A 56,591-nucleotide genomic window follows, 5' to 3' on the forward strand; every position below is an offset into this window, starting at 1 on the left:
TCTCGACCGCGCCGCCGCCGAAGCCGCCCACCTCCTCGGGCAGGCTGGCGCCGAGGATGCCGACCTCCTCGGCGAAGGCGCGCCAGATCTCCGGCTGCCAGCCGGCGCCCAGGCGGGCGGCCGCGCGGCTCTTCTCGAGGTCGTAGCGGGCGGCCAGGAAGTCGGTGACCGTATCGCGGAGCAGTTGCTGTTCGGCGGTGAATTCGAAGTCCATGTCTACAGTCCCAGGGTTGCCTTGGCGATGATGTTGCGCTGAATCTCGTTGCTGCCGGCGTAGATCGAGCCGGCGCGGTCGTTGAAGTAGCGCTGCGGCGCCACCGCCTGCCACTCCGCCCCGCTCAGATATCCGTCGGCGGGCGCGGTGTAGTCGGCCACCGGACCGCCGGGCATGGTGCCGTGCGGCTGGTAGACCCGGCCGCGCGGGCCCGCGGCGGTCAGGGCGAGTTCGGTGAGCTGCTGGCTCAGTTCGGTGCCGAGGATCTTCAGGGTCGAGGCCGCGGGACCCGGGTTCCTGCCCCGCGAGATCGCCGACACCGTCCGATATTCCAGGATCTCGAGCACGTCGGCGCGGATGCGGATGTCGGCGAGGCGGGCCGCGAAGGCCGGATCGTCCAGCAGCGCACCGCCGTCCGGGCCCGGCTGCGTCGCCGCCTGCTCGGCCAGCGACTCCGCCATCACCTGGAGCATGGGGCCCAGCGCGCCGCCGCGTTCGAAGTTCAGCAGGTACTTGGCGACGGTCCAGCCGTCGTCGACGCGGCCCAGCACGTTCTTCTTGGGCACCCGGACCTGGTCGAAGAAGACCTGGTTCTGGACCTGCTCGCCGGAGGTCATCACCAGCGGGCGCACCTGGATGCCGGGGGAGTCCATCGGGATCAGCACGAACGTGATGCCCTGCTGCTTGCGGGCCAGCTTCGAGGTGCGGACCAGGCAGAAGATCCAGTTCGCCTCGGTGGCGTGGGTGGTCCAGATCTTGGAGCCGGTGCACACCAGGTCGTCGCCGTCGTCGACGGCGGCCATGGTCAGCGACGCCAGGTCCGAGCCGGCCTCGGGTTCGGAGTAGCCCTGGCAGAAGAACACCTCGCCGGTGAGGATGCGGGGCAGGAAGTAGGACTTCTGCTCCTCGGTGCCGAAGGCGATGATCGCGTGCGACACCATCCGGATCCCCATGGGCGACAACGGCGGCGCGCCGGCCAGCATCGACTCGCGGTCGAAGATGTAGTGCTGGGTCAGGCTCCAGTCGCAGCCGCCGTACTCCACCGGCCAGGCCGGCGCCGCCCAGCCGCGCGCGTGCAGGATGCGCTGCCACCGCATGCTGGCCTCGTGATCCGGGTAGACGCTCGTGGCGAGTTGCCCGGCGCGCCGGAGGTCGGGTGTCAGGTTCTCGTCGAAAAACCGCCGTACCTCGTCGCGAAACGCCCGATCGGTGGGCGACCAGTCCAGATCCACGAAGAACTCCTTGTCCGATAAACGGAGCTTCACCTTCTCATTTACTCGCACTCGAGCGCAAATGGTCGTTAACTTAATGGCTTCGTCGGCGGCCCGGAGGCGTCTCGGGCTTGACATTCCATTGTGGAGGTAGCATCCTGAGATTACGTTCCACTTTGGAATATCGACTCTCCTCGATAGGACCACGGCCATGGACATCGCGACCGGCACCCGCGCCTCCGACGCCGAGCGCCAGCAGGTGATCGACCTGCTGTCCCGGCACCTGAGCGACGGACGCCTGGACCTCGCCGAATACGACCAGCGGGTGGCGCGGGTCTACGCCACCACCACGCGCGACGACCTGCAGCTGGTGCTGTCGGACCTGCCGAAGCCGGCGCGGCAGCGGCCCGCGGCGCCCGCGCGGCGGCCCGCCCGGCTGCCGATCTGGCAGCGCATCGAGGGCGGCGCGTGGCTGGGTGTGAGCGTGCTGTGCCTGGTCATCTGGGGCCTGATCTCGGTCGGCACGGGCGAATTCACCTACCCCTGGCCGGTCTGGGTGATCGGGCCGTGGGGCGCCGTGCTGGTGTTCCGCGTCCTCACGGGGTGGGAGTCGCGCGGCTGCGCCCGGGTGGGTGCGGGACCGTCCTGACGACTCGGGACCCGGCATACGCGGAGCTACCCTCGGTCAGCGGGTAGATTGGCCTGCTGTGCACCTGAAGAGTCTGACGCTGAAGGGATTCAAATCCTTCGCGTCCGCGACGACCCTGCGCTTGGAGCCGGGCATCACCTGTGTGGTGGGGCCGAACGGCTCGGGCAAGTCGAACGTCGTCGACGCGCTCACCTGGGTGATGGGTGAGCAGGGCGCGAAGGCGCTGCGGGGCGGCAAGATGCAGGACGTCATCTTCGCGGGCACCGCCGGCCGGGCGCCGCTGGGCCGCGCCGAGGTCACCCTGACCATCGACAACTCCGACGGCGCGCTGCCCATCGACTACTCCGAGGTGTCGATCACCCGCCGCATGTTCCGCGACGGCGCCGGCGAGTACGAGATCAACGGAAACTCCTGCCGCCTGATGGACGTGCAGGAACTGTTGTCGGACTCCGGCATCGGCCGCGAGATGCACGTCATCGTCGGGCAGGGGCAGCTCTCGGCGATCCTGGAATCGCGCCCGGAGGACCGTCGCGCCTTCATCGAGGAGGCGGCCGGTGTCCTCAAGCACCGCAAGCGCAAGGAGAAGGCGGTCCGCAAGCTGGAGGCCATGCAGGCCAACCTGGCGCGCCTGACCGACCTCACCACCGAGCTGCGCCGCCAGCTCAAGCCGCTGGGCCGCCAGGCCGAGGTGGCGCGCCGTGCGGCCACGGTGCAATCCGAACTCCGCGACGCGAAACTGCGCCTGGCCGCCGACGATCTGGTGACCCGCCGGAACGAGCTGGCCAGCCAGCAGAGCAAGGAGTCCTACGCGCGCGAGCAGCAGATCAACGTGCAGGCCGAACTGGATGCCGCCAATGCCGCACTGGCGCAACAGGAATTCGAGCTGTCCCGGCTGACGCCGGGCGCCGAGGCCGCCGCGCAGACCTGGTTCCAGCTCTCGGCGCTGGTGGAACGCGTCAACGCCACTATCCGCATCGCGCGCGACCGGGCCCGCAACCTGACCATCGAGCAGCCCACCGGCACCGGCCGCGACCCCGAGCAGCTGGAGGCCGAGGCGGCGCGCGTCGAGGCCGAGGAGGCCGAACTCCTGGCGGCCGTCGAGATGGCGGCCGAGACCCTCGAGGCCGCCCGCGACCAGCTGCACGAGCGCGAGCAGGCGGCGAAGGCCGCCGAGCAGGCGCACCTGGCCGCCGTGCGCGCCATCGCCGACCGCCGCGAGGGTTTGGCCCGGCTGTCCGGTCAGGTCGACAATCTGCGCACCCGCGCGCAGTCCGCCGACACCGAGATCACCCGGCTGTCCACGGCGCTGGCCGAGGCGCGGCAGCGCGGGGCCGACGCCGAGGCCGAATTCGAGTCCGTGCAAGCCGAATTGAGCGAACTCGACGCGGGCGAGGAGAGCCTGGACGCCGCCTACGAGCACGCCGCGCAGGCCCTGGAACTGGCCGAACGGCGCGTCGCGGAACTGCGCGAATCCGATCGCGAGGCCGGGAAGAAGGTGGCCTCGCTGACCGCCCGCATCGAGGCGCTCACCATGGGCCTGTCCCGCAAGGACGGCGGCGCGTGGCTGCTCGAACACCGCGCCGAGGGCCTGCTGGGCCCGCTGTCCGGCCTGCTGCGCGTGCACAGCGGCTACGAGGCCGCCGTCGCCGCCGCCCTGGGCCCCATGGCCGACGCCCTCGCCGCCGAGAACGGCACCACCGCCCACGCCGCCCTGACCGCCCTGAAGGAGGCCGACGGCGGCCGCGTGGCGCTCGTATTCGGCAGCGGCGGTGCACAATCCGGCCGCGGCGGCGCGGCGGCGGCCGGTGGTGCGCCGGTGCCGGAGGCCGGTGCCGCGGGTACGGGGAGTGCTACGCCCCGCGCGGAGCGGCCCGGGTTGCCGGGTCGGGCGCGGTGGCTTGCTGATGTCGTTGATTGCCCGGCGGAGATGCGGGGGGCCGTGGATGCGTTGACGGCCGGTACCGTGGTGGTAGACGATCTCGCTGCTGCAGCGGAAGTGCTTGCGGCGCAGGGGGATGTGCGGATCGTGACGCGCGAGGGCGATCTCACCGGGTCCGGGTGGTTGCTCGGCGGGTCGGATCGGGCGCCGAGCAGCCTGGAGATTCAGGCCGACATCGACGCCGCGCGTGCGGAATTGGAGTCCTGGCAGCGGCACGCCGAGGAGTTCGAGGCCGCGCTGTCGGGGGCCGAGGCCGAGCAGACCGACCGCAAGCAGGCCGCCGACCAGGCGCTGCTGGCGCTGCACGAGTCCGACCAGGCGCTGGTGTCGATCTACGACCGGCTGGGCCGGCTCGGCCAGACCGCGCGCAGCGCCCAGGCCGAATGCGACCGCCTGCAGGACCAGCGCGCCGACGCCGAGACCGCCCGCGAGGAGAACCTGCGGAAACTCGCCGAGCTGGAGGACCGGCTGCGGCACGCGGAATCCGAACACTCCGAATCGGATTCGGACGCCGACGCGGGTACCGAGACCGCCGGTTACGCGCGCGAGGAGGCCGCGGCCGCCCTCGCCGAGGCGCGCTCGATGGAGGTCGAGGCCCGGCTGGCGGTGCGCACCGCCGAAGAACGCGCGGAATCGGTACGCGGCAAAGCGGATTCGCTGCGCCGGGCCGCCCGCGCCGAGCGCGAGTCCCGCGCCCGCGCCGAACGCGCCCAGGCCGCCCGCCGCCGCGCCGCGGAGGTCGCCGCCGTGGTCGCCGAATCCGCCGAGCGCGTCGCCGCGGAGCTGGAAACCGTTGTCGCCGAAGCCGCTTCGCGTCGCGACGAACTGGTGCGCCGCCGCACCGACTGCGCCGCCCAGGTCGACCAGACCAAGGAGCGGGTGCGCGCGCTCACCACCCAGCTGACCCAGCTGACCGACGCCGTGCACCGCGACGAGGTGGCCCGCGCCGAGGCGGCGCTGCGTATCGAACAGCTCGAGCAGACCATCTCCGAGCAGTTCGGCATCGCGCTGGACGACCTGATCGCCGAGTACGGCCCGGACGTCCCGATGCCGCCGACCTCGCTGGAGATCCAGGAGTACGAGCAGGCCAAGGAGCGCGGCGAACAGGTCAGCCCGCCGCAGCCGATGCCCTACGACCGCGCCACCCAGCAGCGTCGCGCCAAGCGCGCCGAGAAGGACCTCACCACTCTCGGCAAGGTCAATCCGCTGGCGCTGGAGGAGTTCGCGGCCCTCGAGGAGCGCTACAACTTCCTGTCCACCCAGCTCGAGGACGTCAAGAAAGCGCGCCAGGACCTCCTCGACGTGGTCGCCGAGGTGGACGCGCGGATCCTGCAGGTGTTCACCGAGGCGTGGGAGGACGTCGAGCAGGAATTCGTCGGCGTGTTCGCGAAGCTGTTCCCGGGCGGCGAGGGCCGGCTGCTGCTGACCGACCCCACCGACATGCTGACCACCGGCATCGAGGTGGAGGCCCGCCCGCCGGGCAAGAAGGTCAAGCGGCTGTCGCTGCTGTCCGGCGGCGAGAAGTCGCTGACCGCGGTCGCGCTGCTGGTCTCGATCTTCCGTGCCCGCCCGTCCCCGTTCTACGTGATGGACGAGGTCGAGGCGGCGCTCGACGACACCAACCTGCGCCGCCTCATCGGCCTGTTCGAGCAGCTGCGGGAGAAGTCGCAGCTGATCGTCATCACCCACCAGAAGCCGACCATGGAGATCGCCGACGCCCTCTACGGCGTGAGTATGCGTGGCGACGGCATCACCCAGGTCATCTCGCAGCGGCTGCGCGGGGAGAATCTGGTCGGCGCGTCGACCTAGCGGGAACTCGGCACCACCTGAACCGGGGTGGCGCATACCCCGTGGGTAGGAACATCACCACCTAGGGTGCGTACCGGCCGGGCCGGTTCGCTGTGACCATAAGTGGGCCGGTCGACACCGATCCCCGGGAACGACTGCACCGCAACGGTGTCCGATGAGCAGGGGACCACCCGGTACGTGCCGGGGTGTCATCGATCGGCCGACGGATCAACCGCCGTGGCCCAGGACGCGCATCCGGCCGCAGCGGTTCGATCGTCGGGATTCTGCATCGAACCCCTTGGAGGATACCCATGTCCAGATCTCGGTCATGGTCGACGATCGCCGCCGTCTCGGCGCTGACGCTGCTGACGGTCGGCTTCGGCGCCGGCTGTGCCAGTGACACCGGAACCGCGCCCGCGGACCTGCACCCGCCCAATCAGATGGAGAAGGCCGCCGCGTTGATCCGGCCCGCCATCGCGGCCATCGACATGCATGTCAGCGGTTACGTGCTCGACGAACTCGGCAACGTGTTCAACGACGGGAAGCCGTACGAGATCGACGGCACCTGCACCGGCTTCGTGGTCAATCCCGACGGGTACATCGCCACGGCCGGGCACTGTGTCGACATCGGGCCGGGCTCGGAGTCCTTCCGCGACAACTACGTTCAGATGGCCGCCCTGGAGGCGCACGAACGCCGCCCGCAGGTGAGCGCCGAGGACTTCTACGCGTTCGGCTCGAAGAACTGGGCCGTGGAGGGCGACAGCAAGGGGTCGCCGCTGGATCTGAAGGTGGCGGTGCAGGTCGGCGGGGGCAAGACCGATCCGCTGCCCGCCCGCGTGGTCGACTACCGCGCCCTCGGACAGGGCGACGTGGCCCTGCTGAAGGTGGAGGCGCACGCCCTCGCGGCGGCCGAACTCGCCACCGACGCCGATGTGCGGATCGGTGACCAGGTGCTGGCCGTCGGCTACCCGGCGAGCACCGACCTGGTCACCGACCGATCCGCCGAGCCGTCGAACAAGGAGGGCGCGGTCAGCTCGAAGAAGACGTCGGGGAGCGTGCCGGTCTACGAGATCAGCGCCGCGGTGTCGCCCGGGATGAGCGGCGGGCCCACCGTGGGCAGCGACGGCCGGGTGGTCGGGGTGAACAGCTTCCTCATCCGCGGCGAGTCGCAGCCGTTCAACTTCATCGCCCCGGCGGCCGGATTGACGGAACTGTTGAAGCGCAACGGAGTTCAGCCCGCGCTCGCTCCCGTCGACACCACCTACCGCGACGGGCTGAGCGCGTTCTACGCCGGCCGGTACACGACGGCGATCAGCGACTTCGACAAGGTGCTCGCGCTGTCGCCGGGGCACGCGAAGGCAGGTGAGATGAAGACCTCCGCGGCTCAGATGCGCGACAAGTTCGGCGACTGGGGCAGCCCGTCCACCGACTACAAGCGCTGGTACGTGATCGGCGGCAGTGCCGCGGCCGCCGTGCTGGCGGCGGCGGGACTGGTACTGCTGGTGCTGCGCAGGCGGCGTCGGGGCACCGTGGCGCTCGCCGCCCCGCCGGCCACCAACCCGGACCTCCGGTTCGAGTCGGCCGGTCCGGGTGGCGCGGCGGGGACTCCGGGCTCGCAGTACGGGGCGGGTCCGGGTGCACCGGGGAATCCGGACCCGCAGTACGGTCCGCCGAATTACGGTGCCCAGACGCCGAATCCGGCAGGTGCGCGGTACGGCGCTGCGACGTTGAATCCGGGAGGTGCGCAGTCCGCGTCGCCGGGCCATGGTGCTGCCACCCTGGATCCGGCCGGTGCGCGGTCCGCGTCGGTTCAGGGTGCGGACTCGGATTCGGCAGGTGCGCGGTTCGTGCCGTCGCCTTACGGCTTCACGGACCCGAAACCGGCTGTGGCGGAGTCGGAGTGGTCGGCGGCCGGTTCCGCGGGACCGGTATCGACCGTCGCGCAGTCGGAGTCGGCGGGCCCCGATGCCGCTGCGTCGAGTCCTGCTGGGGCGCAGACGGTCCCGTCGGAGGGCGGGACCGCCGGTCAGCCGCTGTCGAGTGCGGGGCACGCCTTCTGCGGGAGCTGCGGCACCAGGGCCGAGGCCGGGCAGAAGTTCTGCCGGACCTGCGGGCAGGCGCTCTAGGCGGCGCCGTCGAGCAGCGACTTCAGCTGGGCCGCACCGGTTTCCGCGAGCCAGTCGTCGAAGGTGCGGAGGCCGGGATGGATCACCCGCAGCGCGTGCAGGTCGGCGTGCCAGCCGGAGCCGCCGTCGGCGACGCGCCGAGCGACCGAGGCGATCGGTTCGCCCAGCGCGTCGGCCTCCGCCTCGCTGAGCTGGTGGTACCGGACGGGAATGCCGGTGGCCGCGGTGATCCGGGCCGCGGCGGCCACCGGCGTCAGCGCGTCGCCCGCCAGCTCGAGGGTCCGGCCGTGGAAGCGCTCCGGCTCGGCGAAGGCCCGTGCCGCGAGGACGCCGATGTCGTCGACGGCGATCATCTGGACCGGGTGGTCCGGCGGGAACAGGTGCCGGTGCACGCCGCCGGTGATCCCGTCGATCGGCGTGCCCTGCGCGAGGTAGTTCTCCATGAACCGCACCGGCCGCAACAGGGTGTAGCGCATCCCGCCCGCGCGCACCGCGTCCTCGATCGCCTGCTTCCCGGCCGCGACCCGCTCGCCGTCACCGTCGAAGGAGGCGATGCCGGTGAAGACGAAGTGGTCGACCTCGGCGTCGCGGGCCGCCTCGACCAGGGCCACGCCGCGCCGGGCCTCGCGGTCCTTGTCGTCGTTCGTCGGGTCGAAGGGATTCGGCGGAACGGCGAAGACGCCGCGCACACTCGTGACGGCCGCGCGCAGCGTGCCGGGCTCGTCGAAATCGCCGAGCGCGAGTTCCGCACCGGCCGCCGCCAACGCGCGGGCCGCGGGCGTCGTCGTGTCCCGGACCAGCGCGCGGACCGGGCGGCCCGCGGCGAGCAGGTGGCGCACCGTCGCGCCGCCCTGCTTGCCCGTCGCACCGGTGACGAGAATGGGTTCGTTTCGTTCGGACATGGCGTTCCCTTCGGTAGAATCCGGGTTGCTCGACCCGTATTCGGACCATAGGAGCGGTGTGATGGCCTCTGCCAGTGCGGAAACGCGGGTGCGTGACGAAACGGAGCCGGCCCGGGCCGACGCCCGGCGCAACCGGGCGCTGATCCTGACCGCCGCGCAGCGCGCCTTCGCCGAGCACGGCACCTCGGTGTCGCTCGCCGAGGTCGCGCGCCGGGCGGGCGTCGGGGCCGGCACGGTGCACCGGCACTTCCCCGCCAAGCTCGACCTGGTGGAAGCCGTTGTGCAGCAACGCATCGACCGGCTCACGGCGGTGGCGATCGGCTACCGGGACGCCCCGGACGCGGGCGCGGCGTTCCTCGACTTCTGCGCGCGGGTCGTGATCGGCACGCCGCGCAACAAGGCGATGTGCGACGTGCTCGATTCCGACGACGGCTGGCCGCGCGACCTGTTGCGCGGCGCGGGGGAGCGGTTCCGCCACGCGCTCGGGGCCCTGCTCGCCGCGGCACAGCGAGAGGGCTCGGTGCGCGCCGATCTCACCCTGCCCGACGTGCTCGCCGTCTTCGCCGGATGCGTGGCCATCCAACGGGTTTCGGGACACCTCGACGAGCTGTCCCGCCCCGCCGCCATGGTGTTGCAGGCGATGCGCACCACGCCGCCCGGCGACGTGACGAAACTCGAAACCCGCTCCCCGGGCCGTAACGAAACCACAGCGCATAACGAAACCGATCGCTGCCCGGTCTGCGGCTCCGCACTACGTGCCTCCGGCACCGGCCGCCCCGCCCGCTACTGCTCCCCGGCCTGTCGCCAGAAGGCCCACCGCCGCCGCCGAGCCGCCGCCGACGCGCACGACCTCCGCGCCGCCGCGCCGAGTTCGGCATGACCGTCGCTGTGCGAGGTCCCGGCTTGTCGGTGGTCCCCGCTACTTTCGTGGCATGCGGACCTTCGTGTGGCAGGGGATCGACGAGCCTCGGATGGAGATCGTCCATGTCGAGTCGCTGGACCGGGCGCGCGGCACCCAGATCGGGGTGGCCTACGAACTGCGTTGGCAGTTGGCGGGTTCCGAGCTGACCGTCGACGCGGGCGCCGGGCCGGTGCGGCACCGCCTGGACGGTGCCGACTACTTCGATCTCCAGCATTCGGCGTTCTTCAACTCGCTACCCGTGGTGCGCGACGAGCTGCTGAACGGCACGCCCGCGCCGCGCGACTACACCATGCGCTTCGTCTCGGTTCCCGATACCGCCGCGACGCTCACGGCGCAGCGATACGAGCCGCGCGGCGGCCACCGGGTGGGCTTCGTCTCCGGCGACTACCGCGCCGAGATCGATTTCGACGACGCCGGATTCGTCCTGCTCTACCACGACTATCTGCGCCGGCTACATCCCTGACGGGGCTACAGCAGGTCGCTGACGTCGTCCGGGACGTCGACGGCGTACTTGCGCAGCGTGTCCATCGGGACGACCTCGAGCGCGTTCTCGTGGGTGGCGGCCAGCACCACCGGGGCGGCTACACCGTCCTCGTGAGCATGCAGCCAGCGCACCGCGACCACACACCAGCGGTCGCCCGGTTGCAGTCCGGGGAAATTGTTCTCGGGGCGCGGGGTGATCAGATCGTTGCCGATCGACTTCTGGTGCTCCAGGAACTCCTGGGTAACGACGGTGCACACCGTGTGGCTGCCCAGGTCTTCGGGCCCGGTGCTGCAGCACCCGTCCCGGTAGAAGCCGGTGAGAGGATCGGTGCCACACTCCTCCAGCGGTCCCCCAAGCACATTTCGATCGGTCACGTCGCCGATCCTATTGTCTACGTATCGGATTCGCCGAGCCTTCCGTCGCGTGGCACCGAGACAAGCAGACCGGTCGGTAGTTGATGGCGTTAACCAGAGCCTTCTCCGGCGTGTCCGTGCGCGGATCGGCCGGCGATTGTGTTAGTGCACGTGCCGCAGGTCGTACCCTCGGATCATGCGGATCGCCTTCGGAACCGACGAATCCACCGACCTGACCCGAGCCATGAAGGAATGGCTGACCGCCCAGGGGCACGAGGTGCTCGTTGTCGGCGAGGACATCGCGTGGCCCGAGGTGGGCAGCGGCGTCGGCGAGGCGGTCGCCCGGGGCGCGGCCGACCGCGGCGTGGTGTGCTGCTGGACCGGGACGGGCGTGTCGATCGCGGCCAACAAGGTGGCGGGCGTGCGCGCCGCGCTGTGCACCGACCGCGCCACCGCCGCGGGCGCGCGACAGTGGAACGACGCGAACGTGCTGGCCGTGGGCCTGCGCCTGACGTCACCGACCGTCGCCGAGGAAATGCTCGACGCCTTCCTCAGCACCGATCCGGACGTCTCCGAAGCGCGGAACTACACCCGGCTCACCTGATCTCCGCAGGTGGCGGACCGACGCGCCCGCGATCCGCCACCCCACAGGTGTAACTCCGGGTTCTGTAAGGATGGGGGCGTGACTGCGCAAGCTTGGATTCTGATCGCCGCGATCGCCGCCGTGCTGCTGGTGGCGTTCGTTTCCGGATTCGTCCTGTACAAGCGCCGTCGGGTGACGTTGACCCCGGCCGCTCCGGAGAAGGAGCTGACCGACCGGTCGGGCGGGTACCAGGCGTCCGGTGGGTTCAGTTTCACCCAGGGCGGCGCCGGCGCGAGCACGCTGACGCGTCCGGAACCGGAACCGGTCCCGCTCGAGCGCACCGACGACGAGGGCCAGCCGCACGTCGGCGACGACGCCGCCGTCCCGCGCGACTCGGTGCGCCGCACCATCACCGACGTCCGCCTCCCCGAACCGGACACCGCCGCCGAGGCGGCCGTGGAGGAAGAGGTCGTCGGCGAGGAAGTCGCCGAAGACACCGCAGCCACCGCCACGGACACCACCGCGCCGGGGACCACCGCGGCCGACGGCACCCTTGCGCCGGAGGCACCCGCGAAAGAAGCGGCCCCGGGCCACACCGCGCCCCCGACGGATACCGCCCCCGCCGCAAAAACCCCTGCTCCTAGCGAAATCGAAGCGCCCGAGCAGACTTCGGCCACCACAGGCACTGCGGCCCCCGAGGAAACTCGCGGCACGACGGGCACGACCGGCACGACCGGCACTGCGGGCACCGCGGCGCAGCGGGGAGCCTCTGCTCCCGCCTCCGCCCCCGACCTCGAGGAGATCGAGCCCACCGCGGGCCGCCTGACCCGCCTGCGGGGCCGCCTGTCCCGCTCGCAGAACGCGGTCGGCAAGAGCCTGCTGGGCCTGCTCGGCGGCGGGGATCTCGACGAGGATTCCTGGGAGGAGATCGAGGACACCCTGGTCATGGCCGATCTGGGCACGGCCAGTACCGGCGTGATCGTGCAGCGGCTGCGCGAGGAGATGGCCGCGCGCAGCGTCCGCACCGACGAGCAGGCCCGCCAGGTGCTGCGCGACGTGCTGATCGAGGCGCTACGCCCCGAGCTGGACCGCTCGATTAGGGCCCTGCCGCACGACGACCACCCGTCGATCCTGCTGGTCGTCGGCGTCAACGGCACCGGCAAGACCACGACCACCGGCAAACTGGCCCGCGTGCTGGTCGCCGACGGCCGCCGGGTGCTGCTCGGTGCCGCCGACACCTTCCGTGCCGCCGCCGCCGACCAGCTGCAGACCTGGGGCGAGCGGGTCGGCGCGGAGACCGTGCGCGGCCGCGAGGGCGCCGACCCCGCGTCGGTCGCCTTCGACGCGGTCAGCACCGGCATCGGCAACGGCGTCGACGTGGTGCTCGTCGACACCGCCGGGCGCCTGCACACCAAGACCGGCCTGATGGACGAGCTGGGCAAGGTCAAGCGGGTGGTGGAGAAGAAGGCCGCGGTCGACGAGGTGTTGCTGGTCCTCGACGCCACCGTCGGCCAGAACGGCCTGACCCAGGCCCGGGTCTTCGCGGAGGTCGTCGACATCACCGGCGTGGTGCTCACCAAGCTCGACGGAACCGCCAAGGGCGGCATCGTCTTCCAGGTGCAGCACGAACTCGGCGTACCCGTCAAACTGGTCGGTCTGGGTGAGGGCGCGGACGACCTCGCGCCCTTCGAGCCGTCCGCATTCGTGGACGCATTGCTGGGCTGACCTGCCCCGACGTCGCCCGAAAGGCTCACAGGCCGAGGGTGCGCACGCTGAGGTCGTTACTGTGGTGAACATCACGAAACATAGAAGCAACATTGCAAGTTCATCCGGTTACTCAGCGGAAACATCGCGGCGTCACAGCGGAAACACCGACTGAGGAACCTACTCATCAGGCTCGTTTTGCCGTAATCGGCAGGGCCCGAGATGAGGAGGAACAAAGGTGGCGTTTCCCGTAATCGGTGAACCCAACACCGGAGACACCGCATGGATGCTGGCGAGTTCGGCACTCGTGCTGCTGATGACACCCGGCCTGGCCTTTTTCTACGGCGGCATGGTGCGCGGCAAGAACGTGCTCAACATGATCATGATGAGCATCAGCGCGATGGGCCTGGTGACCGTTCTATGGTCGCTGTACGGCTTCTCGATGGCCTTCGGCGACGACAAGAGCAACCTGTTCGGTGATCCCGGCCAGTACTTCGGCCTGAAGTCGGTGTTCGGCGGCAGCTATCTGGCCACGACCGACCCGGCCGCACCCGCCGCGATCCCGCTGTCCGGCACGATCCCGCTGAGCGTGTTCGTGGCCTTCCAGCTGATGTTCGCGATCATCACCGTCGCACTCATCTCGGGCGCGGTCGCCGACCGCCTCAAATTCGGCTCCTGGCTACTGTTCGCGGGCGTGTGGGCCACGGTCGTCTACTTCCCCGTGTCGCACTGGGTGTTCTCCTTCGACGGCATCACCGGTGAGCACGGCGGCTGGATCGCCAACAAGCTCAAGGCGATCGACTTCGCCGGCGGCACCGCGGTGCACATCAACGCCGGTGTCGCGGGCCTGGTCCTGGCGATCGTGCTCGGCAAGCGCAAGGGCTGGCCCAAGACCCCGATGCGCCCGCACAACCTGCCGTTCGTGATGCTCGGCGCCGGGCTGCTGTGGTTCGGCTGGTACGGCTTCAACGCCGGTTCGGCGACCGCCTCCAACGGCATCGCGGGCGCCACCTTCGTGACCACGACCATCGCCACCGCGGCGGCCATGCTGGCCTGGCTGCTGGTGGAGAAGATCCGCGACGGCAAGCCCACCTCGCTGGGCGCGGCCTCGGGCATCGTGGCCGGTCTGGTCGCGATCACCCCGTCGTGTTCCTCGGTGAACGTCGTCGGGGCACTGGCCATCGGTGTCGTCGCCGGCGCGCTGTGCGCCCTGGCGGTCGGCCTGAAGTTCCGGTTCGGGTTCGACGACTCGCTCGATGTGGTCGGCGTGCACCTGGTCGGCGGTCTGGTCGGCACCCTGATGGTGGGCCTGGTCGCCACCACCGAGGCGCCCGCGGGCGTCGAGGGCCTGTTCTACGGCGGCGGCTTCGATCAGCTGGGCAAGCAGGCGGTCGGCGCCTTCGCGGTGCTGATCTTCTCCGGTGTCGCCACGGCGATCATCGCGCTGGCGATCAAGTACACGATCGGCCTGCGCGCCGACGACGAGGCCGAGTTCCAGGGTATGGACGAGTCGCAGCACGCGGAAACGGCATACGATTTCGCTGCTGTGGGTGGCACGGCACGTACCGCCGTCAAGGAGGCATGACGCAATGAAACTGATCACTGCAATCGTCAAACCGTTCACGCTCGAGGACGTGAAGAGCGGCTTGGAGCAGGCGGGGGTGCTGGGCATGACCGTCAGCGAGGTCCAGGGCTACGGCCGGCAGAAGGGCCACACCGAGGTGTACCGCGGGGCGGAGTACTCCGTCGACTTCGTGCCGAAGGTCCGGGTCGAGGTGGTCGCCGACGACGCCTCCGTCGAGAAGGTCGTCGAGGTGATCGTCGAGGCCGCCCGCACCGGCAAGATCGGTGACGGCAAGGTCTGGGTCACCCCGGTCGAATCGGTGATCCGGGTGCGCACCGGCGAGCGCGGGGCCGACGCTCTGTAGCGCATCACACCGCAGCGAAACACAGGTAGTGAGCGGCGGCCCCGCTCCTCGCCGGACAGCGGCGAGGGCGGGGCCGCCCGCATGGACCGCGCGGCGCGGGACACGGAATGGGTGGTGTTGTGGGTTTGCAGGCGAGAGACGAACTACCGGGCGGCGCAACGGATCTGGTCCGGGCCCGCGATCAGCTGCTCGACGGCGGTGAGGCCCGCCGGCCCCGCCTGGACGCCGAGGCGCTGCGCGGGGCGCTGGTGGACCTGCACGATCTGTGGCTCACCACCAAGGGCGCCGAGCTGGGCATCACCGCCGACAGCGGTCTCGCGGTGGTCGCGGTCGGCGGTCTGGGCCGTCGCGAGATGCTGCCCTACTCGGATCTGGACCTGGTGCTGCTGCACGACGACGTGGACCCCAAGCGCGTCGCCGAGGTGGCCGATCAGCTCTGGTATCCGCTCTGGGACGCCCACATCAAGCTCGACCACAGCGTCCGCACCGTGCCACAGGCGCTGCGGGTGGCCGCCGACGATCTCACCGCCGCGCTCGGCATGCTCGAGGCCCGCCACATCGTCGGCGACGAGGAGCTGAGCAACCTCCTGATCGGCGGCGTGCGGCGGGAGTGGCGCACCGGAATCCGTTCCCGCTTCGGCGATCTCGTGGAGCAGGCGCGGGCCCGGTGGAAGCGCAGCGGCGAGATCGCCCATCGCGCTGAGCCGGACCTGAAGAACGGCCGCGGCGGGCTGCGCGACATCCAACTGCTCGACGCGCTGGCCATCGCCCAGCTGACCGACGCCATGCCGGGGCTCGGTCCGGACGTGCCCGGCGGCGGCCTGAAACACGCGCATCGCCGACTGCTGGACGTGCGCACCGAGCTGCACCGCGTGGCCCGCCGCTCGCGCGATCAGCTGCGCGCGCAGGACGCCGACGAGATCGGCGCCGCCCTGCGCATCGGTGACCGTTTCGATCTGGCCCGCACGATCAGCGATGCCGCCCGCACCGTCGGCTACTCGGTCGACGTCGGGCTGCGCACCGCCGGCAACGCGCTGCCCCGCCGCGGCCTGGCCCGGCTGCGTCGGGTGCCGGTGCGCCGACCACTGGATGAGGGGGTGGTCGAGCACGCCGGCGAGGTGGTGCTGGCCCGGGACGCGCGGCCGCAGAAGGATCCGGGCCTGATCCTGCGGGTGGCCGCCGCCTCGGCGCAGACCGGGCTGCCGATGGCGGCGACCACGCTCAACCGGCTCTCCGAGGACGCGCCCGAACTGCGCGAGCCGTGGCCGCGCGAGGCGCTCAACGATCTGCTGGTGCTGCTGGGCGCCGGGCGCGGCACCGTGGACGCGATCGAGGCGCTCGACCGAACGGGATTGTGGGGCAGGCTGTTTCCCGAATGGGGCGCGGTGCGCGACCTGCCGCCGCGCGACCCCATGCACACCTGGACCGTGGACCGTCACCTGGTGGAGACCGTCGCCCACGCCAGCGCGCTCGGCACCCGGGTGTCGCGTCCCGACCTGCTGTTGCTGGGCGCGCTGCTGCACGACATCGGCAAGGGCCGGGTCGAGGATCACAGCGTCGTCGGCGCCGAACTGGCCACCCACATCGGGCGGCGGCTCGGGCTGTGGCCGGGCGACGTGCGCACGGTGTCGGCGATGGTCCGGTATCACCTGCTGCTGCCGGACACCGCCACCAAACGCGATCTCGGCGACCCGGAGACGGTGCGCAAGGTCGTCGACGCCCTCGACGGCGACGCGCAGCTGCTGGAACTGCTGCACACGCTGGCCGAGGCGGATTCGCTGGCCACCGGGCCGGGTGTCTGGGGCGACTGGAAGGCCGCGCTGATCGGGGAGCTGGTGCGGCGCTGCCGGCTGGTGATGTCGGGCGAGCCGCTGCCGCAACCGGATCCGATCGACGAGGAACTGCTGGAGCAGGCGAAATCCGGCGGCGTGCACGTGCGGCTGGTGGCGGGCGAGGGCCGCTACACCCACGTCGTCACCGTCATCGCACCCGATACGCCCGGTCTGCTGTCGGACGCCGCCGGGGTGCTGGCGCTGCATTCGCTGCGGGTGCTGTCGGCCTCGCTGGCGGGATCGGACGGCGTGGCGATCGATCGGTTCGTCGTCACGCCGATGTTCGGCGACCCGCCCGACGCGGGACTGCTGCGGCAGGAACTGATCCGGGCCGTGAAGGGCGACCTGAGCCCCACCGCGGTGCTGGCGAAGAAGGAACGCGACGCCGGCGTGCCGATCAGCCCGTACGCGCGGGCGCAGCCGCGGGTGATCTGGGCCGATACCGCCGTGCCCGGCCAGGTGCTGATGCAACTGCGCGCCGAGGACCGGATCGGCTTGCTCAGCCGACTGGCCGCCGCGCTCGCCGCGGCAGGGGTCGGCGTGCGGTGGGCGAAGGTGGTCACCATGGGATCGGCCGTGGTGGACGCGTTCTGCCTGGATCTGGGCGAGACCGATACGCCGCAGCGGCGGGCCGCGATCGAGGCGGCGATGCTCGCGGTGGTTCCGCAGCCCGAACCGAAGAAACCGGCCGAAACGGACAGTGGCACCGAGTCGGGGTCGATTTACTGAGCGGTCGCCCCGGCTCCGGAAATTGCCGCAAACTGGTCATTCGCTGGTAGATCAGATCGTTGCGCGCAATTTGCTGCATCTGTATCTCGGGTGACACGAGTCACTCTAGTATCGAAACCGTTTGAAGTTTCTCCGAGCTGTCGCAGTGCCTGTCCGGGCTTGTCCGAAGCACGAGGGGAGCGGGTCGGTGGCTATTGAAGTGATATCCGCGTCGACGATGACCAGCGATTCGACCCGGCACGTCGCGCGGTGCGTCGGCGGAGATCGATGGGCGGTGTCGTGGCTGCCGGGCCGCACCCTGACCGGTCAGCAGGCGGTGACGGCCATGACCATCGCGTCCACCGTCACCGATCACGTCCCGACCGACTCGGAATGGGCGATGCTCGACAATATGGCCCTCGAACTGGGCCTGACCGCGCGCGAGGCGACCTACATGGTGGCGTCGGAGGACCACGACATCCGCCAGGCGCCGCGCCCGCGCCGCCGCTCCCTGGACTGAGATCCGGCTCCCGTCGCTCGGGGCGACGGGCTCACGGGTGCGAGTTGCCGATACCCTGGTATGTCGAGTGACGTCCGTCGAGATACCAGGAGCGCGATCGGTGTTCGAATCCCTGTCCGACCGGTTGACCGGTGCCCTTCAGGATCTGCGCGGCAAGGGGCGGCTGTCACCGGCCGATATCGACGCGACCGCTCGCGAGATCCGTTTGGCGCTGCTGGAAGCCGACGTCGCGCTGCCCGTGGTGCGGCAGTTCATCGCCCGAATCAAGGAGCGCGCCAAGGGCGCCGAGGTCTCGGCGGCGCTGAATCCGGCGCAGCAGGTCGTCAAGATCGTCAACGAGGAGCTGGTCGGCATCCTCGGCGGGGAGACCCGCCGGCTGCAGTTCGCCAAGACCCCGCCCACCGTCATCATGCTCGCCGGTCTGCAGGGCGCCGGTAAGACCACCCTGGCCGGCAAGCTCGCGAAATGGCTGAAGGGGCAAGGGCATACGCCGCTGCTGGTGGCCTGCGACCTGCAGCGGCCCGGCGCGGTCACCCAGTTGCAGGTGGTCGGCGAGCGGGCCGGAGTGCCCGTCTTCGCCCCGCACCCGGGCACCTCGATCGGCGGCGAGCACCCGCAGGGCATCTCCGTCAGCGAGCCGATCGAGGTGGCGCGCCGCGGTATCGAGGAGGCGCGCGGCAAGCAGTACGACGTCGTCATCGTCGACACCGCGGGTCGCCTCGGCATCGACGAGGAGATGATGGGGCAGGCCGCGGGCATCCGCGACGCCGTGCAGCCCGACGAGATCCTGTTCGTCCTCGACGCCATGGTCGGCCAGGACGCGGTGAGCACCGCCCATGCCTTCCGCGACGGCGTCGGCTTCACCGGTGTCGTGCTCACCAAGCTGGACGGCGACGCCCGCGGCGGCGCGGCGCTGTCGGTGCGCGAGGTGACCGGCCAGCCGATCCTGTTCGCGTCCACCGGTGAGAAGCTCGAGGACTTCGACGTCTTCCACCCGGACCGGATGTCGAGCCGCATCCTGGGCATGGGCGACCTGCTCACCCTGATCGAGCAGGCCGAGCAGGTCTACGACCAGCAGCAGGCCGAGGAGGCCGCGCGCAAGATCGGCTCCGGGGAACTCACCCTCGAGGACTTCCTCGACCAGATGCTGGCGATCCGGAAGATGGGCCCGATCGGCAACCTGCTCGGCATGCTGCCGGGCGCGGGCCAGATGAAGGACGCGCTGGCCCAGGTCGACGACAAGCAGCTGGACCGGGTGCAGGCCATCATCCGCGGCATGACGCCCGCCGAACGCGCCAACCCCAAGATCATCAACGCCTCCCGCCGGCTGCGCATCGCCAACGGGTCGGGTGTCACCGTCACCGATGTCAACCAGCTGGTCGACCGCTTCTTCGAGGCCCGCAAGATGATGGCTCAGATGGGCCGCCAGATGGGCATGCCGGGCAGCGCCCGGCGAAATGCCAAGGGCAAGAAGGGGAAGAAGGGCAAGAAGGGCGGGCGCGGCCCCACCCCGCCCAAGGTGCGCGGCGGCTTCCCCGGCATGCCCGCCATGCCCCCGGGCGGCCTGCCCGGCGGCATGCCCGACCTGTCGAACATGCCGTCCGGCCTCAACGAACTGCCCCCGGGCCTCGAGGGCTTCGACCTGTCGAAGCTGATGAACCGCAAGCAGAAGTAGGCCCCCGGGCGGTGTGCGGGGCCACGGCCGGACCACTAGGTTGGTGAGGCACGACGGCGCGCGACCAGGAGGCGGTATGCGACTGCATCTGCGGGGAGTGGTACTTCCGGGCGAGGAGGTGCGCGACCTGTGGGTGCACGACGGACTGATCTCGTTCGAACCGGTGCGGGACGCCGAAACCCTCTGTGACGCGGGCTGGATCGTGCCGGGTCTGGTGGACGCCCACTGCCACGTCGGCATCCGCTACGGCGGGGGACACGAGGACCGGGAGGGCGCCGTCGCCCAGGCCGAGACCGAGCGCGACGCGGGCGCGCTGCTGCTGCGCGACGCCGGCTCGCCCATCGACACCCGCTTCATCGACGACCGCGCGGACCTGCCGAAGATCATCCGCGCGGGCCGTCACATCGCCCGCCCCAAGCGCTACATCCGCGAACTCGGCATCGAACTCGACGACGAGCGCGACCTGCCGGCCATCGTCGCCGAACAGGCCCGCCGCGGCGACGGATGGGTGAAGATCGTCGGCGACTGGATCGACCGCTCGGCAGGCGACCTGCGGCCGTTGTGGAGCGACGCCGTCCTGAAGGAGGCCATCGACGCCGCGCACCGCGAGGGCGCCCGCGTCACCGCCCACGTCTTCGGCGAGGACGCCCTGCCCGGCCTCATCGGCGCGGGCATCGACTGCCTCGAGCACGGCACCGGCCTGACCGACGAGACCATCGACATGATGGTCCGCCACGGCATCGCCTTGGTCCCGACCCTGGTCAACATCGACACCTTCCCCGAAATCGCCGACAGCGCAACCAAATTCCCCGTCTACGCCGCCCACATGCGCGACCTGCACCGCCGCGTCCGCGACACGGTCGCCGCCGCCCACGCCGCGGGCGTCCCCCTCTACGCGGGCACCGACGCCGGCGGCTCGATCCGCCACGGCCGCATCGCCGACGAGATCGCCGCCCTGACCGCCGCCGGCCTCACGCCCGACGAGGCCCTCGGCGCCGCCTCCTGGCACGCCCGCACCTGGCTCGGCCGCCCCGGCATCGACCACGCCGCCCCCGCCGACCTGGTCGTCTACGCCGCCGACCCCCGCACCACCCCGGCCGTCCTGGCAACGCCCACCTTCGTAGTGCTCCGCGGCCGCGTCCACACCCGCCGCACCCCGGTCACCACCCACCGCTGACGGCCGATTTCTTCGGGTGGGGGAGGGTCTGGCAGAATGGTCGACCGTCCTTGTCGGTGACCTCGGCTCACGCCGGAGGCGCCGATATCGGGACAGTGTCAGCCCGTCTCCGGTTACGTACCGCGCGGCGGTCACACACTCTACGCAAAACCGGGCTCGCCTCGTGCGGGTCGCTGAATTGCGCCGTGACCAACCGGCTGCCCGCGGGCGGCCACCATCCGAAAGGCAACAGCCATGGCTGTCAAGATCAAGCTCACCCGGCTCGGGAAGATCCGCAACCCGCAGTACCGCATCGTCGTCGCGGACGCGCGCACCCGCCGGGACGGTCGCTCCATCGAGAGCGTCGGCAAGTACCACCCCAAGGAGGAGCCCTCGCTGATCGAGGTCGACTCCGAGCGCGTGCAGTACTGGCTGGGCGTCGGCGCGCAGCCGACCGAGCCGGTCAAGCGCCTCCTCGAGATCACCGGTGACTGGCAGAAGTTCAAGGGCCTGCCGGGTGCCGAGGGCACGCTGAAGACCAAGCAGGCCAAGCCCAGCAAGCTGGACCTGTTCAACGCCGCGCTGGCCGCCGCCGACAGCGAGCCCGTCGCCGAGGCCGTGACCCCGAAGAAGAAGGCCGCCAAGAAGGCCGACGAGGCCGAGTCCGAGGCCGCCGAGGCATGAGCGCCGTCGTCGCCGATGCCGTCGAGCACCTGGTGCGCGGCATCGTCGCCAATCCCGACGACGTCCGCGTCGAGCTGATCACCAGCCGGCGCGGCCGCACCGTCGAGGTGCACGTGCACCCGGAGGATCTGGGCAAGGTGATCGGGCGCGGCGGGCGCACCGCCACCGCGCTGCGCACCCTCGTCGCCGGTATCGGCGGCCGGGGCATCCGGGTCGACGTGGTCGACACCGACCAGTAGATGGAACTCGTCGTCGGGCGGGTCGCCAAGTCGCACGGCGTGCGCGGCGAACTCGTGGTCGAGGTGCGTACCGACGAACCCGAGTCGAGGTTCGCGCCGGGCGCCGTCCTGCGCGGGCGGCTGCCGCGGGCGCGGGAGACGCGGGAGTACACAGTGGAGTCGGCCCGGGAGCACTCGGGCCGGCTGCTGCTGCGTCTGGACGGCATCGCCGACCGCTCGGCCGCGGACGCGCTGCGCGGCATGCTGTTCCTCATCGACACCGCGGACCTGCCCCCGTCGGCGGACCCGGACGAGTTCTACGATCACGAACTCGAGGGCCTGACCGTGCGGCTCGGAGACGGGACCGTCGTCGGCACGGTGGCCGAGGTGCTGCATTCCGCTGCGGGAGAACTCCTTTCGGTGCGGGCCGCCGACGACGAGCGCGAGATCCTGGTGCCGTTCGTGACCGCCATCGTGCCCACCGTGTCGGTCGCCGAGGGCGTGATCGTCATCGATCCGCCCGAGGGTCTGCTCGACAAGGAGTGAGGAATGACTGCCGGCGCCGCGCTGCGCATGGATGTCGTCACCATCTTTCCCGAATATCTGGAGCCGTTGCGAACGGCGTTGCTGGGCAAGGCGATCGACAAGGGCATCGTCGAACTCGGTGTGCACAACCTGCGCCGCTGGACCCACGACGTCCACCAGGCGGTGGACGACGCGCCGTACGGCGGCGGCCCCGGCATGGTCATGAAACCCACGGTGTGGGGCGACGCCCTGGACGAGGTGTGCCCCGACGACGCCGTCCTGGTCGTGCCCACGCCCGCCGGTGTGCCGTTCACCCAGGCCACCGCGGAACGCTGGTCCGGTGAGCGGCACCTGGTCTTCGCCTGCGGTCGCTACGAAGGCATCGACCAGCGCGTCTTCGACGACGCCGCCCGCCGGGTGCGCGTCGAGGAGGTCAGTATCGGCGACTACGTGCTGATCGGCGGTGAGGCCGCCGTGCTCGTGATGGCCGAGGCCGTGGTGCGCCTCATTCCGGGCGTGCTCGGCAATCAGCAGTCGCACCAACAGGATTCGTTCTCCGACGGCCTGCTCGAGGGCCCCAGCTACACCCGCCCGGTCAGCTGGCGCGGCCTCGACGTCCCGGAGATCCTGCTGTCGGGCAACCACGCCCGGATCGAGGCGTGGCGCCGCGAGCAGTCCCTGGCCCGCACCCGCGCCCGCCGCCCGGATCTGCTGCCCCCGGACTGAGCGGCTCGCCGGTCAGCGCGCGGGATTCTCCCGGCGCGTCCGATATGTCGCGCCTTCGGCGTTCCGGCTGTTGAGAGGGGTGCGGGAGCGCGGAAGCGGGTGCGGCTGCGGCACTTCCGGCGCGGGGCTGTGGCTTGCTGTCGGAGGGCGACGGTAGTGTCTGCGGGCGTGACGACAGCCCCAGAATCCGCCGCCGAACCCGTCAGCAGCGCCGCCGCCGGTTCCGTCCCGGCCGATCCGCCGGTCGTCGGGACCGTGCGCCTAGGCACCGTCAGCCGCCGCATCGCCGACGAGCTGAGCGTGCGCGACGAGCAGGTGCGCGCCGCGGTGGACCTGCTCGACGGCGGCTCCACCGTGCCGTTCATCGCCCGGTACCGCAAGGAGGTCACCGGCGGGCTCGACGACGCGCAGCTGCGCCAGCTCGAGGAGCGCCTGCACTACCTGCGCGAGCTGGACGAGCGCCGGGCGTCGATTCTGGAATCCATTCGCGGACAGGGCAAATTGGACGCCGCGCTCGAGCAGCAGCTCATGCTGGCCGAGACCAAGGCCCGCCTCGAGGACATCTACCTGCCCTACAAGCCGAAGCGGCGCACCAAGGCCCAGATCGCCCGCGAGGCCGGGCACGAGCCGGTGGCCGACGCCTTGCTGAGCGACCCCACCACCGACCCGGCGCAGTACAGCGCCGAACAGCTCGACGGCGCCCGCGCGATCCTGGTGGAGCGCTTCGCCGAAGATGCCGACCTCGTCGGCGAGCTGCGCGAGCTGATGTGGGAGCGCGGCCAGGTCACCTCGCGGGTCCGCCCCGGCAAGGAGGAGGCCGGTGCCAAATTCGCCGACTACTTCGAATTCGCCGAGCCGTTCACCAAGCTGCCCTCGCACCGCATCCTGGCGCTGCTGCGCGGCGAGAAGGAAGAGGTGCTCACCCTGCACCTCGAGCCCGACGCCGAGGAGCCCGAGGAGGGCGAGCGCTCGATCTTCGAGGGCCGCATCGCCCTGAAATTCGACATCGCCGACCGCGGCCGCCCCGCCGACACCTGGCTGCTGGACACCGTGCGCTGGGCGTGGCGCACCAAGCTGCAGGTGAGCCTCGGCATCGACATCCGCATGCGGCTGCGCCAGTCCGCCGAGAAGGACGCGGTGGACGTCTTCGCCGCCAACCTGCGCGACCTGCTGCTCGCCGCGCCCGCCGGCACCCGCACCACCATGGGCCTGGACCCGGGCTACCGCACGGGCGTCAAGGTGGCGGTCGTCGACGGCACCGGCAAGGTGGTGGCCACCGAGACCATCTACCCGCACAAGCCGCAGGGCCAGACCGAGAAGTCGCTGGCCGTGCTCGGCGCGCTGGTCGCCCGCTTCGGCGTCGAGCTGATCGCGATCGGCAACGGCACCGCCTCCCGCGAAACCGACGCCCTGGCCGCCGAACTCATCTCGCGCATCCCCGAGAACAAGCCCACCAAGATCGTGGTATCCGAGGCCGGCGCCTCGGTGTACTCGGCCTCCGCCTACGCCTCCCAGGAACTCCCCGACCTGGACGTCTCGCTGCGCGGCGCGGTTTCCATCGCCCGCCGCCTGCAGGACCCGCTGGCCGAACTGGTGAAGATCGATCCCAAGTCGATCGGCGTCGGCCAGTACCAGCACGACGTCTCCGAGACGCTGCTGGCCCGCTCGCTGGGCGCCGTGGTCGAGGACGCGGTGAACGCGGTCGGCGTCGACGTCAACACCGCCTCGGTGCCGCTGCTGTCGCGGGTGTCGGGCGTGTCCTCCTCGGTCGCGGAATCCATTGTGGCGCACCGTGATCAGAACGGCCCCTTCCGCAACCGGTCCGCGCTGCGCGAGGTGCCGCGACTGGGCCCGAAGGCCTTCGAGCAGTGCGCGGGCTTCCTGCGCATCCGCGAGGGCGACGACCCGCTCGACAACTCGGCGGTCCACCCCGAGGCATACCCGGTGGTGCGGCGCATTCTCGACAGCACCGGCCGCGGCGTGCTCGAGATCATCGGCAACAGCGGCGTGCTGAAGACGCTGCGGCCCGCCGACTTCACCGACGAGAAGTTCGGTGTCCCGACCGTCACCGACATCATCTCCGAGCTGGAGAAGCCGGGCCGCGACCCGCGCCCGGAGTTCAAGACCGCCGAATTCGCCGCCGGTGTCGAGAAGGTCGCCGACCTGCGGCCCGGCATGGTGCTCGAGGGGGTGGTCACCAATGTGGCCGCGTTCGGCGCCTTCGTCGACGTCGGTGTGCACCAGGACGGCCTGGTCCACGTGTCGGCCATGTCGCACAACTTCGTCCGCGACCCGCGCGAGGTCGTCAAGTCCGGCGACGTGGTGAAGGTCAAGGTGCTCGAGGTCGACGTGGCCCGCCAGCGCATCGGCCTCACCCTCCGTCTGGACGACGAGCCCGGCAAGCCCGAGAAGGGCAGCCAGGGCCAGCGCGGCGGCCAGCGCCCGCAGCACCAGGGCCAAGGCCAGGGGCGCGGCAACCAGAACCGCGGCGGCAACCAGAACCGGGGCAACCAGAACCGAAACCAGCAGCGCCGCAACGCCCCCGCCCCCAGCAACGGCGCCATGGCCGACGCCCTACGCCGAGCCGGCTTCGGCAAGTAGCCGACCGGCGGTCTCGCCGACGCGCACCCGCGCGGCAAGCTTCGCGCGGGCGAACTCGCCGACTCGGCGGGTTGCGCGATCGTGGCGAACTCGCGGACCCGGCGGATTGTGCGGTCGGTCGAACTCGCCGACCTGGCGGGTTGTGCGGTGTGTCGCCCGCGGTTCGGCTGGGTGTCACGAATTTCCTGCACAATGTGGCTGGGCGGGGCGGGCGCCGGGCAACGGTTCCGCGCGCCCGCGGCGATCGCACATCCACGGGTCGGAGCGATGAGGACATGGCAGCAATACGACGGTGGCTGGACGACTCCGTCATGGCGCAGGGACGCCTGCCGCTGCTGTGCTTCCTGCTCGGCTTCATCGTCGGCTTCCTGCTGATCCGGTTGAGCGTCCGGCTGATTCGCAAACAGGTGCGCTGGTGGCCCGGCAACCTGCGGGCCGGCGACGTGCACATCCACCACATGGTGTTCGGCGTGGTGCTGGTGCTGCTGTCGGGCATCGGGCTGGTGGCGTCGTACGGCAGCGGTGTCGGCGCGGTCAGCGCGCTGGCCGCCGCCTTCGGTGTCGGCGCGGCCCTGGTGCTCGACGAGTTCGCGCTCATCTACTACCTGCGCGACGTCTACTGGGAGGAGCAGGGCCGCACCTCGGTCGACGCCGTGTTCGTCGCCCTCGCGGTGACGGGGCTGCTGCTGCTCGGCTTCCATCCGCTGTGGCTGCTGGAGGTCAACGACATCCGCTACGACGGCAGCGAGCTGGGCCGAATCCTGCTGGCGCTGTTCGCCGTCGGCAATCTCGCCCTCGCGGCCATCGTCATCTCGAAGGGCAAGATCTGGACCGGCCTGTTCGGCATGTTCTTCCTGCCGCTGCTGGTCGTCGGCGCGCTGCGGCTGAGCCGCCCCGGTGCGCCGTGGGCCCGCTGGCGCTACGCTGGCCGGCCGAAACTGATGCAGCGGGCGATCCGGCGGGAGCGCCGCTACCGGCGGCCGGTGATCCGGGCCAAGATCTTCGTGCAGGACCTGATCGCGGGCAGCCCCGACGTCGCACACGTGCGGCGCGCGACCGAGGAGGAGCTGGCCCGCCGCGTGGTCCCCGCGCCCGCGCCGCCGCACCCGCTGCGCGTCGGCCGCAAGGCGGCCGACTGAACGCCGCATACCGGCAGGTGGCCGGGTCGGCAACCCGATTAACCGTCCGGTCGCGCGGTCTGGCACAATGGCCGGGTTGCCCTGGGCGAGTATGCCCGGGCACCGCCCATAATCCGGAGCACGAACCGGTAGAGCACCAGCCGCCAGGTTCCTCTGTTCACGCGAACTTCCAAAGGACGGAAATGAACACCCTCGACTTCGTCGACGAAAAGTCGCTGCGCACCGATGTCCCCGACTTCCGGCCGGGCGACACCGTCAACGTGCACGTGAAGGTCATCGAAGGCAACAAGGAGCGCATCCAGGTCTTCAAGGGCGCGGTCATCCGGCGCCAGGGTGGCGGCATCCGCGAGACCTTCACGGTCCGCAAGGTCTCCTTCGGTGTCGGCGTCGAGCGCACCTTCCCGGTGCACAGCCCGAACATCGACCACATCGATGTCGTGACCCGCGGTGATGTCCGCCGGGCCAAGCTGTACTACCTGCGCGATCTGCGCGGCAAGGCCGCCAAGATCAAGGAAAAGCGCTGAGGCAACCACTCTGCTCGCGAAACCCCCGGCCGGTCGGCCGGGGGTTTTTCCTTTCTCGGCCCCGGGGCGGCAGCGCGCGTCCGTCCGGGCGGCCGGGCTACGCTGTTCGGCGTGGCAGACGAAATCGACTCGGCGCGGGTGACCGGAGCGGATGACGAACGCGCGGGGGCGACTGCGCCGAGGCAGCGCCGGGCGCGGTCGAACAAGCAGAAGAAGCAGCGCCCGTTCTGGCAGGAGCTGCCGATCCTGATCGTGATCGCCGCCGTGATCGCCGCCCTTGTGGTGACCTTCATCGGCCGCCCGTACGTGATCCCGTCGCAGTCGATGGAACCGACCCTGCACGGCTGCTCGGGCTGCACCGGCGACCGGATCTACGTCGAGAAACTCAGCTACGACTTCGGCGATCCGAAGCCCGGCGACGTCGTCGTGTTCGTGGGGCCGAGCAACTCCTGGAACAAGGCCTACCGGTCCAACCGCTCCGGCAACGTCGTCGTCCGCGGCGTGCAGAACTTCTTCTCCTTCTTCGGGCTCGTCCCGCCGGATGAGAACGACCTGGTCAAGCGGGTGATCGCGACCGGCGGGCAGACGGTGCAGTGCTGCGATGCCGAGGGCCGCGTGCTGGTCGACGGCAAACCGCTCGACGAGCCGTACGCCCACTACAACTTCCCGTACCAGCAGGGCCTGCCCTACGCCGTGAAGACCGCCGGCGGCCTGTCCATCAACCCGCGCGGCCGGGAATTCGGCCCGATCAAGGTCCCCGACGGCAACGTCTGGGTGATGGGCGACAACCGCAACGAATCCGCCGACTCGCGCGCCCACGTCGACGACGAGTACTCCGGCACCGTGCCCGTCGACGACATCCGGGGCAAGGCGGTGTTCAAGATCTGGCCGCCGAATCGCATCGGCCCGATCAAGTCGCAGGATCCCCAGAGCTGAGTGTCGCTCGGGCGGCAGACATAATCGAATGGTGGGTGTAGTGGCGCGGAATCAGCAGCGCGCCGTCCGCAAGGGTAAGGGCGGCACAGCGATTCGTCCCCTCGCCGTCCGCAGCGGCGACTGGCCGCCGCGGGTGGTGATGCGCAAGGCCGGCGGCCTGCGCACGCTGGAGGCGGCCCTGATCCGCAGCGGACTCGGTCCGGTCGCGGGCGTCGACGAGGCCGGGCGCGGATGTTGCGCGGGGCCGCTCGTGGTGGCCTCGTGCCTGCTGGCGCCCAAGGCGTACGACTCGCTGGCCGACCTCGACGACTCCAAGAAGCTCACCGAGGCGACCCGCGAGCGGCTGTTCCCGATCATCAAGCGACGCGCGCTGGCCTGGCAGGTGGTGGTGATCCCGGCGTGGGAGATCGACGCCATCGGCATCCACGTCGCGAATATCGAAGGGATGCGCCGCGCGGTGGCCGGACTGGGCGTCGAACCCGGGTACGTGCTCACCGACGGCTTCCGCGTGCCCGGCATCACCGTGCCGTCGCTGCCGGTGATCGGCGGGGACGCGGCCGCCGCCTGCATCGCGGCCGCCAGCATCCTGGCCAAGGTGACCCGCGACCACCTCATGGTCGACATGGACAAGCGGCTGCCCGGCTACGGTTTCGCCGCGCACAAGGGATACAACACCCCCGAACACCTGGCCGCGCTGCGCGAACTCGGCCCCAGCAGCGAACACCGGCGATCCTGGCGGAACGTGCGAGCGCACGGCTCGGCCGAGACGATCGAGGCCGAGGACGCGCTGTCCGAGGCCGTGCTGGCGGCGGAAATGATCGAACCGGACACGGCGATCGCCGAGCCGGACATGCCCGAATCGAGGCGAGTGGCTACCGGCACCGCCCATGCGAGATGATGTGGTCAGCACCGCCTCGTGGCGAGAAGGAGGACGTTCCACCCGATGAGCGAGCGTAGCGAGCGAACCCTCGGCGCAGCCGCCCCGGCGGCCACGCCGGAGCCCAGCGCTGACGAGGTACGGGCATGAGTGCCGAAGACCTCGAGAAGTACGAAACCGAGATGGAGCTCTCGCTCTACCGCGAGTACAAGGACATCGTCGGGCAGTTCTCGTATGTGGTGGAGACCGAACGCCGCTTCTACCTGGCCAACTCCGTCGAACTGCGGCCGCAGAACGCCGACGGCGAGGTGTACTTCGAAGTGCGCATGTCGGATGCGTGGGTGTGGGATATGTATCGGCCGGCGCGGTTTGTGAAGCATGTGCGGGTTATCACGTTCAAGGATGTGAACATCGAGGAGTTGGAGAAGCCGGATCTCAGGCTGCCTGAGTAGAGCGGTTTGGGTTTTGTTTCGGGCTGTATTTTTGGCCTCCGCTTCGCTGCGGCGGGTTTTCGGCGCCTGAGTCTCGGTTTTCGGGTGCCGCCGCTTGCTCCTTCGTCGCGGCGCGGCGGCACCCGAAAACCGAGACGCGCCGAAAACCTTGGGGGGTGCGGTGTTTGGCCGTGGGCGGTGAGCGGGGTGGCCGGAGTTGTGGGGGCGGGGGCGGGCTTGTTGTTGTCGACGCTCGGGGGCCTTCGGGGAGGAAGTGCCTTGCGTGGTCGGGCATGCCGTGGATGGCTGGTGTGCGTCTCCCGGCGGTGGGTGGGTAGCTGATTATCGGTGGTGGTCGCGGGGCCTGGTTGTCTGTTGCGGGTTGTCGTTGTCGGGTGTGGGTTTGTGTTGTCAACGGGTGTGGGTGTGTTGTCCGCAGGGTGGGGGTTATCCACAGGTTTTCTGTTTGCGCTGGTGAGTTGGGTTGGGGCGGTGGGGGGTTCGGTCAGGCTGGGCGGGTGTCACATAATCTGGCGCTCGGCGCACACGGGGAAGAGCTGGCGGCGCGGTTTCTTCGCGCGGCGGGGATGGAGATCGTCGCACGGAACTGGCGGTGTCGTTACGGCGAGCTGGATCTGATTGCGCGGGAGGGGGAAGTTACCGCGTTCGTCGAGGTGAAGACGAGGTCGGGGGTGGGGTTCGGGGTGCCTGCGGAGGCGGTGACGTTCACGAAGCGGCAGCGCATCCGGCGGCTGGCGCTGCTGTGGCTGCACGAGCAGGACGGGCCGTGGCGGCAGATTCGGTTCGACGTGGTGTCGGTGCTGGTGGTGCGCGATCGTGAGCCGGTCATCGAGCATCTGCGGGCGGTGTTCTGATGGCGCTCGGGCGGGCCTACTCGGTCGCGGTGACCGGGGTCGACGGGCAGCTGGTGGAGATCGAGGCCGATATCGGGCAGGGGCTGCCGTCGGTGCACCTGGTCGGGCGGCCCGACACCACGCTGCAGGAATCACGGGACCGGGTGCGCGCCGCGGTGGTCAACTCGGGTGAGAAATGGCCCGACGGGCGCGTGATTCTGGCGTTGTCCCCGGCGACGCTCCCGAAGATCGGCAGCGTGTACGACTTGGCGCTCGCCACCGCCGTGCTCGACGCGGGTGACGCGATCCCGTCCGCGCGCCTCGCCGGGACGGCGCTACTGGGCGAACTCGCCCTCGACGGGCGGGTGCGGCGGGTGCGCGGCATCCTCCCGGCGGTGCTGGCCGCGCGGGGAGCCGGCCGGTCCACCGTGGTGGTGCCGGAATGCGCGCTGGCCGAGGCCGGGTTGGTGGACGGGATCACCGTGCTGGGTGCGTCGACACTGCGCGAGTTGATCGACTGGCTGCGCGGCGAGGGCGTGCTGTGCGAGCCCGACGGCCAACTGCCGCCGACCCAGCGCACCGGCGGCGACCTCAACGAGGTGGTGGGCCAGGACGAGGCCCGCTGGGCGCTGGAGGTGGCCGCCGCGGGCGGGCACCACCTGCTGCTCACCGGCCCGCCCGGTATCGGCAAAACCATGCTGGCCCAACGCCTTCCGAGCCTGTTGCCGCCGCTGACGGAATCGGAGTCGCTGGAGGTCACCGCGATCCACTCGGTCGCCGGAACGCTCTCCGGCGACCATCCGCTCATCACGATGCCGCCGTTCGTCGCGCCGCATCACTCGTCGTCGGTCAGCGCGATGGTCGGCGGCGGCTCCGGGTCGGCCCGGCCGGGTGCGGTCAGCCGCGCGCATCGCGGCGTGCTGTTCCTGGACGAGTGCGCCGAGATCGGCACCAAAGTGCTGGAGTCACTGCGCACTCCGCTCGAGGAGGGCGAGGTGCGCATCGCCCGCCGGGACGGTGTGGCGCGGTATCCGGCTCGATTCCAACTCATCCTCGCCGCCAACCCGTGTCCCTGTTCGCCCGCGCGCGACGTCGACTGCATCTGCGCGCCACTGGCCCGACGACGGTACCTGGGCAAACTGTCGGGCCCATTGATGGACCGTATTGATCTCTGGGTGCAGATGGTCGGCCAAGCCGCGGGGGCGTTCGCCGCCACGGAAGCGGAGAGCAGCGAGTCGGTGCGCGCCCGGGTGGAGGTCGCACGACAGGCGGCGGTGCGGCGGTGGGCCGGATACGGCTGGTCCAGCAACGCCGAAGTCCCCGGACACGTACTACGCCAACGCTTCCGGCTACCGCGCGAATCCCTGGCCCCGGTCGAGACCGCGCTACGCCAGGGCCGGATGTCGGCACGAGCGGCGGACCGCGCCATCCGAGTCGCCTGGACGGTCTGCGACCTGCGCGGTGGCGACGTGCCGAACACCCAGGATGTGTTGCAGGCATTGAACTTCCGCCAGCGGGGGCCGTCGTGAGCACCTCCTCCGCCGGAGACGAGAAACCGACCGCGTAGGCGGCCGCACGCTAGCGGCGGGGTGTCCTGCGCGGTTGGCCATCACGGTGCGCGGCGACGCCGAAGGAGCGGCCGCCCTCGATCACCGCGGCGGTCTCGAACTCGATGGCATGCGCCGAAACGAAATTCGACGGAATGCGCCGACGAAGGGGGGAGCGGTGAGCAAGTGGGACACAGACCTCGACGAGACGGACCCGCCGGGCAAGGCCCGACGAGGTCTGGAAACTGGTGGCTCGGATCTATTGGACGGCGTTCGTCAAGGTGTGGCACTTGATGGTGCCGAATCGCGGGGTGGCGACTGTCGGGTCGGGAATCCGGGTGGGTTGGCGGGTGAGAACCCGTGTGGTGACGGCGAAGTGATGCCGGTCGCCACTGATGAACGGCGGCTGGCGTGGATCTACTTGTCGCGGGTGGTCGGTGGTCCGTGCGCGCCGTTGTCGGCGCTGATCGAGCGGGTCGGTGTCGTCGAGGCGGCTCGGGCCGTGCGGGAATGTGATCTGCCGGAGTCGTTGCGCGGTCCCACCGAGTCGCGGCGCGGAATCGACCGTGCCGAAAGGGATCTGGAGGTGGTCACTCGGCTGGGCGGTCGGGTGGTGACGCCGGACGATCCGGAGTGGCCGGCGTGGCGTCTGCTCGGGCTGGGCCAGCTCGACCCGGCGCGGGACGCGGGTGCGGCGATCCCGCTGGTGCTGTGGGCGAGAGGCCCGCTGTCACTGCTGGATTCGACCGATCGCGCTCTGGCCGTCGTGGGCGCGCGGTGCAGTACCGGCTACGGCGAGCACGCGACCGCCGAGATCGTCGGCGAACTCGCCTACGGCGGTTGGACGATCGTGTCTGGAGCAGCGTTCGGCATCGACGGCACGGCACACCGCGCAGCGCTGGCGGTCGGCGGTACCACCGTCGCGGTGCTGGCCTGCGGCGTGGACCGCCCGTATCCCGCCCAGCACGAGCGCCTGCTCGCCGAGATCGCCGACACCGGACTGGTCATCAGCGAGTATCCGCCGGGCACCACCGCGCACAAGCACCACTTCCTCGCCCGCAACCGCCTCATCGCGGCACTCGCCGACGGAGTCCTCGTCGTCGAGGCGGGCTTGCGCAGCGGGGCCAGGAACACGGTGAAATGGGCACGCCGCCTGGGCCGTCCCGCAATGGCCGTCCCCGGCCCGATCACCTCGTCGTCCTCGGTCGGTTGCCACCGAATGATCCGGGAAGGCGAGACCTTGCTGGTGAGCCGCGCCGAGGAAGTCCTCGACGAGATGGGCCCGCTGCGCCTCCCACTACCCGGCAGCACACCGGCCGACCCCGCCGACGCCCTGGAGGGCGACCTGGCACTCATCTACTCCGCCCTCCCAGCCATAGGCTCCCGCAGCCCCGCCGAACTGTGCCGCCAATCCGGCCTCGGCCTCCCCGCCGTCCGCGCGGTCCTCCCCGCGCTGGAACTCGCGGGCCTGGTCGCCGTCGACGAATCCGGCTGGTACCGAACCCACCAGCCGAATCACAACGAGGAGGTGTGACTGCCCCGATCGACATGCCACGGGTGGTGGCCACCTGCCCTAAAACGGACAGGACGGCTACGCGGCAGCGCGGAGTCGCTCTATATGCTTGCACGCGAAGATGGTCCGCAGTGCTGCTCACACCGCGGGAAACCGGCCTGTCTGATCACGCTGCGGAACCTCGGTCGGGTGTAACCGCATAATGCGCATCAACCGGCGAATCGAGTCGTGGAACAGCGCTATGCGGCGCGTGACCGCTGAGCTCGGGTGGTCGACTACGTGGTTGCGTGATGGCCGCGTAGCTCGCGGTGCACGAGGTGGTCGGTCCGGTGGCGGGCGGTTGCGCGCGGGGGCCTGTGGCGGACGAGGTGGTGGGGCGGGTGGCGGCGGGCAGTTGCGCGGGGGAGCCTGTGGTGGACGAGGTGGTCGGTCCGGTGGCGGGCAGTTGCGCACGGGGGCATGTGGTGGGCGAGGTGGTCGGGCGGGTGGCGGCGCGGGGGCTTGCGGTGGGCGCGGTTGCGGGTGACGGTGGAGGGATGATCGAGTTGCCCGAGGATCTGGTTGCCCTGCTCGAGGAGTACGGGCGGCATCTGCGGCTGGGGCGGAACCGGTCGGCGCATACCGTGCGCGCTTATCTCGGGGATGCTCGGTCGCTGCTCGAGCATCTGCTGTCGCGGTCGCCGGATTCCGGTGTGGGAGAGGTGGATCTGCCGTTGCTGCGGTCTTGGCTGGCCGAGCAGGCGAGCGGAGGCGCGGCGCGTACGACGATGGCACGCCGGGCGTCGGCGGCGCGGACCTTCACCGCGTGGCTCACCCATACCGGGCGGCTGGCCATCGATCCCGGGCCTCGCCTGGGCTCGGCGAAGGCGCATCGGGTGCTGCCCGCCGTGCTCGGCCGGGAGCAGGCGAGCACCGCCATGCGAGCCGCGGAATCCGGTGCGGCGCAGCATGAGCCGATGGCCCTGCGCGACCGTTTGATCGTCGAGATGCTGTACGCGACCGGGATCCGGGTCAGCGAGCTGTGCGGCCTGGACATCGACGACGTGGACCGCGAACGTCGCCTGGTGCGGGTGCTGGGCAAAGGCAACAAGGAGCGGTCCGTCCCGTTCGGCGTCCCCGCCGACCAGGCGCTGGAGGCTTGGTTGCGCTCCGGCCGGGCGGCCTTCGCGACCGCGGAGTCCGGCCGGGCCCTGCTCCTCGGCCGCCGCGGCCGCCGCCTGGACCAGCGCCAGGCCAGAACGGTTGTCCACGAGGTCGTTTCGGCCATCCCGGGCGCCCCGGACATGGGCCCGCACGGCCTCCGCCACACCGCCGCCACCCACCTCCTCGAAGGCGGCGCCGACCTGCGTGTGGTCCAGGAACTCCTCGGCCACGCGAGCATGGCCACCACCCAGCTCTACACCCACGTCTCCATCGACCGCCTGAAAAAGGTCCACGACCAGGCCCACCCCCGCGCCTGACCCAAGGCCGGGGCGTGCTTGCTGCCGAGTGTTCGGCAGATCTTCGTCGGACGCAGCCACGAGGAGATCGTGGCGGCTGACAGGGGGCACAGCTAGGCGCGTCCGCGCTTGACCGGACGCCGCGGCGGCGTACTCGCGGCGGGATTCAGCGGGGGCGGATGGCGTCGATGTACCGCCCGGCGAAATAGCGCTGGAACAGCCGCACGACGGGGCCGCCAAGGCGGGTGTACCAGGCGCCGGGGCGGGAGAACGCCGCGACCACGCCGTAGACGGTGTCGTCGGCGGGGTCGTACTCCACGGCGAAGAGTTCCTCGCCGATCTCCGGGTGGCCCGGCAGCGTGCCGTAGGCGAAGCCGCGGCGGTTCGGCTCGTCGAGGACGTAGACGACCCGGCACGGGGCCGTGATGCCGAAGGGACCAGGGCCCAGCCGAACGGTCAGCGTGGTGCCGGGCTCCGCGGTCGGCGTGCTCGCCGCATGGAAGATGCCGGTGCCGTGCTGCATTCGATACGCCAGGATCTGCGCGGCCGCCGACTCGAACAGCGGGCGGCCGGACCCGATCGGGCGGCGGAGCCGGAAGTGGTGGTATCCAGGTGGGAATTCGCCGTTCGTAGCGCCGGTTTCGGCATAGGTGAACAGGGGAGCGTGGGACGGGCCGGACATACCGCCATCCTGCTCCCCACGGCGCGCGGGGCAAAGATGATCACGAGGGCGAACTCGCGTAGATATATCGCGAGCTATCGGTGATACTGCATGGTACCGTCGCTTAGGTAATCCTAATTATGGAGGTGTCTCCCTTGGCTCGTCCCCGTCACAGCTTCGTGGTCCGCCGCACCGAACGCCTGACCGATCACCTCATCCGGGTGTATCTCGGCGGAGCGGGATTCGCGACCTTCCAGCCCAACGGCTTCACCGATTCCTACGTCAAATTGGTCTTCCCCGGTGCCGACGGCGAGACCGTGCGCACCTACACGGTCCGCTCGATCGATCCCGCGGCCGAGGAGATCGCGATCGACTTCGTCTACCACGGCGCCGAGGGCGTCGCCGGACCGTGGGCCGCCGCCGCACAGCCCGGCGACGAGATCGAGCTGATGGGCCCGGGCGGCGCCTATTCGCCGAATCCCGAAGCGGACTGGCATCTGCTGGCCGGTGACGAGGCCGCGCTGCCCGCCATCGCCACCGCCTGCGCGGCCCTCGCGCCCGATGCAGTAGGCCGGGCTTTCGTCGAAATCGCCGGTCCCGCAGACGAACTCGAGTTCGATCGCCCCGCCGGGGTGGAGCTGACCTGGGTGCACCGCGGTGACGCCGCCCCGGGCGAGACGCTCGCGGCCGCGGTCCGCGCCGAACCCTGGCGCGACGGCCAGGTGCATGTCTTCATCCACGGCGAGGCCCAAGCCGTGATGCACGACCTGCGCCCCTACATCCGCAAGGAGCGCGCCGTCCCCGCCGCCTGGGCCTCCATCTCCGGTTATTGGCGGCGCGGCCGCACCGAGGAAACCTTCCGCGAATGGAAGCGCGAACTCGCCGAACGCGAGGGCGCGGTGTCCGCCGGTCGCTGAGTGTAGGGGCGCGCATCACCCGTTGTCCCGCAACGGTTTTCAAGCGTAGTGGCGCGGCGCGAATCAATCCGAGAGGATCCAGGTATTCGCGCCCGCGCCGCACGCCCCAATGCAGGCACGGACCTGGACACCCGGCGTGGCCCTCTTCCAGCGAGCCGAGCGCCGTCCCCCGCGAAACCCGTTGCCCCACGGTGATTTCCGCCCGCACCGGTTCGTAGGTGGTGCGCAGCCCACCGGGATGGTCGACGGAGACCACGGGCTTTCCGGCGACCTCCCCGGCGAACACCACCACCCCCGCCCCGGCCGCCAGCACCGCCTGCCCGGCCGCCCCGCCCAGATCGACCCCGCGATGCCCCGGCAGCCAGTCGCGCGCGGGCTTGTCGAACCGCCGCACCACCGCCGGCCGCGGCTGCAACGGCCACCCGAAAACCGCCGCCGGAGCCGCCTCGGCCTCCGGCGCAGGCAACACGACCGGCAGCAACAACCAGCCCAGGGCGAATACAACGATCCAGCGCATGCGCCAACCCTCCCGCCCACCTCGCCCCCACGAAAGCCCAATTCCGGCGAGTGTGGACAACTCCCCGGTTGTGAACAAGACCCCAGCCAAACCCGAAGCGCATCCCCGCTCGCCCCGCTCACGCATCCGCCGCTCAACACCCGCCCGCACCGAATCGACCACGGGCCGGGACCACCCGACCCCCGACCACCGATTAGGACCGAACACCCCGTCGGCGTAGACTGGCCGGGCGGTTCGCCGAGGGTGGACCGACTTCGCGCGCCCGCATCGCAAGGGTCGCCGGCTGGTCCCGAGTTTTCCTCAGAATTTCGGGTCCGGCGGCCTCGGGCGCCAGGGCGGGGATCGCCGATCCCCGCGTCAACCGGCAACGAAAGCGAGATGCGAGAGCTATGGCTGTCGTAACCATGAAGCAGCTGCTCGACAGCGGCGCACACTTCGGGCACCAGACCCGCCGTTGGAACCCGAAGATGAAGCGGTTCATCTTCACCGACCGCAACGGCATCTACATCATCGACCTGCAGCAGACGCTGACCTACATCGACAAGGCGTACGAGTTCGTCAAGGAGACCGTCGCCCACGGTGGCACCGTCCTGTTCGTCGGCACCAAGAAGCAGGCGCAGGAGTCCATCGCGTCGGAGGCCACCCGCGTCGGCATGCCCTACGTGAACCAGCGCTGGCTGGGCGGCATGCTCACCAACTTCTCGACCGTCCACAAGCGCCTGCAGCGCCTCAAGGAACTCGAGGCGATGGAGCAGACCGGCGGTTTCGAGGGTCGCACCAAGAAGGAAATCCTCATGCTCACGCGTGAGAAGAACAAGCTGGAGCGCACCCTCGGCGGCATCCGCGACATGGCCAAGGTGCCCTCGGCCATCTGGGTCGTCGACACCAACAAGGAGCACATCGCCGTCGGCGAGGCGCGCAAGCTGAACATCCCGGTCATCGCGATCCTGGACACCAACTGCGACCCCGACCTGGTCGACTACCCGATCCCGGGTAACGACGACGCGATCCGCTCGGCCGCCCTGCTGACCAAGGTGGTGGCGTCCGCCGTCGCCGAGGGCGTGCAGGCCCGTGCCGCGCGCGCCGGTGGCGACGCCAAGCCGGAGGCCGGCGCCGGCGAGCCGCTCGCCGAGTGGGAGCAGGAGCTGCTGGCCCAGGCGTCTCCGACCACCGAGGAGGCTGCCCCCGAGACGGCCGCCGAGGCGGAGCTGAAGGAGGAGCCGGCCACCAAGACCCCGGCCGACTTCTGATCGCGACGTTGTTTGTTCACCGTGCCGGCCCTTCCCATTCGGAAGCGGTCGGCATGGTGTTGCCAGAGACCTGAACTTTTACCGTTGAAGGAGGCTCGCCACGATGGCGAACTACACCGCCGCGGACGTCAAGCGGCTCCGTGAGCTCACCGGCTCCGGAATGATGGACTGCAAGAAGGCCCTCGAGGAGACCGACGGCGATTTCGACAAGGCCGTCGAGGTCCTGCGCATCAAGGGCGCCAAGGACGTCGGCAAGCGTGCCGAGCGCGCCACCGCCGAGGGCCTGGTCATCGCCTCGAACGGCGTCATGTTCGAGATCAACTCGGAGACCGACTTCGTCGCCAAGAACGACGAATTCCAGAACGTCGCCGGCGACATCGCCGAGGCCGCGGCCAAATCCCGCCCGGCCGACCTGGACGCGCTGAAGGCCCTGGACGTCAACGGCAAGACCGCCGACCAGGTCGTGCAGGAGCTGGCCGCGAAGATCGGCGAGAAGCTGGAGCTGCGCCGCGTCGTCTCCTTCGACGGCCCGGTCGCGACCTATCTGCACAAGCGCTCCTCGGACCTGCCGCCGGCCGTCGGCGTGCTGGTCGAGTACCAGGGCGAGGGCGACGCCGCGGCCGAGGCCGCGCGGTCGGCCGCCATGCAGGTCGCCGCGCTGAAGGCCCGCTACGTCACCCGCGACGAGGTCCCCGCCGACATCGTGGAGAAGGAGCGCGGCATCGCCGAGGCCACCGCCCGCGAGGAGGGCAAGCCGGAGGCCGCGCTGCCGAAGATCGTCGAGGGTCGCGTCAACGGCTTCTACAAGGACGTCGTCCTGCTGGAGCAGCCGTCGGTCACCGACTCCAAAAAGACCGTCAAGCAGCTGCTGGACGAGGCGGGCGTGACCATCACCCGCTTCGCCCGCTTCGAGGTCGGCCAGGCGTAGCCGCCCGAACACCGCGACAGTGCCCCCGCCCGACCGGTCCGGTCGCACGGGGGCACTGCTGTGCCCGGATCCGTGCGCCGCGCGCGGCGGACGCTGTCCGAAGTGCGCCGGGATGGTCACGAATCAGTGGGTCGGTGCGCATTCCGGCGCGGTCGTAGGGCAGGATGGACGCAGCTTTCGTCACCGTCCCGTGTACCTCCCGACACCGGATGGTCTTTTCGCGTGTGTACCAGGTTGCCGAGGAGAAGGAGACCGATGTCGGACCCGGAACCGGCCCGCAAGGGCTATCGCCGAGTGCTCCTCAAGCTGGGCGGGGAGATGTTCGGCGGTGGCAACGTCGGGCTCGACCCGGATGTCGTGCAGACGGTCGCCGAGCAGATCGCTGAGGTCGTCGGCTCCGGTGTGCAGGTGGCGGTCGTCATCGGCGGCGGGAACTTCTTCCGTGGCGCCGAACTCGAGGAACGCGGCATGGAGCGGGCCCGCTCGGACTACATGGGCATGCTCGGCACGGTGATGAACAGCCTTGCGCTGCAAGACTTCCTGCAGAAGCAGGGCGTGGACACCCGGGTGCAGACGGCGATCACGATGGGCCAGGTCGCCGAGCCCTATCTGCCGCTGCGGGCCAAGCGGCACCTGGAGAAGGGCCGGGTCGTGATCTTCGGCGCCGGCATGGGCATGCCGTACTTCTCCACCGACACCACCGCCGCCCAGCGCGCGCTGGAGATCGGCGCGGAGGTGGTCCTGATGGCCAAGGCGGTGGACGGCGTGTTCGACGACGACCCGAAGCTGAACCCCGAGGCCACCCAGTTCTCCGAGATCACGCACAAGGAAGTGCTCGAACGCGGGCTGAAGGTCGCCGATGCCACCGCATTCAGCCTCTGTATGGACAACCAGATGCCCATTCTGGTGTTCAATCTTCTGACGAAGGGCAATATCGCCCGTGCGGTGGCCGGTGAGAAGATCGGCACATTGGTTCGTTCCTGAATCGTGGCCTGCTGATCCCGGAACCGACATACGACGAACGCTGTGGAGGAAACGGTCGTGATTGAAGAAGCGCTCTTCGACGCCGAGGAGAAGATGGAAAAGGCCGTCTCGGTGGCGAAGGACGACCTCGGGGGCATCCGCACCGGACGCGCCAACCCGAGCATGTTCAACAGGATCGTCGTCGACTACTACGGGGCGCCCACGCCGGTGACGCAGATGTCGAGCATCACCGTGCCGGAGCCGCGCATGGTCGTCATCAAGCCCTACGAGCAGGCTCAACTACAGGCGATCGAGACCGCGATCCGCAATTCGGACCTAGGCGTGAACCCGACCAACGACGGCAACATCATTCGCGTGTCGATCCCGCAGCTGACCGAGGAGCGCCGCCGAGAGTTGGTCAAGCAGGCCAAGTCCAAGGGCGAGGACGCCAAGATCAGCATCCGCAACGTGCGGCGCAAGGCGATGGACGAACTGAGCCGGATCCAGAAGGACGGCGAGGCGGGCGAGGACGAGGTCGGCCGCGCCGAGAAGGAACTGGACAAGACGACCCACCGGTACGTCGCGCAGATCGACGAACTGGTCAAGCACAAGGAATCGGAACTGCTCGAGGTCTGAGGCCTTCGGAAGTTTGCCCGCCGAAGCCGGGGACGGAGTGGACGACAAGTGAGCGACGGGACAATGGTGGCCGAAGAAGCCGCCGCCGGCGATGCGATGCCGGCGAGCGACGCGCCCGGTGTGACGCCGGCACAGGAGACGCCGTCGGCGGCGCAGCCGGACGGCAAGGCTTCGCGCGCCGGCCGGAACTTACCCGCGGCGCTGGGTGTCGGCTTCGCACTCGGCCTATCGCTCATCGCGATCCTGCTGTTCGTCCCGCAGGTGCTCGTCGGCGTGGTGGCGGTGGCCATCGCGGTGGCGACCTGGGAGGTCGCCAAGCGGCTGCGCGAGGCCGACGTGCTGGTGCCGCGCATCCCGCTGCTGCTCGGCGGGCAGGCGATTCTCTGGCTGGCCTGGCCCTTCGGCACCGACGGCGTGACGGGTGCGTTCGCGTGCACCGCGCTGGTGTGCATGGGGTGGCGGCTGTTCGATCACGGTCTGTCGGCCACGCCGCGAAACTTCTTGCGCGACACCGCGATCACCCTGTTCGTGCTGGCGTGGGTGCCGCTGCTGGCGGCGTTCGCGGTGCTGCAGCTGCAGCAGGACAACGGCAATCTGCGGGTGCTGACGTTCATGATCCTGGTGGTCTGCTCGGACGTCGGCGGCTATGTGGCCGGGGTGCTGTTCGGCAAGCATCCGATGGTGCCGGCCATCAGCCCGAAGAAGTCGTGGGAGGGGTTCGCCGGGTCGCTGGTGTTCTGCATCATCGGCGGTCTGCTGACGGTCACCCTGCTGCTGCAGGCGAATTCGATGATCGGCGTGCTCGCCGGTGTCGCGGTGGTGCTGGTCGCCACCGGCGGCGACCTGGTCGAGTCGCAGGTCAAGCGGGAACTGGGCATCAAGGACATGGGCACGCTGCTGCCCGGGCACGGCGGCATCATGGACCGGCTGGATTCGATGCTGCCCTCGGCGTTCGTGTCCTGGCTGGTGTTCACCGCGCTGCTGTAGACCGGCTCAGAATCGTTTGGCGGCGCGCCGCAACTGCAGGATGCGCCAGCCGCCGACCAGCGCCATCACCAGCGCCCCGGCGATCACCGAGAGCAGCATCGTGATGCCCAGCGGCAGGGAGAAGGTCCAGAAGAACAGGTGGACCTCCGCCCGGTCGAGATTCTGGATGATGAAGGTCAGCAGCACGATGCCCAGCACGGCCGCCGCGACGAGCGCGATCCAGGTGTAGCCGGCGCGGGATTTCAGCGAGGATCTGCGCGGTCGCGTGGTCGGGGCCGGGGGCTCGGTGGTCGCGGGCCGCTGTCCGGCGGGCGGTGTCGTTGCGGGCGGGACGGTTCCGGTGTGCGGATCCGCTCCCGAGGTCGGTGTGGCGTCGGTGCTCATACCCCGATCATTGCCGCTCGCTATGGCCTTTACACGCATATCGGGCCGCCGATGTCGGCGTGTGATCACCGCCTCCGCGCCCACCTGCCCGTTCGGATCGCGCTGATGGAAGAATAGACGGGTTATGGCTACCTCCCTCCCGCTCGTCTTCGATGCCCCGCGCCGGGGCATGCCGCCGCGTCACCTCGCCGACCTCGACGCGGACGAGCGGCGCAGCGCGATCCAGGAACTGGGCCTGCCGAAGTTCCGGGCCGACCAGATCGCGCGGCAGTACTACGCCCGCCTGCAAGCCGATCCGGAACAGATGACCGACCTGCCGGCCCCGATGCGCGCCACGGTCGCCGAGGCCTTGTTCCCGCCGCTGTTGAGCGAGGTCCGGCACGTGGTGTGCGACGACGGCACCACCCGCAAGACGCTGTGGCGCGCGGGCGACGGCACGCTGCTCGAGTCGGTGCTGATGCGCTACCCCGACCGCAACACGCTGTGCATCTCCAGCCAGGCCGGTTGCGGCATGGCCTGCCCGTTCTGCGCCACCGGCCAGGGCGGCCTGAACCGCAACCTGTCCACCGCCGAGATCGTCGACCAGGTGCGCGCCGCCGCGGCCGCCCTGCGCGACGGCGAGGTCGCGGGCGGGCCGGGCCGATTGTCGAACATCGTCTTCATGGGCATGGGCGAGCCGCTGGCCAACTACAAGCGCGTGGTGAACGCGGTCCGCCGCATCACCTCTCCGGCTCCCGACGGTCTGGGCATCTCGCAGCGCAACGTCGTGGTGTCGACAGTCGGTCTGGCCCCCGCCATCCGCAAGCTGGCCGACGAAGGCCTGTCGGTCACCCTCGCCGTCTCCCTGCACACCCCCGACGACGAACTCCGAGACACCTTGGTACCGGTCAACAACCGCTGGCCCGTCGCCGAAGTCCTCGACGCCGCAAAGTATTACGCCGACAGCACCGGCCGCCGCATCTCGATCGAATACGCGCTGATCCGCGACATCAACGACCACCCCTGGCGAGCCGACATGCTCGGCGCCAAACTCCACAAGGCCCTGGGCCCCCGAGTCCACGTCAACCTGATCCCCCTCAACCCCACCCCGGGCTCGAAGTGGGACGCCTCCCCGAAACCCGTCGAACGCGAGTTCGTCCGCCGCGTGGAAGCCCAGGGCGTGCCGTGCACAGTGCGGGATACGCGGGGGCAGGAGATCGCCGCGGCGTGCGGGCAGCTGGCGGCCGAGGGGTAGCGGTCCAGGCAGGAGCGTCGTGCGTCGGAGTCGGGCCGTCTGCTGAATGTGACCGACATGCGATCAGGTGAACGAAGTTCCGAGTGCGATACCGAGTAGAAGACCCGGAATCGCCAGCACGAATCCAGCGAAGGCCAAGACCAACCCGACACCGGCACGACGAAGGCTACCGGCGAATGCGGACCCGGCGGCGCTCGAGGCGATCAGGAGGATGCCGACGAGGGGCGGGCCCCAGATGAGCCAAGTGGCTTCGCGCGGAACGAGACCCGCATAGGGCAGAGCCACACAGACCATGCCGACGACAACGGCGACGAACGATTCGGGCCCGAACCAGTCCTGCCGTGCGTACTTCGGCGGCAGACCGCTCATGCCGTCGCCAACCGGACGAGCGCGACCAGCAGTCCGGCCGTCGAGGTACCCATCGCCGCACCGACTGCCCGAGGTGTTCTCCGCCGAGCGAGTAACGCGCCCGCTGCGGCCGAAATGACGACCACGGCTGCGTAAACCCAGTGACGCGACAGGTCGAGTGCCGGGGCGACACCGTCGGCAACACCGGCGACCAGCGCGAACAACAGGACCGCGGCTGTGGTCGCCAAGGCCACCGATACCGTGGCCGCCTGCCAGAACACCGCGTCCGACATCATGCCGGTGTCGTTGCGCCGCACCATCAGCGGACGATCACCGTCGTAGGCGGATTGCTTGGGCTGCCCAAAGGGGTCGGTTTGTTCCGTTCCCAGTTCGGGTCGCTGAAGTCGGCCTTGAACGGCTCGAACATTGCTTTGCCTCCTCCTACTTCGTGGAAGGACGGTAGGTTCATCAGCGGACCCCATTGACTTCCGGAGTCGGCAGGGTCGATCAAGACCGGACGGTTCTTGCCCGCGGAGTTGTCCTGATAGTGCTGAAAGATCGTCCGGATCTCCGCCAGTGGGTGCGCCATGTCGCGCGCGGCGCCTCCCAGCGCGGCACTCAGGTCGTCGTATGCGGTGGCGATTGCACGCATCTGGGTTCGTTCGCGGTCCGCCTTGTCCTCGGCAGCTGCCGAGCCTCGCCTTTCCACTTCAGGTCGTCGTGAATCGTGGTGTACATCGTGTTGGACGCCTTGATGATCGCGTCGGCGATCTGGGTGGCGCGAACGCAAGCCCCTTGCAGCCCCGCCACATCCCAACTCAGTACTTCCCGCGGAGTTGCCACGGCGTCACTTCCCCGCTCCCGCGTCGTTGATATCCCCCACCGCGGCTATCCGCTCGGCAGCATCGACGTCGGTGTTGTGAAAGGTGTCCGCCGAGAACGCCAGCAAGCCGGCGAACTGGTTGTATCGAGCTTTGAGCAAGTCCTTGGCGCGCCGGCTGAGTGGATCCGATCGACTCAGCGCAGCGCCGACCGTAGACCCGTTCAACTTCTCTGCTTCCGGACCTGCTCCAAGAGGCGGAGCTTGGTCTATCTCGTTGGGAAGTGCTGCCATCACACCCGCGGCTCCCCGCAAACTGTCCGGGCTGACTTCGAACGGCATCTGCTTTGTCTCCCCCCTGCAGACCGACTACCGGTAGTCGAGCTTAGCGCCATGTCGGGTGCTGTGGCGGTAGCACCGGGCAATCATTCGATCACTGCGAGAGCCGGGGAGCGCCAATCCATGGGTGCGTTTCGAGAGTGCTTTACGGATCATCCAACCCGGGTCGCGCAGGCATCCGGCTGCACGGCTGGGTGGCGATGACGATGTACGGCATCCTGGACTGTGAGCGGCATCGCCGAAGCAGGTCTGCGCGGGCCGACGGAGCGGTGGCGGTGGCCTGTAGGCGCACGCGAATGGGGCCCGGGGCTTTCGGCCTCGGGCCCCATCGGACTGCGTACAGCGGGTGGTCGGCGGCTTGGGCTACCGGCGGCCACCGGGGTCCCCGGGGGCACCTGGGGACGTGGTTGAGCTTAAGGGGTGGAGACTGGACGGGGGAGTATTTCTGGATGGTAGTAATCGAGATGTTATGTCCGACTGAACAGTCGGGAGTTCGGGGCGGTCAGATGAGGCCGTAGTTGCGGGCGCTGGCGATGGCGTCGGCGCGGGTGCGGACGCCGAGTTTGTGGTAGATGCCGCGCAGGTGGGTTTTCACGGTGTTGATCGAGACGCCCATGTCGTCGGCGATGCTGTGGGTGGTCATGCCCGACGGGAGTTGGCGCAGGACCACGACTTCGGTGTTGGTCAGGGACGGGGCGTGCGCTCTGGTGCGGGCGTGCGAACGCTGTCTGATCGCGTCGGCGAAATCGTCGAGATAGCCGAATCTGCCCACGAAGCGGTCCAGCAGGTCGACGGTGCCGGGTACGTCCAGGAACGGCCGGATGAGCCGATCGGTGTGCGCCAGGGACAGGGCGTGCCGCAGCGCGTCGTAGGTGACGGGCCGTTGCAGTCGGTGGCAGGCCGCGGCGTACAGCAGGCGGGCGTGGATCGCCGTCACCGGATGCAGCGAATCCTCCTCGGCGAGCAGGGTTTCCACCAGTTCGACGGTGGTAGCGGAGCGATGGCCGTATTCGGCGAGAGCGGCCTCCACGAGGGTGATCTCCGGGAGCCGGCCCAGGGCGTCGGAGGCACGGTCGAGCAGCCGCCGGGCGGCCTCCGGCCAGCGCACACGCAGCAGCGCCCAGCTGACCTGGATCAGCAGGCCACCGGTGGTCGCGGGCAGCGGCGACTCGTCGAGCAGGTGGTGCATGTCGCCGCGCAGGCGGTCGGTGGCGGTGTGCGGGTCGCCGGTGGTGTCGAGGTCGAACAGCTGGGCCAGCACGTGCGCGTGCCAGCCGGACGCCGGAGCCGTCGAGCCGTCCAATTGTGTTGTCAGCGAATGATTCTCCTCGACCGGCGGGAGCGGATCGTCGACCCGCAGATAGCTCATCAGCGCGACCATGGCGCGGGCATGGGCGAGCGCGGTGGCATCGTGCAGCCGGTGCTCCTCGGCGAACGCGACAGCCTGGGCGGCTCGCTCGTGCATGAGCGCGAGCGACCCGTTCAGGCCCGCGGCCAGGGCCAGCCGGGTGAGTGCGTGCAAGGTGAGCCGGGGGAGTCCGGCGTGTTCGGACAGCGCCAGCGCATGCCGCAGCGCGCGTTCGCCGCCGTTCGCGTCGTGCGGGCCGAAGGTGTGGGCGGTCGCGAGGTGCAGGGCGATGTAGCTGTCGAGGTCGGGGTGGCCGGTCGGCGTGAACGGCGGCGGCGGGCCGCCCGCACGGCCCGTCGCGACATCGATGCCGCAGACGACGGCCGCGGCGAAGGGCCACAGCAGATCCGGTTCGGCGAAGGCCGACGCCGCGGGCGCGCGCAGGTCGAGCAGGTCGCGCAGGGCGGCGGCCTGGACCAGGTCCGCGCGTTCGAGGGCGTCGGCGGCGCGCAGCAGCAGCACGAACGTGTCACCCGCGGCCCAGGCCAGCTGGTCGAGCCGGGCGAACAGCGCGTCGCCGTTCCCGTCGAACACCATCCGGGGCCCGTGCTCGCGAACGAACTCGGGCAGCGCGGGACGTTCGGGCTCGGCGAGCACGTGCGTCAGCGCGTCGGCGAGCGAACCCGCCGCGGTGAACCACCGGGCGCAGGCCCGGTGCCGCTCGACCGCGCGCCCGGGATCGGTGCGCGCGGTCTCCGCCAGCAGGTAGGTGCGCAGCATCGGATGGTAGGTGTACCAGAGGGTGCCGTCGTGGGCAGCGACCTCGAGCGGAAAGTTGTTGCGCAGCAACTGGTCCAGTGTGCGCGGTGCGGTCGGCCCGGCGAGGTCGGTGGCGAGGTCGGCGCAGAACGAGGTCGGCACGGCGGTGGCGAGCAGGAAGTCCAGCGCGTCGGGCGCCAGGGCGGTCAGCAACTCGCCGACGAGGAAATCCGCCACCGCGCGCGGGCCGCGCGCCAAGGCCGCGATCGCGGTCGCCCGGTCGCCGGCGTGCGCGGCGAGGTGCAGGGCGGCGATCCGGACGAGACCGGCCCAGCCGCAGGTCAATTCGTGGACGGTGGTCAGCTCCGAGTCGGTGAGGCGGCAGTCGTGCTGGGCGAGCAGGGCGGCGGTGTGCGCCTCGTCCAGGGCCAGCTCCGGCGCGCCGAGGCGGGTGAGCAGACCGGCCAGTTCGAGTGCGTGCCAGCGGATCGGCGGGTCGTAGCGACCGATCACCACGATCGTGAGCGTCGCGGGCGCGTGCTCGACGAAGTACTCCAGACCCGACAGCGCCAGCGGATCGCTGATCAGGTGGGCGTCGTCGAGAACCAGCACCGCCGGGCCGGCGTCGGACAGCGCGGCGAGGACGGCCGCGGCCTCGGCCACGGGCGTGTCCGGAATCGCGTCGGCCGGGGCGATCGGCGGCAGACCGAGCGCCGCGGCGACGGCCCGCCACAGGGCATTGTCCGCCGCGAGTTCGGCGCGGCCGACCCAGCCGATCCGGCTGCCCGCGCCGGATCGCCGACGCAGCCAGTCGGCGACCAGCACCGTCTTGCCGCTTCCGGCCGGCGCGCACACCAATGCCGTATGTCCCTTCGTGGCGGCGCGTTCCAGCCGAGTGTGCGCGGCGGTCATCCGCAGCGGAGTGAAGGGCAGCTCCGGCGGCGCGTAGCCAATGGCTCCGCGCGCAGTTATCGAATGGTTACCCGTCGGAGAAAATGCGGGCAGATTCGGTGCGACCACAACGCCTCCGTAAGCTTTCCGTTTCGGTACGGCAGTGTGCTGAGCGTCTGATCTGTCGGTATTCGACCGTATACCAGATATTTGCTGGAGGCGATGAAAGTGTTGGGCTCTTGACCTGATCGCCACTCAGTCCGGCAGCCGCGACATCTCCAGCAGCGTCAGACCGAGGGCATCGATGCGAGCCATGACGCCGCGGACCGCGGTGTTGTCGGGCACCGTGCCGTACAGCGTGGTGGTCCCGGAGGTGGAATGGCCGCTGCGCATGAGTTCGGGGAAGACCGCCTGGGCGCGCTCGGACAGTTCCCCTTCGATGACGAACTGGTATCGGACGGCGTCCGGCACGGACGATCACCTCCTCGTGCGACGATGCGTGACCTCGCGACGGCCCGGGCGGGCGACCTCGCGACCAGCGTGGCGGCCGCCTCCGGCACGGGCATCATCCGCTCGGGATGACTTCGCCCGATTCGCTTCCGCTCACCCTCCGCGGGTGAAGCGCCCGCGCCGGCCGTGCGCGACAGTCGTCGCAGCATCGGCCGTCGAAAGGAGTCGGAACATGGCAACGTCCTCGGAGAACCACCCGGTACGACAGGGTCTGGCCGCCGGCACGTCGATCGGCGCCGGGATCCTGCTGGTGACCGTCGGCGTGCTGTCGCTGTTCGAAGGCATCTCGGCGGTCGTCAACGACGATCTGTTCGTGGTGGGCGTCGATTACGTCTACAAATTCGACATCACCACCTGGGGCTGGATCCACATCGTGCTCGGCGTGCTGCTCGTGATCAGCGCGCTCGGCCTGATCGCGGGGACGGCCTGGGGACGCGGCGTGGCCATCGGTCTCGCGGCGCTGTCGATCCTGGCCAATTTCCTGTGGCTGCCGTACTACCCGTGGTGGTCGGTCCTGGTCATCGCTCTGAACATCGTGGTGATCTGGGCGATCGCGACCTGGCGTCCGCAGAACTGATGCGCGGCCTCGACCGGCGCCCGGCGGCGTGACGCGGTGGGCGCCGTCCTCGGGGATCTGCTCCCCCTGGCGATGGGCGTGGCGATCTCCCCGATCCCGATCGTCGCGGCGATCCTGCTCATCCTGACCAACACCGCCGCCGGAGCGGGCCCGGGTTTCGCCGCGGGCTGGTGTGCCGGGATCGCCGTGGTGACGGCCGTGGTCGCAGCCCTCGCCGGGACGCTGGGGGACACCGATGCGCGGGAGCCGTCCGCGGCCGTGTCCTGGATCAAGATCGTGCTGGGTCTGGTGCTGCTGTTCCTGGCCGCCGGACAATGGCGCGTCCGTGCGGACACCACGCCGCCGCGCTGGATGCGGGCGATCGGCGAGCTGACGACGATTCGCTCCGCGGGGCTGGGAACGGCGCTGTCGGCGCTGAATCCGAAGAACCTGCTGCTGTGTGTGTCGGCGGGCACGACGATCGGAACGGGCGGTCTCGGCGGCGGCGCGGAGATCGTGGCGATCGCGGTGTTCACGGTGCTCGCCGGGGCGAGCGTGCTGGCCGTCGTGCTCTGCTACGCGCTGGCGGCGGAGCGGCTGCGGGGCCGGCTCGACACCGCGCGGCACTGGTTGCAGGCCCAGAACCACGCGGTGCTGGCGATCGTACTGCTCGTGATGGGAACCGTGGTGCTGGGCAAGGGAATCGGCGGCCTCTGAGGCGGTGGAACGACGGTGGCGACACACCGGCTGGTCTTCGAATCGCTGCGGGGTTACCGGCCGCAGTGGTTGCGACCCGACGTGCTCGCGGGGCTCACGGTGTGGGCGGTGCTGGTTCCGGAAGCGCTCGCGTACGCGTCGATCGCCGGGGTGCCGCCGGTCACCGGCCTGTACGCGGCGGTCCCCGCGCTGGTGCTCTACGCGCTGGCCGGCAGTTCGCGGCATCTGGTGGTGGGGCCGATGTCGGCCACCGCGGCGCTGTCGGCGGCCATCGTGACGCCGCTGGCCGGTGCCGACGGCGGCCGGTATCTGGGCCTGTCGACGGCGCTGGCGCTCGCGACGGGCCTGGCCGGGCTGCTCGCGGGCCTCCTGCGGCTCGGGTTCGTGGCGGCGTTCATTTCCGAACCGGTGTTGAAGGGATTCATCGTCGGGCTGGCGCTCACCATCATCGTCGGGCAGGTCCCCAAGCTGCTCGGCATCGACAAGCACGCGGGGAACTTCTTCGAACAGGCCTGGGGTGTGCTGTCCGGACTGGGGCAGATCCAGTGGCGCACAACGCTGCTCGGCGTCGCGAGCCTGGCCGTCGTGCTGTGCCTGAAGAGATGGCTGCCGCTGGTTCCCGGCTCGCTGCTGGCGGTGCTGCTGGGCATCGGCGCGGTGGCGGTCTTCGATCTGGACGACGAAGGCGTCGCCATCGTCGGCCACATCGACGCGGGCCTGCCGTCGATCGGGTTGCCGGACGGCGTCACGTTCCACCAGTATCTCGACCTGCTCGGTCCCGCGGTCGGCGTGCTGCTGATCGGCTTCGCCGAAGGGCTGGGAGCGGCGAAAACCTATGCGGCGCAGGCGGGTTACGAGATCGACGCCAACCGGGAGCTGCTCGGGCTGGGTGCGGCGAATCTGGGGTCCGGGCTGGCGTCGGGCATGGTGGTCAACGGCAGCCTGTCCAAGACCGCGGTCAACGGCTCGGCCGGAGCGAAGACCCAGCTCAGTGGCCTGGTGGTGGCCGCGCTGACGGTGCTCACGCTGCTGTTCCTGACCGGGTTGTTCGAGCGGCTGCCGGAGGCGACGCTGGCCGGTGTGGTGATCGCCGCCGTCGTCGAACTGGTGGATCTCGGCGCGCTGCGGCGGCTGTACCGGGTATGGACCGAGCGGCTGGGCGCCATCTACGGCCGGGCCGCGCGCGCCGACTCCACCGCGGCGCTGGCGGCCGTGCTGGGTGTGCTGCTGTTCGACACCCTGCCCGGCCTGTTGATCGGCGTCGGCATCTCCGTGGTCCTCCTGATCTATCGCACCTCACGCCCGCACGTCGCCGCGCTGGCGAAGAGCGGCACGCTGTGGCTGGACGCGTCCCGGCATCCCGGCCTGCCGCAGCGCCCCGATCTGCTGGTGGTGCGGGTCGAAGCCGGGCTGTTCTTCGGCAACGCCGACTACGTGCGCGAGCGGATCGAGCAGCTCTGCACCGGCGACACCCGGCTCGTCGTGCTCGACGCCGAGACCTCGCCCTCGGTCGACGTGACGGCGGCGGCCATGCTCGCCGATCTGCGCGACGCCCTCGGCCGCCGCGGCATCGACTTCCGCATCGCGCGTTCCATCGGACAGTTCGGCGACGCGCTGGGCACCGCGGAATCCGGGGGCACACCGATCGAGGTCTTCCCGACCGTCGCCGCGGCGGTTGCCGATCTGCCGGAACCGCCCGGCGCGCACTAGGTTCGGCGCGCCTGACGGTGGGCGGTCGGCCGTGCCCTCAGCGGCGGGCGCGGCGCGTCAGCACCCCGGTGACCCAGCCGACGACGAACATCACCAGCAGGATCAGCCACATCGGCGAGGTGACGGTGATCAGCAGGAACTCGATGCCGACGCGGTCGCGGTTCTCCACGATGAACACGATGGACAGCACCGCCAGGACGAGGGCCAGCCACTGGGTCACCGAGATCCGCGAAACGAACGAGCGGCTCGCTGTCTTGTCCATCGCTGTCCTCCGGGGAGTGCGTTCGGAACGGCGGATGTGGAAGTGTCTTCCCGCGAGCCGGTTCCGCGCATCACCCGATGCGGATGAGGTCGCCGGGCCGTGCGGCGCACCCACGGTCGGCTCTCGGCGCATCGATGATCACCGATCCGCAACGGACCGACGTGCCGCGGCCGATTTTGCCGGGCACTTATGCACTATGTCGGGGGGTGCCGATTGGGTCCGTGGAAGGGGAACGCTTGGCGACGATCGATACTCCGATGCCACAGGCTTGGCCGCGGTGGGTGGCGCGGCGGCCGGACCGGCGGCGGTTCGCGGTGGGGGCGGTCGCGGTGCTGTCGAGTCTGGCGGGGGTCGACGTGGCCGTGCACGCCGTCGCGGTGCCGCAGGCCGCGCAGCGTTTCGAGATGAACACGCCCACCGCCACCGCGGCCGCCGGGCTCGGAAGCCTGCTGACGGTGGCGCTGCTGCTGGGCGCGGGCCTGCTCGGCGATCGGTTGCGGCGTCGGCCGATCCTGCTGGCGGGCGGAATCGGCATGGGGATCGGTTGTCTCGCCACGACTTTCGCCGCCGACGAGTGGATGTTCCTCGTCGGCCGCGCGGTGACGGGCATGGCCGCGGCGGCGGTCGTGGTGACGGCGCTGTCGGTGCTGCCGGGTTTGTTCTTCGCGTCCGAATTGCCTGCGGTGGTGGGGATGTGGCTGGCCGTGCAGTCGGCGGCGGTGCTGGCGGGCGGCGTGTTCGGCGGTCTGCTGGTGACGGAAACCGGCTGGCGCACCGGGTATCTGCTGACCGCCGTGCTGGCCATGGCCGCGGTCGGGGCGGGGTGGCTGGTGGTGCCAGCCACGCGACCCGCTCGGGCTCGGCGCTTCGACCTCGTCGGCGCGCTGCTGGCGGGTGCGGCGCCCGCGGTGCTGTTCGTCGGTATCGGCAGGGCGACCGAAATCGGCTGGCGCAGTAGCCAGGTGCTCGGCGCGACGGCACTCGCGGGCGGGCTGGCGTTGCTGTTCGCGTGGTGGGAGTATCGGCGGCCGAATCCGGCGGTGCCGATGCGATTGATGCGGTCGACGCCGTTCGCCGCGGCCTGCCTGGCGGGCGTGGCGTGCGAGGTGGCCGCCGCCGTGTACCTGCTGCCGATCGCCGCGCTGCTGGCTACGCCCGCGGAGCCCGCCCGCAATGCGCTGGTGCTGGCGGTCCCGATGTATCTCGGCATGGTCCTCGGCGCGGTGCTGTCGGGAACCGCGTGGCAGCAACGGGTTTCGGTGCGGGCGCTGTTCGCGTCCGGGCTGGTGTGCTGTGCGGGCGGGGCGCTGCTCGGCTCGGCCATCAATCTGCGCGACGAGTCCTGGCTGTACGCGACGGCGGGCACGGTCGTGGGCTTCGGCGTGATGTGGACGCGGGCGCCGCAGACCGCGGTGATCGTGGCGGCCGTCGCGCCCGAGCAGGCCGGGGTGGGCGCGGCGGTGCACACGGCGGCCGTGCGGATCGGGTCGGTGCTCGGGCCCGCCCTGCTCGTGCCCATCGTGTTCGTCCTCGGCGGTGGCGAGGCGGCGTTCTTCCGCGGCTTCCCCGTCGCGCTGCGGGTGACCGCGCTGCTGCTCGCCGGTGCGGCCGTCGTGGTCGCTGTGCTGATGTACAAGCACCGCGCGCGGACGACCGCCGAGACCGTGGCCTACTGCCGATACCGCGCCGGGCAGCGGCGCGATGCCGGAAAGCGTTCGGCCACGGTGCGATTCGTGCCCGCGCCCGGCAGATACGGTGATGTGACGAAGCCCGCCTAGCCGGGGATGACGTATTCGACGCGCACCGAGCCGGGGGAGTGGATGAATTCCTTTGTGGTGACCGTCAATTCGACATGGCCCGGCCCGGAGGGTATGTACGCGGAGTTGTACCAGGAGCCGACGAGCTTCACCGTGGTGTTGCCGCGCGCGCCGGTGTCGATGTTGTGCCAGGAGACGTAGGCGGTGGTCGCGCAGGTGCCGATGCCCTGGAACGCGCTGGTGAGGTGGATCGACGACGACGAATCCTGGTCCACGTTCCCGCGGATGGTGCCGTAGCAGAGGCCCGCTTCCGTCGCGGAGGTCTCGAGCACGGGGATGTCGGCGGCCGCGGCCGCGGCGGGACCCGCGACGAACAGGGCCGGGACACAGGCGAATGCGGCTACGGCGGCGGCCGACTTGTACGCGGTGCGCATGATCAGTCCTCTCGGGCGGTGGTGCGGTGGCGAATCGGTTCGCCGGCGGCGACCGTGTGGATACCCCATTAGCGTCGCGGCCACGTTGGTCGTTACGTGTCGACACACGGTGTGGCAGCGGCGAATATCCGCTCGGCGCGAGGTGCGGGTGATCGGGTTCGCCGATTCGCTGTGAGATGTAGATCACAGTCATAACATCTTCCTATGTCAGCCCTGCGGAACGGATCAATGGCGATCGAGGGCCGGGTCGAGCGCGCCTCGGCGGGCCCGCCGAAGGTGACCTTTCGGACCGAGGCCGGGGAAGTGTTGGCGGTCGCCGCGCACGCGACCGACGCGGGTCCCGGCGGCCGATTGGCGAGCCTGCTCGGATCCGTGCGCGAGCGGTACCGGATCGCTTATCTCGACCGGACCGTGGTGTGGGTCGAACCGCGGGACGCCACCGCCACGGCCGTCCGTCGCGAGGACGGCACGGCGGTCGGGACCCTGCTCCGTGCGGCCACGGCCACCGCGGTCGCCGCGACCGGCGGCACGCTGTTCCACTTCGTCCGGGATCCCGCGACGCCCAGCGCCCCGGACCCGGCGCGGCTGCTGATCCTGGACCGGTCCGGTGGTGAAATCGCTTGTCTGGACATCGAATACGCGGCGGACGCGACGCCCGATCATGTCGCCCTGCGCGGTTCCGGGCCGCGTCCCCAACCTTTCGATCGGGTGGAGCGCGACATGCTGCTCGGGGCGGGCGTGGATATGACGCTCGGCCTGCGCGCCTACTGTCCCGAGCCGCGCTAGCTCAACGCGACCGGCGGTGCGTCACCGCCAGGAACCGGCTCCGAGAAGTTCGCGGCTGTGCGGCCACCCGATACGCTTACCGGAATGAACGAGTTTGCTCCGGGTGCGCTGCGGGTGGGGTTCGTGCCGGGGGTGACCGTGTCCAAATGGGCGGACCGGTGGGGTGAGCGTTTTCCGGAGAGTCCACTGGAGCTGATCGGGGTGGCGCAGGCCGAGCAGGACGCGGTGCTGCGGGACGGGCGGGTCGACATGTGCTTCGTGCGGCTGCCGATCGACCGCGAGGGCCTGCACGCCATTCCGCTGTATCGGGAACTGCCGGTCGTGGTCGTGCCCAAGGACCACCCGATTTCGCTGTTCGACGAGGTGAGCACGGCGGACCTGGCCGACGAGCGGATGCAGGACGCCGCCGACGTCGACGCGCTCGCGGGCACGGTCGAACTCGTCGCGGCGGTCGGCGGCGCGGCCGTCATGCCGCATTCGCTGGCCCGGCTGCATCACCGCCGGGATCTCGTCTTCCGCACCGTCACCGACCTGCCGGAGACCGAGATAGCCCTCGCGTGGCCCATCGAGTCGACCACCGAGACCGTAGAGGAATTCGTCGGTATCGTGCGCGGCCGCACCGCGCGCAGTTCCCGCTCGCCTTCGGGTCGCTCGAAAAGCGTTGCGGGCGAAGGGGACAAGCCCGCGAAGCGGAGCCCGGTCAAGGAAACGTCCGGCGGTCGCGGGACCGCCGGACGCAAGAATCCGGGCCGGGGAAAGCCGACGCGCCGCCGAGGGCGGTAGGTCAGCGCGGCTTGTTCTTCAGGAACGAATCGCGGATCAGCACGCCGGCCAGCGCGATGGCGAAACCGATCAGGAACAGGTAGCCGATGTGGCCGGTGCCCGAGGAGGCGCCCTGCGGGCCCTCGAACAGCATCGCCAGCAGGATCACCACGACCACCCAGCCCGCGGCGCGGAAGGTGCGCCGCGACTCGCCGCTCCAGCCCCAGGCCGCGGACGGAACCTCGGCGGGATCGACCTTCGTGACGACGGCGCTCTTGGCGTGTTCCAGTTCCGTGGCGGGCACGTTCGCTCCCATCAGTTCCAGTTCGTTGCACACCGAGTGCGCACTCTCGCCACTATGTTGACATACGACTGCCCGTCGTAGCCAGCGGGGTGACCGGGTGTCGGCGGCCGCTGATCGGGAACAATGAAGAGGTGTCCGACATCGTGAGAGTCCTGCTGCTCGGCAGCACCGGTTCCATTGGCACACAGGCGCTGGAGGTGATGGCCGCCGATCCGGAGCGGTTCCAGGTGGTCGGGCTGGCCGCGCGTGGCGGCAACACCGCGCTGCTCGCCGAGCAGATCGAGGCCACGGGGACCGACAACGTCGCCGTCGCCGATCCGGCCGCGGCCGCGAAACTCGGTGTCGCGCTTGCCGGTCCGGACGCCGTCACCGAACTGGTGCGGCGCACCGAGGCCGACGTGGTGCTCAACGCGCTGGTCGGCGCCCTGGGGCTGCGACCGACCCTGGCCACGCTGGAGTCCGGTCGCCGGCTCGCGCTCGCGAACAAGGAGTCGCTGGTGGCGGGCGGCTCGCTGGTGACCCGCGCGGCGGCGCCCGGCCAGATCGTGCCGGTCGACTCCGAGCATTCGGCGATGGCGCAGTGCCTGCGCAGCGGCCGCGCGAGCGAGGTGGACCGGCTGGTGCTCACCGCCTCGGGCGGGCCGTTCCGCGGCTGGACCGCCGAGATGCTGGAATCGGTCGGGCCCGCCGAGGCCAAGGCCCACCCCACCTGGTCGATGGGCCTGATGAACACGCTCAATTCGGCGACGCTGGTGAACAAGGGCCTCGAGCTGATCGAGGCGCACATGCTGTTCGGCATCGACTACGACAAGATCGATGTGACCGTGCACCCGCAGTCGATCGTGCACTCGATGGCGACGTTCACCGACGGATCCACCATCGCCCAGGCCAGTCCGCCCGATATGCGGCTGCCGATCTCGCTGGCGCTGGGCTGGCCCGACCGGGTCCCCGGCGTGCTCGCGCCGCTGGACTTCGCCAAGGCGTTCACCTGGGAGTTCGAGCCCGTCGACGACGCGGTCTTCCCGGCCGTCGAGTTGGCCCGGCAGGCCGGAAAGGCGGGCGGTAGTGTGACGGCGGTCTACAACGCGGCGAACGAGATCGCG

The 56,591-nt window shown here is 70.2% G+C and carries 56 protein-coding genes and 1 pseudogene (2 of these 57 running past the window's edge); 41 read left to right on the forward strand and 16 right to left on the reverse strand.

Annotation, left to right across the window (positions count from 1 at the left end; genetic code table 11):
* Together IU476_RS20185 and IU476_RS20190 are read right to left on the reverse strand one after the other, a co-directional pair.
* Positions 1-214 carry the 5' end (the start) of an acyl-CoA dehydrogenase family protein gene (locus IU476_RS20185; protein WP_195102325.1) on the reverse strand. The gene continues 914 nt to the left of window position 1, outside the view, so 214 of the gene's 1,128 nt are visible here — the first part of the coding sequence; it begins with the start codon at positions 212-214; the stop codon falls past the left edge of the window.
* Between the two features lie 2 nt (positions 215-216).
* Positions 217-1,446: an acyl-CoA dehydrogenase family protein gene (locus tag IU476_RS20190; RefSeq protein WP_195102692.1), complete on the reverse strand. Its 1,230-nt coding sequence runs from the start codon at positions 1,444-1,446 to the stop codon at positions 217-219.
* 190 nt (positions 1,447-1,636) lie between these two features.
* Between IU476_RS20190 and IU476_RS20195 the strand changes: the two genes are divergently transcribed.
* From IU476_RS20195 to IU476_RS20205, 3 genes are all read left to right on the forward strand, one after another.
* Entirely contained in the window at positions 1,637-2,074 is a 438-nt protein-coding gene (locus tag IU476_RS20195; protein ID WP_195102326.1) for a DUF1707 SHOCT-like domain-containing protein, read from the forward strand.
* A gap of 58 nt (positions 2,075-2,132) precedes the next feature.
* Positions 2,133-5,822 (forward strand): chromosome segregation protein SMC, encoded by a 3,690-nt coding sequence (smc, locus tag IU476_RS20200; RefSeq protein WP_195102328.1) that lies wholly within the window; start codon positions 2,133-2,135, stop codon positions 5,820-5,822.
* A gap of 290 nt (positions 5,823-6,112) precedes the next feature.
* Positions 6,113-7,927 (forward strand): serine protease, encoded by a 1,815-nt coding sequence (locus tag IU476_RS20205; RefSeq protein WP_195102329.1) that lies wholly within the window; start codon positions 6,113-6,115, stop codon positions 7,925-7,927.
* Here IU476_RS20205 and IU476_RS20210 read toward each other — a convergent pair.
* Positions 7,924-8,829 (reverse strand): NmrA family NAD(P)-binding protein, encoded by a 906-nt coding sequence (locus IU476_RS20210; RefSeq protein ID WP_195102330.1) that lies wholly within the window; start codon positions 8,827-8,829, stop codon positions 7,924-7,926. The genes IU476_RS20205 and IU476_RS20210 overlap by 4 nt on opposite strands.
* 61 nt (positions 8,830-8,890) lie before the next feature.
* Here IU476_RS20210 and IU476_RS20215 point away from each other — a divergent pair, with 61 nt between their 5' ends.
* Positions 8,891-9,709, forward strand: a complete 819-nt coding sequence (locus tag IU476_RS20215; protein WP_195102331.1) for a TetR/AcrR family transcriptional regulator — start codon at positions 8,891-8,893, stop codon at positions 9,707-9,709.
* A gap of 52 nt (positions 9,710-9,761) precedes the next feature.
* Positions 9,762-10,214, forward strand: coding sequence for a putative glycolipid-binding domain-containing protein (locus tag IU476_RS20220; RefSeq protein WP_195102332.1), 453 nt, complete (start codon positions 9,762-9,764; stop codon positions 10,212-10,214).
* Positions 10,215-10,219: 5 nt separating this feature from the next.
* On the opposite strand, the gene IU476_RS20225 is transcribed toward IU476_RS20220, so the two are convergent.
* Positions 10,220-10,609 (reverse strand): DUF2237 family protein, encoded by a 390-nt coding sequence (locus IU476_RS20225; RefSeq protein ID WP_024806481.1) that lies wholly within the window; start codon positions 10,607-10,609, stop codon positions 10,220-10,222.
* Between the two features lie 175 nt (positions 10,610-10,784).
* Here IU476_RS20225 and IU476_RS20230 point away from each other — a divergent pair, with 175 nt between their 5' ends.
* From IU476_RS20230 to IU476_RS20335, 22 genes are all read left to right on the forward strand, one after another.
* On the forward strand, positions 10,785-11,192 hold the full coding sequence (locus tag IU476_RS20230; protein ID WP_195102333.1) for an RpiB/LacA/LacB family sugar-phosphate isomerase: 408 nt from the start codon (positions 10,785-10,787) through the stop codon (positions 11,190-11,192).
* Between the two features lie 78 nt (positions 11,193-11,270).
* A complete protein-coding gene (gene ftsY, locus IU476_RS20235) occupies positions 11,271-12,896 on the forward strand; it encodes a signal recognition particle-docking protein FtsY (protein WP_195102335.1) in 1,626 nt (541 codons plus the stop codon).
* Positions 12,897-13,113: 217 nt separating this feature from the next.
* Positions 13,114-14,460, forward strand: a complete 1,347-nt coding sequence (locus IU476_RS20240; protein WP_324194155.1) for an ammonium transporter — start codon at positions 13,114-13,116, stop codon at positions 14,458-14,460.
* 4 nt (positions 14,461-14,464) lie between these two features.
* Positions 14,465-14,803 carry a P-II family nitrogen regulator gene (locus IU476_RS20245; RefSeq protein ID WP_195102337.1) on the forward strand — a complete coding sequence of 113 codons (339 nt, stop codon included), beginning with the start codon at positions 14,465-14,467 and terminating at the stop codon, positions 14,801-14,803.
* A gap of 107 nt (positions 14,804-14,910) precedes the next feature.
* A complete protein-coding gene (locus IU476_RS20250) occupies positions 14,911-17,364 on the forward strand; it encodes a [protein-PII] uridylyltransferase (protein WP_195102339.1) in 2,454 nt (817 codons plus the stop codon).
* A gap of 217 nt (positions 17,365-17,581) precedes the next feature.
* Complete coding sequence (locus tag IU476_RS20255) at positions 17,582-17,863, forward strand: hypothetical protein (protein WP_195102340.1); 282 nt, start codon at positions 17,582-17,584, stop codon at positions 17,861-17,863.
* Positions 17,864-17,963: 100 nt separating this feature from the next.
* The gene (ffh, locus tag IU476_RS20260) at positions 17,964-19,538 is read left to right on the forward strand and encodes a signal recognition particle protein (RefSeq protein WP_195102341.1); all 1,575 of its coding nucleotides are present in this window, start codon (positions 17,964-17,966) and stop codon (positions 19,536-19,538) included.
* A 76-nt stretch (positions 19,539-19,614) separates the two neighbouring features.
* The gene (locus IU476_RS20265; RefSeq protein ID WP_195102342.1) at positions 19,615-20,715 is read left to right on the forward strand and encodes an amidohydrolase family protein; all 1,101 of its coding nucleotides are present in this window, start codon (positions 19,615-19,617) and stop codon (positions 20,713-20,715) included.
* Positions 20,716-20,949: 234 nt separating this feature from the next.
* Entirely contained in the window at positions 20,950-21,378 is a 429-nt protein-coding gene (rpsP, locus tag IU476_RS20270) for a 30S ribosomal protein S16 (protein WP_195102343.1), read from the forward strand.
* Positions 21,375-21,617, forward strand: a complete 243-nt coding sequence (locus IU476_RS20275; RefSeq protein WP_187687654.1) for an RNA-binding protein — start codon at positions 21,375-21,377, stop codon at positions 21,615-21,617. The genes rpsP and IU476_RS20275 overlap by 4 nt, the downstream gene beginning before the upstream one ends.
* Positions 21,618-22,142, forward strand: a complete 525-nt coding sequence (gene rimM, locus IU476_RS20280) for a ribosome maturation factor RimM (RefSeq protein WP_195102344.1) — start codon at positions 21,618-21,620, stop codon at positions 22,140-22,142. It abuts the gene before it with no gap.
* 21 nt (positions 22,143-22,163) lie between these two features.
* A complete protein-coding gene (gene trmD / locus IU476_RS20285) occupies positions 22,164-22,847 on the forward strand; it encodes a tRNA (guanosine(37)-N1)-methyltransferase TrmD (protein ID WP_195102695.1) in 684 nt (227 codons plus the stop codon).
* A gap of 255 nt (positions 22,848-23,102) precedes the next feature.
* A complete protein-coding gene (locus tag IU476_RS20290; RefSeq protein WP_324194172.1) occupies positions 23,103-25,448 on the forward strand; it encodes a Tex family protein in 2,346 nt (781 codons plus the stop codon).
* Between the two features lie 275 nt (positions 25,449-25,723).
* On the forward strand, positions 25,724-26,587 hold the full coding sequence (locus IU476_RS20295) for a hypothetical protein (RefSeq protein ID WP_195102347.1): 864 nt from the start codon (positions 25,724-25,726) through the stop codon (positions 26,585-26,587).
* Between the two features lie 182 nt (positions 26,588-26,769).
* Positions 26,770-27,111: a 50S ribosomal protein L19 gene (gene rplS, locus IU476_RS20300; RefSeq protein WP_187687659.1), complete on the forward strand. Its 342-nt coding sequence runs from the start codon at positions 26,770-26,772 to the stop codon at positions 27,109-27,111.
* Between the two features lie 111 nt (positions 27,112-27,222).
* On the forward strand, positions 27,223-28,047 hold the full coding sequence (gene lepB / locus IU476_RS20305; protein WP_195102348.1) for a signal peptidase I: 825 nt from the start codon (positions 27,223-27,225) through the stop codon (positions 28,045-28,047).
* 139 nt (positions 28,048-28,186) lie between these two features.
* A complete protein-coding gene (locus IU476_RS20310) occupies positions 28,187-28,945 on the forward strand; it encodes a ribonuclease HII (RefSeq protein WP_228824027.1) in 759 nt (252 codons plus the stop codon).
* 125 nt (positions 28,946-29,070) lie between these two features.
* A complete protein-coding gene (locus tag IU476_RS20315) occupies positions 29,071-29,376 on the forward strand; it encodes a DUF2469 domain-containing protein (protein WP_011210678.1) in 306 nt (101 codons plus the stop codon).
* Positions 29,377-29,873: 497 nt separating this feature from the next.
* Entirely contained in the window at positions 29,874-30,230 is a 357-nt protein-coding gene (locus tag IU476_RS20320) for a YraN family protein (RefSeq protein ID WP_195102350.1), read from the forward strand.
* A complete protein-coding gene (locus IU476_RS20325) occupies positions 30,230-31,738 on the forward strand; it encodes a YifB family Mg chelatase-like AAA ATPase (protein ID WP_195102351.1) in 1,509 nt (502 codons plus the stop codon). The genes IU476_RS20320 and IU476_RS20325 overlap by 1 nt, the downstream gene beginning before the upstream one ends.
* Before the next feature lie 397 nt (positions 31,739-32,135).
* Complete coding sequence (gene dprA / locus IU476_RS20330) at positions 32,136-33,290, forward strand: DNA-processing protein DprA (protein ID WP_195102352.1); 1,155 nt, start codon at positions 32,136-32,138, stop codon at positions 33,288-33,290.
* A gap of 515 nt (positions 33,291-33,805) precedes the next feature.
* On the forward strand, positions 33,806-34,729 hold the full coding sequence (locus IU476_RS20335) for a tyrosine recombinase XerC (RefSeq protein WP_195102697.1): 924 nt from the start codon (positions 33,806-33,808) through the stop codon (positions 34,727-34,729).
* A 145-nt stretch (positions 34,730-34,874) separates the two neighbouring features.
* Here the strand turns inward: IU476_RS20335 and IU476_RS20340 are convergent, their stop codons facing one another.
* A complete protein-coding gene (locus tag IU476_RS20340) occupies positions 34,875-35,390 on the reverse strand; it encodes a DUF1990 domain-containing protein (protein WP_195102353.1) in 516 nt (171 codons plus the stop codon).
* Positions 35,391-35,524: 134 nt separating this feature from the next.
* On the opposite strand from IU476_RS20340, the gene IU476_RS20345 reads away from it, so the two are divergent.
* Positions 35,525-36,286, forward strand: a complete 762-nt coding sequence (locus IU476_RS20345; protein WP_195102355.1) for a siderophore-interacting protein — start codon at positions 35,525-35,527, stop codon at positions 36,284-36,286.
* A gap of 25 nt (positions 36,287-36,311) precedes the next feature.
* Here IU476_RS20345 and IU476_RS36255 read toward each other — a convergent pair.
* Positions 36,312-36,803: pseudogene (locus tag IU476_RS36255) on the reverse strand (M23 family metallopeptidase); the annotation flags it as partial.
* Positions 36,804-37,192: 389 nt separating this feature from the next.
* On the opposite strand from IU476_RS36255, the gene rpsB reads away from it, so the two are divergent.
* The 5 genes from rpsB to IU476_RS20370 all read left to right on the forward strand — a co-directional run bounded on the left by rpsB (position 37,193) and on the right by IU476_RS20370 (position 41,567).
* On the forward strand, positions 37,193-38,053 hold the full coding sequence (gene rpsB, locus IU476_RS20350) for a 30S ribosomal protein S2 (RefSeq protein ID WP_195102356.1): 861 nt from the start codon (positions 37,193-37,195) through the stop codon (positions 38,051-38,053).
* Positions 38,054-38,156: 103 nt separating this feature from the next.
* A complete protein-coding gene (tsf, locus tag IU476_RS20355) occupies positions 38,157-38,981 on the forward strand; it encodes a translation elongation factor Ts (protein WP_195102357.1) in 825 nt (274 codons plus the stop codon).
* Positions 38,982-39,236: 255 nt separating this feature from the next.
* Positions 39,237-39,965 (forward strand): UMP kinase, encoded by a 729-nt coding sequence (pyrH, locus tag IU476_RS20360; RefSeq protein ID WP_195102358.1) that lies wholly within the window; start codon positions 39,237-39,239, stop codon positions 39,963-39,965.
* A 57-nt stretch (positions 39,966-40,022) separates the two neighbouring features.
* Positions 40,023-40,580 carry a ribosome recycling factor gene (gene frr / locus IU476_RS20365; RefSeq protein ID WP_195102359.1) on the forward strand — a complete coding sequence of 186 codons (558 nt, stop codon included), beginning with the start codon at positions 40,023-40,025 and terminating at the stop codon, positions 40,578-40,580.
* Positions 40,581-40,643: 63 nt separating this feature from the next.
* The gene (locus IU476_RS20370; RefSeq protein WP_228824029.1) at positions 40,644-41,567 is read left to right on the forward strand and encodes a phosphatidate cytidylyltransferase; all 924 of its coding nucleotides are present in this window, start codon (positions 40,644-40,646) and stop codon (positions 41,565-41,567) included.
* 6 nt (positions 41,568-41,573) lie between these two features.
* Here IU476_RS20370 and IU476_RS20375 read toward each other — a convergent pair whose 3' ends face one another.
* On the reverse strand, positions 41,574-41,951 hold the full coding sequence (locus IU476_RS20375; protein WP_195102360.1) for a LapA family protein: 378 nt from the start codon (positions 41,949-41,951) through the stop codon (positions 41,574-41,576).
* 124 nt (positions 41,952-42,075) lie between these two features.
* Here IU476_RS20375 and rlmN point away from each other — a divergent pair, with 124 nt between their 5' ends.
* A complete protein-coding gene (gene rlmN, locus IU476_RS20380; protein ID WP_195102361.1) occupies positions 42,076-43,185 on the forward strand; it encodes a dual-specificity RNA methyltransferase RlmN in 1,110 nt (369 codons plus the stop codon).
* Between the two features lie 63 nt (positions 43,186-43,248).
* Here the strand turns inward: rlmN and IU476_RS20385 are convergent, their stop codons facing one another.
* From IU476_RS20385 to IU476_RS20410, 6 genes are all read right to left on the reverse strand, one after another.
* Positions 43,249-43,554: a hypothetical protein gene (locus IU476_RS20385; protein WP_195102363.1), complete on the reverse strand. Its 306-nt coding sequence runs from the start codon at positions 43,552-43,554 to the stop codon at positions 43,249-43,251.
* Positions 43,551-43,853: a hypothetical protein gene (locus IU476_RS20390; protein ID WP_195102364.1), complete on the reverse strand. Its 303-nt coding sequence runs from the start codon at positions 43,851-43,853 to the stop codon at positions 43,551-43,553. Before IU476_RS20390 ends, IU476_RS20385 begins: the two co-directional genes overlap by 4 nt.
* Entirely contained in the window at positions 43,853-44,185 is a 333-nt protein-coding gene (locus tag IU476_RS20395; RefSeq protein ID WP_228823972.1) for a hypothetical protein, read from the reverse strand. Before IU476_RS20395 ends, IU476_RS20390 begins: the two co-directional genes overlap by 1 nt.
* Positions 44,186-44,380: 195 nt before the next feature.
* A complete protein-coding gene (locus tag IU476_RS20400; RefSeq protein ID WP_195102365.1) occupies positions 44,381-44,695 on the reverse strand; it encodes a hypothetical protein in 315 nt (104 codons plus the stop codon).
* 499 nt (positions 44,696-45,194) lie between these two features.
* Positions 45,195-47,711 (reverse strand): winged helix-turn-helix domain-containing protein, encoded by a 2,517-nt coding sequence (locus IU476_RS20405; protein ID WP_195102366.1) that lies wholly within the window; start codon positions 47,709-47,711, stop codon positions 45,195-45,197.
* Between the two features lie 234 nt (positions 47,712-47,945).
* On the reverse strand, positions 47,946-48,161 hold the full coding sequence (locus IU476_RS20410; protein ID WP_195102367.1) for a DUF8691 family protein: 216 nt from the start codon (positions 48,159-48,161) through the stop codon (positions 47,946-47,948).
* Positions 48,162-48,372: 211 nt separating this feature from the next.
* Between IU476_RS20410 and IU476_RS20415 the strand changes: the two genes are divergently transcribed.
* Genes IU476_RS20415 through IU476_RS20425 form a run of 3 tightly spaced genes read left to right on the forward strand, consistent with a single transcriptional unit; the run spans position 48,373 to position 51,183 of the window.
* Positions 48,373-48,777: a DUF7144 family membrane protein gene (locus IU476_RS20415; RefSeq protein WP_195102368.1), complete on the forward strand. Its 405-nt coding sequence runs from the start codon at positions 48,373-48,375 to the stop codon at positions 48,775-48,777.
* 36 nt (positions 48,778-48,813) lie between these two features.
* Positions 48,814-49,473, forward strand: a complete 660-nt coding sequence (locus IU476_RS20420) for a GAP family protein (RefSeq protein ID WP_195102369.1) — start codon at positions 48,814-48,816, stop codon at positions 49,471-49,473.
* 15 nt (positions 49,474-49,488) lie between these two features.
* Positions 49,489-51,183, forward strand: a complete 1,695-nt coding sequence (locus IU476_RS20425) for a SulP family inorganic anion transporter (protein ID WP_195102370.1) — start codon at positions 49,489-49,491, stop codon at positions 51,181-51,183.
* A 37-nt stretch (positions 51,184-51,220) separates the two neighbouring features.
* Here IU476_RS20425 and IU476_RS20430 read toward each other — a convergent pair whose 3' ends face one another.
* Positions 51,221-51,445: a hypothetical protein gene (locus tag IU476_RS20430; protein WP_195102371.1), complete on the reverse strand. Its 225-nt coding sequence runs from the start codon at positions 51,443-51,445 to the stop codon at positions 51,221-51,223.
* A gap of 236 nt (positions 51,446-51,681) precedes the next feature.
* Here IU476_RS20430 and IU476_RS20435 point away from each other — a divergent pair, with 236 nt between their 5' ends.
* Positions 51,682-53,223, forward strand: a complete 1,542-nt coding sequence (locus tag IU476_RS20435) for an MFS transporter (RefSeq protein ID WP_195102372.1) — start codon at positions 51,682-51,684, stop codon at positions 53,221-53,223.
* Here the strand turns inward: IU476_RS20435 and IU476_RS20440 are convergent.
* Positions 53,220-53,636: a hypothetical protein gene (locus IU476_RS20440; protein WP_195102373.1), complete on the reverse strand. Its 417-nt coding sequence runs from the start codon at positions 53,634-53,636 to the stop codon at positions 53,220-53,222. The two genes, IU476_RS20435 and IU476_RS20440, sit on opposite strands and share 4 nt — an antisense overlap.
* Positions 53,637-53,840: 204 nt before the next feature.
* On the opposite strand from IU476_RS20440, the gene IU476_RS20445 reads away from it, so the two are divergent.
* Positions 53,841-54,422: a hypothetical protein gene (locus IU476_RS20445; RefSeq protein WP_195102374.1), complete on the forward strand. Its 582-nt coding sequence runs from the start codon at positions 53,841-53,843 to the stop codon at positions 54,420-54,422.
* A gap of 84 nt (positions 54,423-54,506) precedes the next feature.
* A complete protein-coding gene (locus IU476_RS20450) occupies positions 54,507-55,205 on the forward strand; it encodes a LysR family substrate-binding domain-containing protein (protein ID WP_195102375.1) in 699 nt (232 codons plus the stop codon).
* Position 55,206: 1 nt separating this feature from the next.
* Here IU476_RS20450 and IU476_RS20455 read toward each other — a convergent pair whose 3' ends face one another.
* The gene (locus IU476_RS20455; RefSeq protein ID WP_195102376.1) at positions 55,207-55,500 is read right to left on the reverse strand and encodes a DUF2631 domain-containing protein; all 294 of its coding nucleotides are present in this window, start codon (positions 55,498-55,500) and stop codon (positions 55,207-55,209) included.
* Positions 55,501-55,619: 119 nt separating this feature from the next.
* On the opposite strand from IU476_RS20455, the gene dxr reads away from it, so the two are divergent.
* Positions 55,620-56,591, forward strand: partial view of a 1-deoxy-D-xylulose-5-phosphate reductoisomerase gene (gene dxr, locus IU476_RS20460; protein ID WP_195102377.1) — the 5' portion only. 168 nt of this gene lie beyond the right edge of the window; 972 of the gene's 1,140 nt are visible here — the first part of the coding sequence; the start codon lies at positions 55,620-55,622; its stop codon lies off the right edge, out of view.

It is taken from the genome of Nocardia blacklockiae (assembly GCF_015477355.1).
GTDB classification, from domain to species: domain Bacteria; phylum Actinomycetota; class Actinomycetes; order Mycobacteriales; family Mycobacteriaceae; genus Nocardia; species Nocardia blacklockiae.

Bases quoted from the DNA above. Each gene is read 5' to 3' on its own strand.
- IU476_RS20325 (WP_195102351.1), top strand. From the start codon at position 30,230: ATGGCGCTCGGGCGGGCCTACTCGGTCGCGGTGACCGGGGTCGACGGG.
- pyrH (WP_195102358.1), top strand. From the start codon at position 39,237: ATGTCGGACCCGGAACCGGCCCGCAAGGGCTATCGCCGAGTGCTCCTC.
- IU476_RS20230 (WP_195102333.1), top strand. From the start codon at position 10,785: ATGCGGATCGCCTTCGGAACCGACGAATCCACCGACCTGACCCGAGCC.
- IU476_RS20375 (WP_195102360.1), bottom strand. From the start codon at position 41,951: ATGAGCACCGACGCCACACCGACCTCGGGAGCGGATCCGCACACCGGA.
- IU476_RS20450 (WP_195102375.1), top strand. From the start codon at position 54,507: ATGAACGAGTTTGCTCCGGGTGCGCTGCGGGTGGGGTTCGTGCCGGGG.
- IU476_RS20440 (WP_195102373.1), bottom strand. From the start codon at position 53,636: ATGCGCACCGCGTACAAGTCGGCCGCCGCCGTAGCCGCATTCGCCTGT.
- IU476_RS20415 (WP_195102368.1), top strand. From the start codon at position 48,373: ATGGCAACGTCCTCGGAGAACCACCCGGTACGACAGGGTCTGGCCGCC.
- rpsB (WP_195102356.1), top strand. From the start codon at position 37,193: ATGGCTGTCGTAACCATGAAGCAGCTGCTCGACAGCGGCGCACACTTC.
- IU476_RS20295 (WP_195102347.1), top strand. From the start codon at position 25,724: ATGGCAGCAATACGACGGTGGCTGGACGACTCCGTCATGGCGCAGGGA.
- IU476_RS20445 (WP_195102374.1), top strand. From the start codon at position 53,841: ATGTCAGCCCTGCGGAACGGATCAATGGCGATCGAGGGCCGGGTCGAG.
- IU476_RS20370 (WP_228824029.1), top strand. From the start codon at position 40,644: ATGGTGGCCGAAGAAGCCGCCGCCGGCGATGCGATGCCGGCGAGCGAC.
- IU476_RS20220 (WP_195102332.1), top strand. From the start codon at position 9,762: ATGCGGACCTTCGTGTGGCAGGGGATCGACGAGCCTCGGATGGAGATC.
- IU476_RS20195 (WP_195102326.1), top strand. From the start codon at position 1,637: ATGGACATCGCGACCGGCACCCGCGCCTCCGACGCCGAGCGCCAGCAG.
- rlmN (WP_195102361.1), top strand. From the start codon at position 42,076: ATGGCTACCTCCCTCCCGCTCGTCTTCGATGCCCCGCGCCGGGGCATG.
- IU476_RS20430 (WP_195102371.1), bottom strand. From the start codon at position 51,445: ATGGACAAGACAGCGAGCCGCTCGTTCGTTTCGCGGATCTCGGTGACC.
- rimM (WP_195102344.1), top strand. From the start codon at position 21,618: ATGGAACTCGTCGTCGGGCGGGTCGCCAAGTCGCACGGCGTGCGCGGC.
- IU476_RS20385 (WP_195102363.1), bottom strand. From the start codon at position 43,554: ATGAGCGGTCTGCCGCCGAAGTACGCACGGCAGGACTGGTTCGGGCCC.
- IU476_RS20210 (WP_195102330.1), bottom strand. From the start codon at position 8,829: ATGTCCGAACGAAACGAACCCATTCTCGTCACCGGTGCGACGGGCAAG.
- IU476_RS20250 (WP_195102339.1), top strand. From the start codon at position 14,911: ATGGGTGGTGTTGTGGGTTTGCAGGCGAGAGACGAACTACCGGGCGGC.
- IU476_RS20265 (WP_195102342.1), top strand. From the start codon at position 19,615: ATGCGACTGCATCTGCGGGGAGTGGTACTTCCGGGCGAGGAGGTGCGC.
- IU476_RS20275 (WP_187687654.1), top strand. From the start codon at position 21,375: ATGAGCGCCGTCGTCGCCGATGCCGTCGAGCACCTGGTGCGCGGCATC.
- rplS (WP_187687659.1), top strand. From the start codon at position 26,770: ATGAACACCCTCGACTTCGTCGACGAAAAGTCGCTGCGCACCGATGTC.
- IU476_RS20340 (WP_195102353.1), bottom strand. From the start codon at position 35,390: ATGTCCGGCCCGTCCCACGCTCCCCTGTTCACCTATGCCGAAACCGGC.
- IU476_RS20205 (WP_195102329.1), top strand. From the start codon at position 6,113: ATGTCCAGATCTCGGTCATGGTCGACGATCGCCGCCGTCTCGGCGCTG.
- IU476_RS20215 (WP_195102331.1), top strand. From the start codon at position 8,891: ATGGCCTCTGCCAGTGCGGAAACGCGGGTGCGTGACGAAACGGAGCCG.
- IU476_RS20315 (WP_011210678.1), top strand. From the start codon at position 29,071: ATGAGTGCCGAAGACCTCGAGAAGTACGAAACCGAGATGGAGCTCTCG.
- IU476_RS20310 (WP_228824027.1), top strand. From the start codon at position 28,187: ATGCGCAAGGCCGGCGGCCTGCGCACGCTGGAGGCGGCCCTGATCCGC.
- IU476_RS20335 (WP_195102697.1), top strand. From the start codon at position 33,806: ATGATCGAGTTGCCCGAGGATCTGGTTGCCCTGCTCGAGGAGTACGGG.
- dprA (WP_195102352.1), top strand. From the start codon at position 32,136: ATGCCGGTCGCCACTGATGAACGGCGGCTGGCGTGGATCTACTTGTCG.
- IU476_RS20395 (WP_228823972.1), bottom strand. From the start codon at position 44,185: ATGCGTGCAATCGCCACCGCATACGACGACCTGAGTGCCGCGCTGGGA.
- IU476_RS20455 (WP_195102376.1), bottom strand. From the start codon at position 55,500: ATGGGAGCGAACGTGCCCGCCACGGAACTGGAACACGCCAAGAGCGCC.
- IU476_RS20405 (WP_195102366.1), bottom strand. From the start codon at position 47,711: ATGACCGCCGCGCACACTCGGCTGGAACGCGCCGCCACGAAGGGACAT.
- tsf (WP_195102357.1), top strand. From the start codon at position 38,157: ATGGCGAACTACACCGCCGCGGACGTCAAGCGGCTCCGTGAGCTCACC.
- rpsP (WP_195102343.1), top strand. From the start codon at position 20,950: ATGGCTGTCAAGATCAAGCTCACCCGGCTCGGGAAGATCCGCAACCCG.
- IU476_RS20390 (WP_195102364.1), bottom strand. From the start codon at position 43,853: ATGGTGCGGCGCAACGACACCGGCATGATGTCGGACGCGGTGTTCTGG.
- IU476_RS20245 (WP_195102337.1), top strand. From the start codon at position 14,465: ATGAAACTGATCACTGCAATCGTCAAACCGTTCACGCTCGAGGACGTG.
- IU476_RS20255 (WP_195102340.1), top strand. From the start codon at position 17,582: ATGACCAGCGATTCGACCCGGCACGTCGCGCGGTGCGTCGGCGGAGAT.
- IU476_RS20400 (WP_195102365.1), bottom strand. From the start codon at position 44,695: ATGCCGTTCGAAGTCAGCCCGGACAGTTTGCGGGGAGCCGCGGGTGTG.